The organism is Bacillus thuringiensis, from assembly GCF_001182785.1.
GTDB classification, from domain to species: Bacteria; Bacillota; Bacilli; order Bacillales; family Bacillaceae_G; genus Bacillus_A; species Bacillus_A thuringiensis_S.
Genome location: NZ_CP012099.1, coordinates 32,501 through 87,500 on the forward strand (window position 1 = coordinate 32,501; position 55,000 = coordinate 87,500).

Sequence of the window (55,000 nt, forward strand, 5' to 3'; positions counted from 1 at the left end):
TCTAGCGAGATAAAAGGTGCCTGTACCGCAAACCGACACAGGTAGGCGAGGAGAGAATCCTAAGGTGTGCGAGAGAACTCTGGTTAAGGAACTCGGCAAAATGACCCCGTAACTTCGGGAGAAGGGGTGCTTTCTTAACGGAAAGCCGCAGTGAATAGGCCCAAGCGACTGTTTAGCAAAAACACAGCTCTCTGCGAAGCCGTAAGGCGAAGTATAGGGGGTGACACCTGCCCGGTGCTGGAAGGTTAAGGAGAGGGGTTAGCGTAAGCGAAGCTCTGAACTGAAGCCCCAGTAAACGGCGGCCGTAACTATAACGGTCCTAAGGTAGCGAAATTCCTTGTCGGGTAAGTTCCGACCCGCACGAAAGGTGTAACGATTTGGGCACTGTCTCAACCAGAGACTCGGTGAAATTATAGTACCTGTGAAGATGCAGGTTACCCGCGACAGGACGGAAAGACCCCGTGGAGCTTTACTGTAGCCTGATATTGAATTTTGGTACAGTTTGTACAGGATAGGCGGGAGCCATTGAAACCGGAGCGCTAGCTTCGGTGGAGGCGCTGGTGGGATACCGCCCTGACTGTATTGAAATTCTAACCTACGGGTCTTATCGACCCGGGAGACAGTGTCAGGTGGGCAGTTTGACTGGGGCGGTCGCCTCCTAAAGTGTAACGGAGGCGCCCAAAGGTTCCCTCAGAATGGTTGGAAATCATTCGTAGAGTGCAAAGGCATAAGGGAGCTTGACTGCGAGACCTACAAGTCGAGCAGGGACGAAAGTCGGGCTTAGTGATCCGGTGGTTCCGCATGGAAGGGCCATCGCTCAACGGATAAAAGCTACCCCGGGGATAACAGGCTTATCTCCCCCAAGAGTCCACATCGACGGGGAGGTTTGGCACCTCGATGTCGGCTCATCGCATCCTGGGGCTGTAGTCGGTCCCAAGGGTTGGGCTGTTCGCCCATTAAAGCGGTACGCGAGCTGGGTTCAGAACGTCGTGAGACAGTTCGGTCCCTATCCGTCGTGGGCGTAGGAAATTTGAGAGGAGCTGTCCTTAGTACGAGAGGACCGGGATGGACGCACCGCTGGTGTACCAGTTGTTCTGCCAAGGGCATAGCTGGGTAGCTATGTGCGGAAGGGATAAGTGCTGAAAGCATCTAAGCATGAAGCCCCCCTCAAGATGAGATTTCCCATAGCGTAAGCTAGTAAGATCCCTGAAAGATGATCAGGTTGATAGGTTCGAGGTGGAAGCATGGTGACATGTGGAGCTGACGAATACTAATAGATCGAGGACTTAACCATATAATATGTAGCAAATGTTATCTAGTTTTGAAGGAATATGCCTTCAATAGTTTGGTGATGATGGCAGAGAGGTCACACCCGTTCCCATACCGAACACGGAAGTTAAGCTCTCTAGCGCCGATGGTAGTTGGGACCTTGTCCCTGTGAGAGTAGGACGTCGCCAAGCAAGCGAAAACACGAGTCATTTGACTCGTGTTTTTTTGTATTGTTAAAAAGAATGGAAAAGAAGTAATGGTAATACAAACACGTTGCCCAAGAGTTAATCATATTATATAAGAGATGGGTGTATATTTTTCTGTGAATTGTTAAGGATTAGAAGTATAAAATAAGTTCACTTAAATAGGGAGGGAAGGTTATGAAATTACAAAGTGAAGTTTGTATTGTTTGTGAGACAAAAAGAAAAGAAGGCATATATGTTTATAATAATTTAATATGTTATGAATGTGAAAAGGATATGGTGAATACAGAGACAGATGATCCGAAATATATACATTATTTAAAGCAACTTCGAAAATTAGAAGTATCATATTTTTAAATAGGCATATGCCTATTATTTTTTTTGTTCTGTATAATAGATAGAGAATGAATAATAAGGAAGAGATGTAGATGAATCAAAATCATATGCCTTTATATGAGGCGTTAATAGAGTTTAAAGAAAGAGGGCCGTTATCCTTTCATGTTCCAGGTCATAAGAATGGTTTAAACTTCCCTCAGGAGGCAATAAGAGAGTTTAAAGATATTCTATCTATTGATGTAACTGAGTTAGCAGGACTAGATGATTTGCATAGTCCGTTTGAATGTATAGATCAGGCACAACAATTATTGGCTGAAGTGTATGATACAAAGAGAAGTTATTTTTTAATTAATGGTTCAACAGTTGGGAACTTAGCAATGATTTTGTCTTGTTGCGGGGAACATGATATTGTTCTTGTACAAAGAAATTGTCATAAATCAATTATTAATGGTTTAAAGCTAGCGGGAGCAAATCCCATTTTTTTAGATCCATGGATTGATGAAACTTATAGCGTACCAGTGGGAGTTCGTAATGAAATTATTAAGAAAGCAATTGGAAAATATCCAAATGCGAAAGCACTCATTTTAACGCATCCTAATTATTATGGTATGGGGATGGATTTAGAGGCAAGCATCGCTTTTGCACATGCATATAAAATCCCTGTTTTGGTAGATGAGGCACATGGGGCACATCTTTGTTTGGGAGAACCATTCCCGAAATCAGCGTTAACATATGGTGCAGATATTGTAGTTCATTCTGCACATAAAACATTACCCGCAATGACAATGGGTTCCTATTTACATATAAATAGTCACTTAGTAGACGAAGAGAAGGTTACTACTTATTTAAGTATGCTACAATCTAGTAGTCCATCGTATCCAATTATGGCTTCCTTGGATATAGCACGCTTTACAATGGCACGTATAAAAGAAGAAGGTCATGGTGAAATTGTTGAGTTTTTACGGAGATTTAAGGAACGGTTACGTTCTATTCCCCAAATCGCCATTTTAGAATATCCGTTGCAAGACGAGTTAAAGGTTACCGTGCAAACTCGTTGTCAGTTATCAGGCTACGAATTACAGTCCGTATTTGAAAAGGTCGGTATATATACAGAGATGGCTGATCCGTACAATGTTCTATTTATTTTACCCCTGCAAGCAAATGAGGGGTATATGAAGGTTATAGAGATGATTCGAGTAGCATTGCAACATCATGACGTGAAAGACAAGAGGGAATCTATTCGTTATACTTATAAAGATGAATTCTCTCCTTTGCCGTATACGTATAAACAACTAGAAGGATATGGAACAAAGATCGTATCTATAGAAGAGGCTGTTGGAATGATAGCGGCGGAAATGGTAATTCCGTATCCACCTGGAATTCCATTGGTTATATATGGAGAGAGAATTACTTCAGAGCATAAAGAGCAAATTATGTATTTAGAGAGAGCAGGAGCTCGTTTTCAAGGTAATACGAAATATATGAAAGTGTATGATATAGAAAGTAGGTTTTAGGATGAAGGGATTATTTGTAACAATTGAGGGCCCAGAAGGTTCAGGTAAAACAACGTTAATTAAAAGCTTATTGCCATATTTTGAACAAAAAGCACAAAAGGTAATGGCGACAAGGGAACCAGGTGGTATTGCAATTTCTGAGGACATTAGGACGATTTTACATAAACAAGAATATACGATGATGGAAGCACGTACAGAAGCGCTTCTTTATGCTGCTGCGCGCAGACAACATTTAGTAGAAAAAGTTATGCCAGCACTTAATGAGAACTATCTCGTGTTATGTGATCGTTTTATAGATAGTTCTTTAGCATATCAAGGCTATGCAAGAGGATTGGGTATGGATAAGGTATTTGAAATAAATCGTTTCGCAACAGAGGACTGTATGCCTAGTTTAACAATTTATCTAGACATTGAGCCTGAGGTTGGTTTGGCTCGGATTGAAAAAGATGCAGGACGCGAAGTAAATCGATTAGATATGGAAGATATCTCTTTCCATAAACGTGTGCGCGAAGGGTATTTAAAAGTTGTAGAACGTTTCTCGGATCGTATTGTATTGGTAAATGCTGATCAGCCGATGGAAAAACTTATAGAAGAAGTTGTTCAGATTATAGAAGATAAATTGTTATAATAGAAGGAAAGAATGAAATAAGTGAGGTATGCATTATGACGAAGACGTGGGAGCAGCTTTCTGCTATACAACCCATCGGTGTAAAAATGTTGATGAATAGCATTGCAAAAGAGCGTATATCCCACGCTTACTTGTTAGAGGGAGGGAAAGGTACGGGAAAGTTTGCGACAGCAATTCAAATGGCAAAGAGTTTCCTCTGTTCTCAGCGGAATGGAGTAGAGCCCTGTCATGTATGCACAAATTGTAAGCGAATTGATTCAGGTAACCACCCTAACTTACATATTGTAAAACCAGACGGATTATCTATTAAGAAGCAGCAAATTCATGATTTACAAGAAGAGTTTTCAAAAACAGGATTAGAGGCAAATAAAAAATTATATATTATTGAGCACGCAGATCGTATGACAGCAAATGCGGCAAATACACTTTTGAAATTTTTAGAAGAACCAAGTAGTGATACAACCGCTATTTTACTTACTGAACAAAGTCATCAAATTTTAAATACGATTTTATCTCGCTGCCAAGTTGTTACGTTTAGACCGTTACCTACGGAATCTTTAATTAGAAGATTACAGGATGAAGGTATTACAGCATCTTTATCGACACTTGCTGCCCAACTCACAAATAGTTTTGATGAAGCTTTAGCTTTATGTAGTGATGAATGGTTTGCACAAGCACGAGCTTTAGTGATAAAATTATGTGAAGCGCTCGAAAAAGATAAAACCTCTATTTTTTTTGTACAAGAAAAATGGGGAAAACACTTTGGAGAGAAAGAACAATTACAGCAAGGGTTAGATATGTTACTCCTTATTTATAAGGATTTATTATATGTTCAACTTGGAGAAGAAGATCGTCTTGTTTTTCATGAGCAGAAAGAGATGTTTGAATCGTTTTCCTATGCTCAGAAGCGCATTGTATCAGCTCTCTTTAATATATTAGAGGCAAAAAATAGAATCAACGCTAATGTAAATGCGCAGCTTGTGTTCGAACAGTTAGTGTTGCGGTTGCAGGAGGGATGACCGTTTTGTATGATGTAGTAGGTGTTCGCTTTAAGAAGGCCGGAAAGGTATATTACTTTGATCCAAATCAGTTCGATATCTCTGAAAATGAGTTTGTCATTGTAGAAACGGTAAGAGGTATTGAATACGGAAAAGTAGTTATTACCAAAAAGCAAGTTGATGAAAACGACGTTGTATTACCGCTAAAAAAGGTTATTCGTATTGCAAATGAAAATGATCGTACCATTGTTGAAGAGAACAAACATGCTGCAAAAGAAGCATATCAAGTCTGTCAACAAAAGGTAGTAGAGCATAATCTCGATATGAAACTTGTAGATGTAGAGTATACATTCGATCGTAATAAGATTATTTTCTATTTTACTGCGGATGGTCGGATCGATTTCCGCGAACTAGTGAAGGACTTAGCGGCAATTTTTAGAACAAGAATTGAACTAAGACAAATTGGTGTTCGTGATGAAGCGAAGATGCTAGGTGGTATTGGTCCATGTGGTCGTATGCTTTGTTGTTCTACTTTTTTAGGAGATTTTGAACCTGTATCCATTAAAATGGCAAAGGATCAAAATTTATCATTAAATCCTGCAAAAATCTCTGGTTTATGTGGTCGCTTAATGTGTTGCTTAAAATATGAGAATGATGAATATGAGGCAGCAAAGGAACAACTTCCTGATTTAGATCAACGTATACAAACCCCGCATGGTACTGGCCGTGTTATCGGATTAAATATTTTAGAAAGATTAATTCAAGTGGAACTAGTAGACAAGGAACGGATAGTAGAATATACGTTAGATGAGTTAGTGAATAAAGGGGTCGTTTCGAGTCAAACCACAGATTAATGAGGTGGGTGCTTGTGGAGAAAAAAGATATTTTTGAATCGGTTTCTAGTATGGAAGAGCAAATTGGACATTTATACAAACAGTTGGGAGAGTTAAAACAGCATCTTGCAGAGTTGTTGGAAGAAAACCAGCATATAAAAATGGAAAATAACAATTTGCGACACCGTTTTGAAGAAGTGCAGAATAAAGAAAAACAAAAAACTCAAAAACGTAAAGAAGTGAAGCCGAAAACAGATATTGGTGAAGGCTATGACAATTTAGCGAGACTGTATCAAGAAGGTTTTCATATTTGCAATCTACATTATGGAAGTGTACGTAAAGAGGGAGATTGTTTGTTCTGTCTGTCATTCTTAAATAAAAAGTGAAATTACCTTTCCAATTATAATTGGAAAGGTAATTTTTTATACATGAAATAGGGTAGGTTAAGGGTAAGAAAAGGAGCAGTATATGAATTTATATGAAGATGAACGTTTAGATTACTTATTAGCGCAAGACATGAAGATTATACAAAGCCCATCAGTATTTAATTTTTCTTTAGATGCTGTTTTACTGGCAGATTTTGCATGGGTACCAATTCAAAAGGGGAATTTACTTGATTTGTGTACAGGTAACGCAGTTGTCCCCCTTCTATTAAGTACAAGAACAAAAGGAAAGATTACTGGTGTGGAAATTCAAGAACGCTTATATGATATGGGAGTAAGAAGTGTTCAATACAATGGGTTGGAAGAAAGAATTCACCTCATACATGGAGACTTGAAAGATATGCCAGAGAAACTCGGGCGTCATCAATATGATGTTGTTACATGTAATCCGCCATATTTTCAAACACCTCAAACTTCAGAGAAAAATATGAATGAACATTTAGCAATAGCTCGTCATGAAATTATGTGTACATTAGAAGATGTTGTATCTGCAAGTAGTCAGTTAGTAAAACAAGGCGGGAAAGTAGCGTTTGTACATCGTCCAGGACGATTACTCGACATTATCACATTAATGCGTAAATATAAAATTGAACCAAAGCGTGTGCGATTTGTTTATCCTAAGATTGGAAAAGAAGCAAATACATTGTTAATTGAAGGAATTAAGGATGGAAATGCAGATTTGAAAATTTTACCACCACTCGTTGTATATGAGAACAATAACGAATATACAAAGGAGATACGTTCAATTTTATATGGAGAAGAATAAGCATTTTTTTTATGTAGTAGAGTGCTCTGATGGAAGTTATTATGCTGGATATACAAACCATATCGAAAAACGAATTCAGACTCATAATAGCGGCAAAGGAGCTAGGTATACACGTGCGAGGCTTCCTGTCGTTTTAAAATATGTAGAGACTCACGAAGATAAGCGTACAGCTATGCAAGCGGAGTATTATTTTAAGCAATTAACGAGAAAACAAAAAGAGGCATATATGCAAAAAGGAGAACGCTATGTGGCAACAAAAAAGCTTTCAACAAAATGAAAAGGGAGTTTTATATTTAGTACCAACTCCTATTGGGAATTTAGAAGATATGACATTTCGTGCAATCCGAATTTTAAAAGAAGTTGATTTAATTGCTGCTGAAGATACGAGACAAACGAAAAAACTTTGTAATTACTTTGAAATTGAAACACCTGTCACGAGTTATCATGAGCATAATAAAGAAGTAAGTGGAAAGAGAATATTAGAGAAGTTAGAGGATGGAAAGAATGTAGCACTTGTTAGTGACGCTGGTATGCCGTGTATTTCCGATCCAGGTTACGATATTGTTGTTGAGGCAGTAGCTGAGCAATATCATGTAATTCCGCTTCCTGGAGCAAATGCAGCCCTTACAGCATTAATTGCATCCGGTCTTGAAACAAAGCAGTTTTATTTCTATGGTTTCTTGCAGAGAAACAAAAAGGAACGGAAGATGGAGTTAGAAAAGCTTCGTTATGTACAAACTACAATGATGTTTTATGAAGCGCCTCATCGTTTAGATGATACTTTAATTTCGATGCAGGAAGTGTTGGGAAATAGAGAGATTGTATTATGTCGAGAGTTAACGAAAAAATTTGAGGAATTTATTCGAGGGACAATCGAAGAAGCAATTGAGTGGACGAAGCAAAATGAAGTACGTGGTGAGTTTTGTATTTTAGTAGCTGGTTCAACAGAAGAACCTGCTCCAGAAGAACAATGGTGGGAATCTCTTTCAGTATATGATCATATTGAACACTATATAAATGAAAAAGGTATGAATTCAAAAGAAGCGATTAAAACAGTCGCTAAAGATCGAGATTTGTCGAAAAGAGATGTATATCAAATCTATCATGTCGATAAAAAATAAGCTTCTCATAATTGAGAAGCTTATTTTGCTGTTTCGATATAATCTTGAAGTTCGTTTAAGATTTGCTCAGCGCCTTCTTTGCTTAAGATGATTTTACCTTCAGCTAAAGAAAGGTTACCGTCAGATACTTCACCAGTTACTTGGCAAGTCATGTTTGGTTTATATTTCTTTAAGATGATTTTTTCGTCATCAACATAGATTTCAAGAGCGTCCTTTTCTGCAATACCTAAAGTACGGCGTAATTCGATTGGAATTACTACACGACCTAATTCATCAACTTTACGAACAATACCAGTAGATTTCATAATTTTTTTCCTCCTAAATAAATAGTTTATAAGTTTCGAGTCTATTTTTAGATTCGTCATTTTTCGACAAAATACCCTATGGACATATGATACCAATCATTTACATTTCCGTCAATTCTTAAATTCTATATTTTTTAAAAAGATTTATAGATTTCTTATTTCTTATATATAATAGATTGAGAGGAAATTCCACAATTATTTACATTTTTTTCTGAAAAATTAACAAATTTAAGTGGAGATTGTATATTTTTTGAAATATGAGCAATAGATGATAAAGATATCGAGCATTAAGACCCAAAATTCAAAATTAGGTTGGCGTAAAGAAGATAAGTTAGATTCGGGCTGCTCGTAAAAGCCGGATTGATGTGGGCTAATAATCAGTGGTGATGAAGAAAAACCCCACTGATTAAAGTTTCACTTTATATATGAGTTTTTGATATACTGTTTATAAATACATATGAGGTTATTCGGGAGGTCCAAAACAATGACAGAGGAAAATAAGTCCTTTTATATTACTACCCCAATTTATTATCCAAGTGGAAAATTACACATTGGACATGCTTATACGACAGTAGCAGGAGATGCGATGGCACGATATAAGCGTATGCAAGGATATAATGTGCATTATTTAACAGGAACTGATGAGCATGGACAGAAGATCCAAAAGAAAGCAGAAGAGTTAAATATTACGCCACAGGCATATGTTGATAATATTGTTGCAGGAATTAAAGAGCTTTGGGAGAAGATGGATATCTCTTATGATGATTTTATTCGTACAACTGAAGATCGTCATAAAGATGTTGTCGAAAAAATCTTTAAGCAATTAGTAGATCAAGGTGATATTTATCTTGATGAATATGAAGGTTGGTATTCTGTACAAGATGAGACGTTCTATACAGAGCACCAATTAGTAGATCCAATTATGGAAGGCGACAAAGTAGTTGGAGGAAAAAGCCCAGATAGTGGTCATGATGTAGAACTTGTTCGTGAAGAATCTTATTTCTTTAGAATGGGTAAATATGTCGACAGACTATTAAAGTTCTATGAAGATAATCCACATTTCATTCAGCCGGAGTCTCGTAAAAATGAAATGATTAATAATTTTATTAAACCAGGATTAGAAGATTTAGCAGTTTCTCGTACTTCATTTGACTGGGGGGTTCGTGTTCCTGGTAACCCAAAACACGTTATTTACGTATGGGTTGACGCATTATCTAACTATATTACGGCATTAGGTTATGGTACAGCAAATGAAGAGAAATATAAAAAATTCTGGCCTGCAGATGTGCATTTAGTCGGGAAAGAAATTGTTCGTTTCCATACAATTTATTGGCCGATAATTTTAATGGCATTAGATTTACCTCTTCCGAAGAAAGTCTTTGCTCATGGCTGGATTTTAATGAAGGATGGAAAGATGAGTAAGTCAAAAGGAAACGTAGTAGATCCAGTTACATTAATCGATCGTTACGGATTAGATGCATTACGTTATTACTTACTTCGTGAAGTTCCATTTGGATCTGATGGCGTATTCACACCAGAAGGATTTGTGGAGCGTATTAATTTCGACTTAGCAAATGACTTAGGTAATTTATTAAATCGTACAGTAGCTATGATTGATAAGTACTTTAACGGAGAAATCCCTGCATTTAAAGCAAATGTAACGGAATTTGATGAAACGTTAGTAATGTTTGCACAAGATACTTTGAAAAAAGTAGAAGAAGCAATGGAGAATATGGAGTTCTCTGTAGCGTTAGGATCTATTTGGCAATTGGTTAGTCGTACGAATAAATATATTGATGAAACGCAACCATGGGTATTAGCGAAAGATGAGAATGATCGTGAAAAATTAGCTTCTGTAATGGCTCATTTAGCAGAAGTACTTCGTCAAACAGGTATTATGCTTATGCCGTTCTTAACAGTAGCACCAAGCAAGATGTTTGCTCAGCTTGGCCTTACTGAAGAAGCTTATAAATCTTGGGAAAGTCTATCTACAATTGGCTGCATTCCAGCTGGAACAAAAGTAGAAAAAGGAAACCCAATTTTCCCTCGTTTAGAAATAGAAGTGGAAGTAGAGTACATTAAAGAACAAATGAAAAGCTCTGCTCCTAAAGTAGAAGAGAAAAAAGAAGAAGAACCGAAGGCAGAAGAAATTACAATTGATGATTTCTTTAAAGTAGAATTACGCGTAGCTGAAGTACTATCTGCTGAACCTGTGAAAAAAGCAGACAAGTTGTTAAAAATTCAACTAGACTTAGGCACAGAAAAGCGTCAAGTTGTTTCTGGAATTGCAAAATTCTATTCGCCGGAAGACTTAAAAGGTAAAAAGGTTATTTGTGTAACAAACTTAAAACCTGTAAAATTACGCGGTGAATTATCGCAAGGCATGATTTTAGCGGGTGAAGAGAATGGCGTATTGTCATTAGCATCAATTGACCAAAATCTACCAAATGGTACAAAAATCAAGTAATTAAGACAAGAAAAGAGATGTTTCACGTGTAACATGTGTGAAGCGTCTTTTTTCTTTTTACACTCTCTATTTTTGCATTAAGATTGTAGTATTGTTATCGTTAAGTTATTAAAGAACTTATTTTTGTAGAATAAACTTGATTTCAATATAAAAGGAGTTATGTATTATGTTGTTTGATACACATTCACATTTGAATGCAGAGCAATTTGAAGAAGATTTGCAAGAAGTTATTGTCCGAATGAAAGAAGCGGGAGTTACTTATACAGTTGTTGTTGGTTTTGATGAAGTAACGATAAAAAAGGCGATGGAATTAGCTGAATCCTATGATTTTATTTACGCTGCGGTTGGATGGCATCCAGTTGATGCAATTGACATGACAGAAGAACATTTAGCTTGGTTAGAAGAACTTGCTTCTCATCCTAAAGTCGTTGCACTTGGAGAAATGGGCTTAGATTATCACTGGGATAAGTCTCCAAAAGAAATACAGAAAGAAGTATTTCGTAAACAAATTGCATTAGCTAAAAAAGTGAAATTGCCGATTATTATACATAACCGCGATGCAACTCAAGATATTGTTGATATTCTAGAAGAAGAGAATGCAGCTGAAGTAGGAGGCATTATGCATTGCTTTAGCGGCAGCGTAGAAGTAGCAGAGCGATGTGTTGATATGAACTTTTTAATTTCATTAGGCGGACCAGTTACATTTAAAAATGCTAAGAAGCCGAAAGAGGTTGCTACGGAGATTTCATTAGAGAAATTGTTAATAGAGACGGATTGTCCGTATTTAACGCCGCATCCATTTCGAGGGAAACGAAATGAACCGAGTTATGTAAAACTCGTAGCAGAAGAAATTGCGAATTTAAAAGGAATTTCTTATGAGGAAGTAGCAGAAGTGACAACCAAAAATGCAAAAGTTTTATTTGGTATTGAATAAAAAAGAATGGGGAAACCTGTTCTTTTTTGTTTTGAGAAAACACTAGTAGAAGTGATGAAGAAAATAAATGTGAATGATGAAGTGTTACAATAAGGACAGAGAACAAAGATTTTTCTATTCTATTTTTTAAAATATAGGAATGGGGAAAATAATAATGGAAAAGTCGTCATTTTTTTGTTTTACTAAGTAGAGACGAAACGAGTGTGGAGGCAAGCATGAAAATAAAAGAGATTATCGTTGTAGAAGGTAAAGATGATACAGTTGCGATTAAGCGTGCTGTTGATGCGGATACAATTGAAACGAACGGTTCAGCAATCGGTGATCATGTTATTGAGCAAGTTAAATTAGCGCAGCAAAAAAGGGGCGTTATTATTTTCACAGATCCGGATTATCCTGGAGAGCGTATTCGAAAAATTATTTCTGACAAGGTTCCCGGCTGTAAGCATGCCTTTTTACCGAAGGAAGAAGCGCTTGCTAAAAGGAAAAAGGGTGTTGGGATCGAACATGCTTCTAATGAGTCGATTCGCCGTGCTCTAGAGAATATACATGAAGAAATGGAAGCTTACACAAGTGAAATTAGCTGGAGTGATTTAGTCGATGCAGGCTTAGTGGGCGGAGAAATGGCAAAGAGCCGCAGAGAAAGAATGGGTAAGCTATTAAAGATTGGTTATACAAATGCAAAACAGTTACATAAACGATTACAGATGTTTCAAGTTTCAAAGGAATCATTTGGAGAAGCTTATAAGCAAGTAATACAGGAGGAAAAAAAATGAAGGATATCGCAACGCCAAATCGTACTAAAGACATCGTTGAAAAGTATGGATTTTCATTCAAAAAAAGTTTAGGGCAAAACTTTTTAATTGATACAAATGTATTAAATCGTATTGTCGATCATGCAGAAATTGATTCAGAAAGTGGTGCAATTGAAATTGGACCAGGTATTGGTGCATTAACAGAGCAATTAGCGAAGCGTGCTAAAAAAGTAGTGGCTTTTGAGATTGATCAAAGACTATTACCAATTTTAGATGAGACGTTAGCGCCATATGGTAACGTTACAGTTATTAATAAAGACGTACTAAAAGCGGATGTACATGAAGTATTTAATGAGCAATTTGAAGAAGGGCAAGATGTAATGGTAGTAGCTAACTTACCATACTATATAACAACGCCAATTTTATTTAAATTGCTTGAAGAAAAGTTACCAGTTCGTGGGTTTGTTGTTATGATGCAAAAAGAAGTTGGAGATCGTTTAGCTGCTAAACCTGGAACGAAAGAGTATGGTTCTTTATCGATTGCCATTCAGTATTATACAGAAGTTGAAACAGTTATGACTGTACCGCGTACAGTGTTTGTACCACAGCCAAATGTTGATTCTGCAATTATTCGCCTTCTAAAGCGCCCTAAACCGGTTGTAGAGGTGAAGGATGAAACGTTCTTCTTTGAAGTAGTACGAGCGAGTTTCGCACAGCGCCGTAAAACTTTAATGAATAATTTATCAAATAATTTAAATGGTTTCCCGAAAGATAAGGAGTTATTGGATCAAATTTTAACAGAAGTAGGAATTGATCCAAAGCGAAGAGGCGAAACGCTATCTATTGAAGAGTTTGCAACATTAAGTAATGCATTAGTTATTCATAAATTATCATAAGAATATGCAAGGGACAGTTCAACTTGAACTGTCCCTTTTGTCACCTTTCGCCCTCTAAATTCATATTTTAAAAACAGGTAAGATGGCCTAATGAGTTTGGAGGTAGGAGAATGGCTTTACATGTTGGAGAATTAGTGGAACGATATTCTCATAAGAGGGATATTCTTTTTCGTATTATAGAAATAAAAGGCGAGATAGCTATATTGTTTGGAGAGGAAATTAGACTGGTGGCGGATGCGCCACTTGAAGATTTAATTAGTATAGATCAACGAGAACATAAAAAAAGGGTGAAGCGTGAGAAAGAAACAATGGAGCGCACGTATCGTTTGTTTCAACAAGATTATGTATTAATGAAACAAAGGCATGAACATACTTCAACTGGTGGATACACAAGTGAGGTGAATTATTTTCAAATGCCGGGACGTGTATTGCATATAGATGGAGACCCTTTATATTTGCGCAAGTGTTTAGACTTATATAATAAAATTGGCGTTCCTGTACAAGGTATTCATTGTAAAGAAACGGAGATGCATGAAAAAGTAGTAGATTTAATAGATCACTTTCGCCCAGACATTCTCGTTATTACAGGGCATGATGCATATACAAAATCAAAAGGAGTGAAGGGAGATTTAGCAGCATATAGGCATTCAAGGCATTTTGTACAGGCTGTTCGAGAAGTGCGAAAAAAATATCCATCATTGGATCAACTTGTTATTTTTGCTGGGGCATGTCAATCTCACTTTGAGGCACTAATTCGTGCAGGGGCCAATTTCGCTAGTTCACCATCTAGAATTAATATTCATGCACTAGATCCTGTATATGTAGTTGGTAAAATTAGTTTTACTTCATTTATGGAGAGAGTCAATGTATGGGATGTCGTACGTAATACAATTACTGGTGAAAAGGGACTAGGCGGCATTGAAACGAGAGGGATTTTACGAACGGGATTACCTTTTCAACATTACGAAGAGTAAGCAGGATACATATGTATCTTGCTTTTTTGTATGGAAGGATTTAAATGAATTTGGATAAAAAGAGGCAAGAACGTACAGACTACGTAATGATACTTTTACAATATAGTATTTCTTCTATCTATTCAAACGCAGGATGATATTAGCTGTGAATCGCGGTTAATAATTAGGATAGATATATCGTGTTTTAAGTGTTCAATCTAAATTACAGCGAGGTGTAGCGAAGTATATGTCAAAACGTTTAGATGAAATTAAAAGCGAATTAGATCACCATCTTGGACAGCGACTTATGTTAAAAGCAAATAGTGGAAGAAGAAAAACTGTAGAGCAATCAGGTGTACTAGCAGAAACATACCGTTCTGTTTTTGTTGTACAATTGGATCAACAAGAAGATGCGTTGCAACGTGTATCTTATAGTTACGCAGATGTTTTAACAGAGACAGTAGAGTTAACATTTTATGGAGACCCTCATAGTGAGGTCATTTTATAATTCGTATATCATTACATATATTCCCATAAATGAAAAGCTATATTATTTTGCATACTAACTATACCGTAGCAAAATAAGGAGGGACTCTGCATTGAGTAGACGAAGAGGTGTCATGTCAAACCAATTTAAAGAAGAGCTAGCAAAAGAGCTTGGCTTTTATGATGTTGTTCAGAAAGAAGGATGGGGCGGAATTCGTGCGAAAGATGCTGGTAACATGGTGAAACGTGCTATAGAAATTGCAGAACAGCAATTAATGAAACGAAACCAGTAGTTGTAAGATACTTTCTATGCTACGGTGGCCGAGGAGACATTCCTCGGCTTTTTGTACTCTAAAAGGTGCCATCATTTTACATAAGTAGTTTCATTCTGAATGCTTTTCGTTATAATTAGGGAAGTGTCATCGTCTTACTATAAATTTATGGTAAAATAAACGATAAAAGATTGAGTACATAGAGTGGGTGAATAGATTGAAGCTACTAGTGAAAGCACCAGCAAAGATTAATCTGTCGTTAGATGTACTGGGAAAAAGACAAGACGGATATCATGAAGTGAAAATGATTATGACAACCATTGATTTAGCAGATCGTCTAGAACTAACGGAATTAGCAGAAGACCGTATTGAAATTTTATCCCATAATCGGTATGTCCCAGACGACCAACGGAATTTAGCTTATCAGGCAGCGAGATTATTAAAAGAGAAGTTTAATGTAAAAAAAGGTGTATCTATTACTATTGAAAAAACGATTCCAGTAGCAGCTGGATTAGCAGGTGGAAGTAGTGATGCAGCAGCGACATTACGTGGTCTTAATAAATTATGGAATTTAGGGCTTACAATTGATGAGTTAGCAGAGCTTGGCGCAGAAATTGGATCAGATGTGTCGTTCTGTGTATACGGCGGCACAGCAATTGCTACTGGAAGAGGAGAGAAAATTGAGCATATAAAGACTCCGCCTTCTTGTTGGGTTATTTTAGCGAAACCACATATAGGTGTATCTACTGCTGATGTGTATGGAAATTTAAAGTTAAATCGAGTTACACATCCAAATGTAGATAAAATGGTTGATGTCATAAATTCTGGGGATTATAAAGGGATTTGTGATACTGTTGGTAATGTTTTAGAAGATGTAACATTTGGAATGCATCCTGAAGTTGCCCGTATTAAATCACAGATGAAGCGATTCGGAGCGGATGCTGTATTGATGAGTGGAAGTGGTCCAACTGTATTTGGACTTGTACACCATGATTCGCGAATGCATCGCATTTATAACGGATTAAAAGGATTTTGTGAACAAGTCTATGCGGTACGTTTATTAGGAGAGCGAGAAACGCTTGAATAAAGACGTATAATACGTTATGATTTGTTTAGAATATTCGTGATTTGAGGTGAGAGTATGAAAATTAGAAGAAGTACAAGATTAGTCGATATGACTTATTACTTGCTACAAAACCCTCGTCGGCTAGTATCTCTCACTTTTTTTGCTGAAAGGTATCAATCGGCTAAGTCTTCCATTAGTGAAGATTTAGTTATTATTAAGCAAACGTTTGAACAACAAGGGGTCGGCACATTGCAAACGATACCAGGAGCAGCAGGAGGAGTGAAATATATACCGTATATAAGTGAAGAAGAGGCAGATCTAATTATTGATGAGCTTTGTGGCTTATTTGAAAACCCAGATCGTATTTTGCCTGGCGGTTACTTATACATGACAGATTTATTGAGTAATCCTCGCCATATTAATGGCGCGGGTCGTTTGTTTGCTTCTGTTTTTGCTAGACAACCAATTGATGCAGTTATGACTGTGGCAACGAAGGGGATTCCACTTGCTTATGCAGTGGCAAATTACTTAGATGTACCAGTTGTAATTGCAAGGAAAGATAATAAGGTAACAGAAGGTCCGACTGTTAGTATTAACTATGTGTCGGGTTCCTCTAAACGAATTCAAACAATGACATTAGCAAAACGCAGCCTTCCAGAAGGATCGAATGTTTTAATTATTGATGACTTCATGAAAGCTGGCGGAACGATTCAAGGTATGATGAGTATGTTAGAAGAGTTCAAGGCTAATGTTGTTGGTATTGGTGTATTAGTAGAATCCACAGATATTGAAGAACGACTAATTAATAATTTTGTATCATTAATTCGTCTATCGGAAGTTGATGTGAAAGAAAAAACGATTCAAGTGGAAAAGGGGAATTATTCTCTTGCACCATTTGATGAAGGGCTTGTAGAGGCTGAATAAAGGATAGAGCAGATAGCTCTATCTTTTTTTATTTTATTTATAGATTATAAAATAGATGGACAAACTGCCTTTCGTACACTATTTTTAAAGAGTAAAATAAATAATAAAAGGGTGAAAAGTATGAAAGTTGTTCAAACAAGCAAGGCACCACAAGCAATTGGACCTTATTCGCAGGGGATTATTGTAAATAATATGTTCTATAGCTCAGGACAAATTCCATTAACGGCAAATGGGGAGCTTGTAACAGGAGATGTAACAGTACAAACAGAACAAGTATTTCAAAATTTACAAGCGGTATTAGAGGAAGCAGGTGCTTCATTTGATACAGTCGTAAAAACAACAGTATTTTTAAAGGACATGGATGATTTTAGTGCTGTGAATGAAGTATATAGCTCTTATTTCTCTACTCATAAACCAGCTCGATCTTGTGTACAAGTAGCAAAATTACCGAAAGATGTTTCCGTTGAAATTGAAGTAATCGCCCTAGTTAAGTAACCTTTTGTAAGCGATAACCTCTACTAATCTCTATATTCAACTACATTAAAAATTTTTATCTTAAAAATTTTTAAAAAATTAAAGGGAAAATAGAAAATTTGTGGAATTTATACAAATATATCGCTTATTTAGAAAAGGGTGGTGAACACAAGATGGAAGTGACTGACGTAAGATTACGCCGCGTAAACACAGAAGGCCGCATGAGAGCAATTGCCTCTATTACTTTGGACCATGAATTTGTTGTTCATGATATTCGTGTAATTGATGGTAATAATGGATTGTTTGTAGCAATGCCAAGTAAACGTACTCCAGATGGAGAGTTCCGTGACATTGCACATCCGATTAATTCTGGTACACGCTCTAAAATTCAAGATGCGGTTTTAACAGAGTATCATCGTTTAGGCGAGTTAGAAGAGGTTGAGTTTGAAGAAGCAGGTGCTTCGTAAAATTCGAATGAAAAGGGCTTTGATAAAAAGTCTTATAATTTTGTAGCAAACTCCTGTAAGCATTTACAGGAGTTTGTTTTTTTTTTGCTTTATATTCGGAAATTTCATAATCCATTAACATAAAAAGAAGAAACTACTAATTTTTTCAAAATCATTTTAAATAGTATAGCTTATTTCTTAAAAAAGATACTAAAGAGTAAAACATCTTATAAGAATTATGGTAAAATTTAATAGTTAAAATGTGTTTCTTGAAATATATGATGATTTAGGATAATATCTTTAATGGATAAATAGGTTGCGATGGAGGGTCTATATGTCAAACAGATTTGCAGTGATTCTAGCTGCAGGTAAAGGCACACGTATGAAGTCTAAGCTATACAAAGTGCTGCATCCTGTATGTGGAAAACCTATGGTACAACACGTAGTCGATCAAGTATCTCAATTAGGATTGCAGAAACTTGTAACGGTTGTTGGACATGGTGCTGAAATGGTACAAGAACAGCTAGGGAACGTAAGTGAGTTTGCATTACAAGCAGAACAACTTGGTACAGCACATGCTGTAGATCAAGCTGCAAGTGTACTTGCAAATGAAGAAGGAACAACTTTAGTTATTTGTGGTGATACGCCGCTAATAACTGCTGAAACGATGGAAGCATTACTTCAGCAACATAAAGAAGCAGGAGCAATGGCTACGGTGCTAACAGCGTACATAGAAGAACCTGCTGGATATGGCCGTATTGTTCGTAATGAGAATGGTCATGTTGAAAAGATTGTTGAGCATAAAGATGCAAATGAGAAAGAATTAGCTATTAAAGAAATCAATACAGGTACGTATTGTTTTGATAATAAGGCTTTATTTGCTTCACTTTCTAAAGTTTCAAATGATAACGTGCAAGGTGAATATTACCTTCCAGATGTTATTGAGATTTTAAAAAATGAAGGTCATATCGTATCAGCTTATCAAACAGAGCAGTTCGATGAAACGTTAGGTGTTAACGACAGAGTCGCTCTATCGCAAGCGGAAATTATTATGAAAAACCGTATCAACCGAAAGAACATGGTAAATGGTGTTACAATTATTGATCCAAGTAACACTTATATTTCTGCTGATGCAATTATCGGTAGTGATACAGTTCTTCATCCAGGAACAATTATTGAGGGGAACACTGTAATTGGTTCTGATTGTGAAATTGGACCGCATACAGTAATTCGTGATAGTGAAATTGGAGATCGTACGACAATTCGTCAATCTACTGTACATGATAGTAAACTTGGTACAGAAGTATCGGTTGGTCCATTTGCACATATTCGCCCAGATTCAGTTATTGGAGATGAAGTACGCGTTGGAAACTTCGTGGAAATCAAAAAGACTGTCTTTGGTAATAGAAGTAAAGCTTCACACTTGAGTTATATCGGGGATGCACAAGTTGGAGAAGACGTGAATCTTGGTTGTGGTTCAATTACGGTGAACTATGACGGTAAGAATAAATTCAAAACTGTGATTGGTAATGGGGTATTTATTGGATGTAATTCAAACCTTGTTGCTCCAGTAACAGTTGAAGATGGTGCTTATGTGGCAGCAGGCTCTACAATTACAGAGAATGTTCCATCAAAAGCATTATCGGTAGCACGTGCACGTCAAGTTAACAAAGAAGACTATGTTGATCAATTGCTGAATAAGAAAAAATCATAATGTGGAGGGTTAATCTAGATGTCGACTCAATATCTAAATTCTAATTTGAAAGTATTCTCTTTAAACTCTAATAAGGAACTTGCTGAGCAGATTGCAAAGCATATTGGAGTAGGGCTAGGAAAATGTTCTGTTGATCGTTTTAGTGATGGAGAAGTTCAAATTAACATTGAAGAAAGTATCCGTGGTTGCGATGTATTCATTATTCAATCTACAAGCTTCCCAGTAAACGAACATATCATGGAATTACTTATTATGATCGATGCATTAAAACGTGCATCTGCGAAAACAATTAATATTGTTATTCCTTACTATGGTTATGCGCGTCAAGACCGTAAAGCGCGTTCTCGTGAACCAATTACATCGAAACTTGTAGCAAACTTGCTTGAAACAGCAGGTGCAACTCGTGTAATCACTCTAGATTTACATGCTCCACAAATTCAAGGGTTCTTTGATATCCCAATCGACCACTTAATGGGTGTACCGATTCTGTCTGATTACTTTGAAACAAAAGGTCTTAAAGATATCGTAATCGTGTCTCCTGATCATGGTGGTGTAACTCGTGCAAGAAAAATGGCAGATCGTCTAAAAGCGCCAATCGCTATTATTGATAAGCGTCGTCCTCGCCCGAACGTATCAGAGGTAATGAACATTATCGGTAATATTGAAGGCAAAACAGCAATTTTAATTGATGACATCATTGATACAGCTGGTACAATTACATTAGCAGCAAACGCTCTTGTTGAGAACGGCGCTTCTGAAGTATATGCTTGCTGTACACACCCAGTATTATCTGGCCCAGCAATTGAGCGTATTCAAAATTCAAATATTAAAGAGTTAGTTGTAACGAACTCTATCGTATTACCGGAAGAGAAGAAAATCGACAAAGTACATGAACTTTCAGTTGCTCCATTAATCGGAGAAGCAATCATTCGTGTATACGAAGAAGAATCTGTGAGTGTATTATTCAATTAATTGGATAGAATGAGACGTAACCAAAATTGGTTACGTCTTTTCGTATCGAAAAAAGAAAGTAGTGGTACAAGAATGAAATTGATAGTAGGACTTGGGAACCCAGGTAGAGAATATGAATTAACAAGGCATAATATTGGATTTATGGCCATTGATGAACTTGCGAAGCGTTGGAACATTTCTTTGAATGAACAAAAATTTAAAGGTGTATTTGGTGCAGGGTTTGTTAATGGAGAAAAGGTAATCTTATTAAAGCCGCTAACATACATGAATTTATCTGGGGAAAGTATTCGTCCACTCATGGATTATTATAAAATTGATGTTGAGGACTTCGTTGTTATGTACGACGATTTAGATATTCCTGTAGGTAAATTACGTCTTCGCATGAAAGGTAGTGCTGGTGGACATAATGGTGTAAAGTCAACGATTTCGCACCTAGGAACACAAGAATTTCAACGTATCCGTATGGGAATTGATCGCCCCAAAAATGGAATGAAGGTAGTCGATTATGTATTGGGACGCTTTACATCTGAAGAGACTCCGGATGTTAACTATTCTATTGAAAAAGCAGCGGATGCATGTGAAGAGTGGCTAAATAAGCCTTTTCTCCAAATCATGAATACTTTCAATAGTTAAAAATGAGATTGGGAATATTTATCTTTTGTTTTACCCATACTAGTAGTAATTGAATTTTTAGGAGGCTAGTATGGAAGGGTATTATTATTGCAGACATTGCGGAGGTAATGTAGGCTCCATTAACGCAGAAAAAGTATATAGCGACGTTTTATTTCAACTAACAGAGCAAGAAGTAGTAGAGATGATTCATTTTCATGAAAATGGAAATATATATATAAAAACGATTTGTGAATCGTGTCAAGAAACGCTCGCATCTTATCCTGAGTATTATGAATATGAAAAATTTCTGCAATAAAATGTTGTCGCTTTGGCGTGTCCAAAGCATTTTTCTGTTTTCCTTTTCCGAAATATTTGCATAAAATAGAATGACTTGCTCTTTATGTTGAGAGGAGTTTTAAAAATGATAGGTTTATTAGAGCAATTTTATAAAAATGAAGAGATACAATCGGTTATTAATGGATTAGAAGATGGGTTAAAGGAACAACTTATATCAGGGATGGCAACATCTTCTCGTTCATTATTAATGGCGGCTTTATATAAAAAAACAAAAAAATCACAATTAATCGTGACACATAACTTATACCAAGCACAAAAAGTACATGAAGATTTAGTGGCGTTACTTGGTGAAAAAGATGTGTGGCTATATCCAGTGAATGAACTGATAGCATCGGAAATTGGGGTTGCAAGTCCGGAATTGAAGGCGCAACGTATAGAAGTGTTAAATCGCTTGGCTGCGGGAGAGAATGGAATCATTGTAGCGCCAGTGGCAGGATTGCGTAGATTTTTACCAATAAAGGAATTGTGGAAGCAAAAGCAAATTGAAATCAATCTAGGGCAAGAGATTGATTTAGATGCGCTCTTGTACACTTTACATCATATTGGCTATGAGCGTAAGTCGATGGTAGAAGCCCCAGGGGAGTTCAGTTTGCGCGGGGGAATATTAGACATTTATCCTTTAACTGAAGAACTACCATTTCGTATTGAATTTTTCGATACAGAAGTCGATTCTATTCGATTATTTGATGTCGATGAACAGCGCTCTCAAGGTAAAAAAGAAAGCGTTAGGTTTGGTCCGGCAACAGAATTTTTATTTTCACAGGAAGAATTAAAATCAGGAATTCAGCATCTTGAAGAAGGTCTGACTAAGACGATGCAAAAACTTTCTGATGATAAATTAAAGACTACAGTGCTTGAGACGGTAAGTCATGAAATTGAGATGTTGAAAAACGGGCAAAGTATAGAACAGATGTTTAAATACTTATCTATTTTCTATAAAGAACCTGCTAGTCTGATAGATTATTTACCAGAAGACGGTGTTGTAATTTTAGATGAGATTTCCCGTATTCAAGAAACAGCATCACATCTTGAAACAGAAGAGGCGGAATGGTATATATCACTTCTCGGTGAAGGAACGATTATTCAAGATTTATCTTTCTCTCACGCATTCGAGGGATTTCTTCATCATAAAAAAAGAAGTTTTGTATATTTAACGTTATTCTTACGTCATATCACACACACACATCCGCAAAATATTGTGAATGTAACATGTAAAACAATGCAAGATTTCCATGGGCAGATGAATTTGTTAAAAACAGAAATTGATAGATGGAATGAAGGGCATTTTACGACTGTTGTACTTGGAACAGATGATGAACGTGTGAAAAAATTACAACATATTTTAAGTGATTATGATATTGAGGCAGATATTGTAGAAGGCACAGATATCTTATTACCTGGAAGGTTACAAATTGCTGTAGGTGATTTACATGCAGGGTTTGAAATGCCGATGCAAAAGTTTGTTGTCATTACTGAAAAGGAACTTTTCCATAAGAAAGTTAAAAAATCACAACGTAAACAAAAGTTATCGAATGCTGAACGTATTAAAAGTTATTCGGAATTAAAAGTTGGGGATTATGTAGTTCACGTAAATCATGGTATAGGTAAATTTTTAGGTATTGAGACATTAGAGATTAATGGTGTTCATAAAGATTATTTAAATATTAAATATCAAGGTAATGATAAGCTATACGTTCCAATTGAACAAATTGATCAAGTCCAAAAATATGTAGGGTCTGAAGGTAAGGATCCGAAAGTTTATAAATTAGGCGGAAATGATTGGAAAAAGGTTAAAACGAAAGTTGAAAAATCTGTACAAGACATTGCGGATGACCTAATTAAACTATATGCTGAGCGCGAAGCTTCAAAAGGCTATGCATATACGCCAGATACGGCAGAACAACAAGAGTTCGAATCATCTTTCCCATATCAAGAGACAGAGGATCAGTTACGTTCTATTGACGAAATTAAAAAAGATATGGAACGGGGACGCCCGATGGATAGGCTCCTTTGTGGTGATGTAGGGTATGGAAAGACTGAAGTGGCTATTCGTGCGGCATTTAAAGCAATTATGGATGAAAAACAAGTTGCAATTTTAGTACCGACAACGATTCTTGCGCAGCAACACTATGAAACAATTCGAGAGCGTTTTCAAGATTATCCAATCAATATAGGATTATTAAGTAGATTCCGTACGAGAAAACAACAAAATGAAACGATTAAGGGCTTAAAGGATGGCACAATAGATATTGTAATCGGAACACATCGTATTTTATCTAAAGATGTTACTTATAAAGATTTAGGGCTTCTTATTATTGATGAAGAACAAAGATTTGGCGTGACGCATAAAGAAAAAATTAAACAATTGAAGGCGAATGTTGACGTATTAACATTAACGGCAACTCCGATTCCACGGACGCTTCATATGTCTATGCTTGGTGTGCGCGACTTATCTGTTATTGAGACACCACCAGAAAATCGTTTCCCAGTCCAAACGTATGTAGTAGAGTATAATCCAGCATTAATGCGAGAGGCGATAGAGCGAGAGCTTGCAAGAGGCGGTCAAATTTACTTCCTATATAACCGTGTAGAGGATATTGAAAGAAAAGCAGATGAAATTTCGATGTTAGTTCCAGATGCTCGCGTAACGTACGCACATGGGAAAATGAACGAAAGTGAATTAGAGTCTGTTATGCTATCATTTTTAGAAGGGCAGCATGATGTTCTTGTAAGTACAACAATTATTGAGACGGGTGTAGATATTCCGAATGTAAATACGTTAATTGTATTCGATGCAGATCGTATGGGATTATCACAGTTGTATCAGCTTCGTGGGCGTGTTGGACGTTCTAATCGTGTTGCGTATGCATACTTTGCTTATAAACGTGACAAAGTGCTCTCAGAGGTTGCAGAGAAGCGTCTGCAAGCAATTAAAGAGTTCACGGAACTTGGATCTGGTTTCAAAATTGCGATGAGAGATTTATCTATTCGTGGAGCAGGTAATTTGTTAGGGGCAGAACAGCATGGATTTATTGATTCTGTCGGATTTGATCTATATTCTCAAATGTTAAAAGATGCAATTGAACAGCGTAGAGGAACAGATGGGGCTGAAAATACAGTTAATGTTGAAATTGACTTAGAGGTAGATGCATACTTACCAGATGCTTATATTTCAGATAGTAAGCAAAAAATTATGATGTATAAACAATTTAGAGGTGTTTCTACAATTGAGGATATTGAAGAACTGCAGGAAGAAATGATCGATAGATTCGGTGATTATCCACAAGAAGTTGGTTATTTATTACAAATTGCAAATATTAAAGTGTTGGCAATGAAAGAACAAATTGAGTTAATCAAGCAAAATAAATTTGAAGTAACATTCCTGTTTTCGGAACAAGCAAGCCAAAATATTGATGGTGGAAAATTATTCATGCTCGGAAATAGTTTTGGGCGTATGATCGGTCTAGGAATGGAAGGATCACAATTGAAAATTGTTATGAAAACAAATGGCTTAGAGACATCGAAGTGGTTAACAATTGCTGAAAATTTATTAAAAGGCTTACCAGATGTGAAAAAAGAAGTAATAAATGCCTAAAATAAGATAAAAAAATACAATTCGGCGTGCATAGAAGAACTAATGTGTAAAATACTATGTCTAACAGTTGGTGATTTTTACATGAACAGGTAAATTCACCACTTTGATCATCAGTAGAAAGTGAGGCAGCATTAGAATGAAAGCAACTGGAATCGTACGTCGAATTGATGATTTAGGCAGGGTAGTAATCCCGAAGGAAATTCGTAGAACTTTACGTATTCGAGAAGGAGACCCACTAGAAATATTTGTTGATCGCGATGGAGAAGTAATTTTAAAGAAGTATTCTCCAATTAGTGAACTAGGTGATTTTGCAAAAGAATATGCTGAGGCTTTATATGACAGCTTAGGACATAATGTGCTTGTGTGTGATCGAGATTCTATCATCGCAGTATCAGGCGTATCGAAAAAAGAATACTTAAATAAAAGTGTTGGCGATCTAATCGAAAAAACGATGGAAGAACGAAAGTCTGTTATTATGACGGACGAAAGTGATATTTCTATTATCGATGGTGTAACAGAAAAGGTTCATTCTTATACAGTTGGACCGATTGTTGCAAATGGAGACCCAATTGGAGCCGTCATTATTTTTTCAAAAGAAGCCATTATAAGCGAAATCGAGCATAAAGCGGTTAATACTGCTGCCAGTTTCTTAGCGAAACAAATGGAACAGTAAGGGTATATAGATTTTAGAAGTAGTAATCTTTCCTAATTATGATATTTCTTTTTGAGAAATCAATTATTTGGAGATACATGTATATTGAATGAAGGTAGCACTTTGCTACCTTTTTTCGTTGAATATTTTTAACGCGTAGGGACCTATTATTACCCGTGGTGGTAAGGGAGTTTGTGTTTTTCTTTATGATATAATACGAGAGGTGAGAATAGAAAAAGGAGTTTTCTTGTATGGAAGCGAAGAAGTATCAAGCCTTTTGGCGTGGGGCTATTATATTAACGATTGCAAGTTTTGTTACAAAGGTATTAAGCGCCTTTTACCGTATTCCATATCAAAATATAGCGGGGGATATTGGTTTTTATATTTACCAACAAATTTACCCGTTTTATGGATTTTGTTTAATTTTAGCTACTTATGGGTTTCCTGTTATCATTTCAAAAATGGTTGCAGAACGACTAGAGCGGGGAAAACAAAAAGAAGCAGAAGAAATTATTTGTGTATCTTTTTGGTTTTTATTAGGAATTGGTTTTATAGGCTTCTTTACATTGTTTTTTGGGGCCGAAACAATTGCGATAGCTATGGGTGATATGCATTTAGATAAGTTACTACGTGTTATTTCATTTTCATTCTTATTGATGCCATTTTTGTCTGTAGCAAGAGGTTATTTTCAAGGGTTCAATAATATGATGCCAACGGCTGTTTCGCAAGTAATAGAACAAACAATTCGGGTTTCCATTATTGTATTTTTATCGCTATTCCTAATTGCTCACGGATTTGATTTATATACAGTTGGTGCAGGGGCTATGTTAGGCTCAATTGCGGGTGGACTTATTGGGATTATTGTACTTATGTTGTATATGCGTCGAGATTTTCGTTCCATATTTTTTAAAAGTGTAGCGAGAATTAAGGGTAAAAGGAGGATAATTAAAATCCTTTTTTGGCAGGGATTAGCGATTTGTGTTAGTAATTTAGTGCTTATTTTTATACAGATGGCTGATTCAATGTCCTTGTACACCTTACTTATTGGTGCGGGAGAACAGGCTGAAAGTGCAAAAGTATTAAAGGGTGTTTATGATAGAAGTATTCCGCTAATGCAATTAGGTACTGTTGTGACGACTTCTTTCTCGTTATCACTTATTCCAATTATTACAGCGGCGAAGGAAAGAGGAGATCTTTCCTTTATTCAAGAAAAGGTAAAGTTAGCGATGAAAATAACATTTGTTATTGGATTTGCAGCAGCTATTGGGCTAACTTGTATTATTCAACCTACGAATATTATGTTGTTTGAAAATAGTGATGGATCAGATGTTTTATCTATTTTATCTTTATCTATTTTATTTAGTTCATTGTCAATTACGACGGCTTCTATTTTACAAGGGCTGGGACAAACATTTAAGCCAGCATTATTTGTTGTATTTGGAGGTTGCTTAAAGTTAGCGTTAAACTATATATTCATGCCTTATTTTGGTGTGAAAGGGGCAGCTTTTGCGACTTTATGTGCGTTAATTATAATTTCTGGACTAAATAGTTTGTTGCTTATGAGAGCTGTATCAGGGTCACTTATTAATAAGCGAAATATGTTAGGGATAGTAATTAGTGGTATCTGTATGGGGTTTGTATTAATGATGTTCACGCGTGTGTTGCAGATGTCTGGATTAGTAATTGATACGGAACATAGAGCGAGCGCGACGATTGAATCTTTGTTAGGTGTAGCCATCGGCGGATTGACATATATGTTTTTTATTTTAAAATTACGTGTATTTACAAAAAAAGAATTAGGAACCGTTATGAAACAAGAGAAAAAAGAAGGTTCATTGAAGAAGAGTGGATAGAGGTGACAGGTTGTGAGTGGAATCATTACTATTTTAGGTTTAGGTGCTGGTGAATTAGATCAGCTAACGATGGGTGTATATCGAAAAATAAAAGAAGCAGACCATCTGTTTGTTAGAACGAAGGAACATCCAGTTATAGAAGAATTGGAGAAAGAAGGCGTACAATATACGGCTTTTGATGCTGTATATGAAGCACATGATACGTTTGAAATTGTATATGAAACAATTGCGAATAAATTGCTAGAACAAGCTGAGGATACAGACGTTATCTATGCTGTTCCGGGGCATCCACTTGTAGCAGAAAGAACAGTTCAGCTACTGTTGGAAAAAGGTAAAGTTTCAAATATTGAAGTGCGAATTGAAGGTGGGCAAAGTTTCCTTGATCCTATGTTTGCAAGCCTAAAAATTGATCCGATTGAAGGATTCCAATTACTTGACGCTACATCATTTGAAAGAGGGCAATTAGAATTACGTCAACATTTAATCTTTTGCCAAGTATATGATGCATTCGTTGCATCTGATGTGAAATTAACATTAATGGAGATGTTGCCAGATGATTATGAAGTGTATATCGTAACAGCTGCAGGAACTTCATTTGAACAAGTAAAGAAGGTACCGTTGTACATGCTGGATCATGAAACGGAATTGAATAATTTAACGAGTGTGTATGTGCCGCCAGTTCAGGAGCGTGCGTCCTTGTATCAACAGTTTGATGTCCTTAGAGAAATTATTGCAGACCTTCGTGGTCCAAATGGTTGTCCGTGGGATAAAAAGCAAACACATCAATCATTAAAGAAATATTTAATTGAGGAAGCTTATGAAGTGTTGGAAGCAATTGATGAAGAGGATGATGATCACTTAGTAGAAGAATTAGGTGATATATTATTACAAGTTATGCTTCATGCTCAAATCGGAGAAGATGAAGGTTGGTTCTCTATAGATGATATCATTCGAACTCTATCTGAGAAAATGGTTCGTCGCCATCCGCATGTATTTGGAAATACGGATGTAAGCAATGCTGATGAAGTGATCGCAAATTGGGAAGAAATTAAAAAACAAGAAAAAGGATTTGTGAAAGAATCTGTTTTAAATGGCGTTCCAAAAAGTTTGCCGCAGTTACTACGCGCCTATGAAATTCAGAAGAAAGCTGGTAAGGTTGGATTTGATTGGGTTGATGTGCAACCGATGATAGAAAAAGCTTTGGAAGAATGGCAAGAATTCCAACAAGAAGTTACAAACATGGATGAGGAAAAGATGCTAGGTGAATTTGGTGATTTACTATTTGCATTTGTTAATATAGCCCGTCATTACAAAATAGATCCAGAAGAGGCATTACGTTCAACTAATGAGAAATTTACTAATCGTTTTTTATACATGGAGGCAAAAGTAGCTGAAATGAATAAAGAGATGAAAGATTTATCATTAGAACAGTTAGATGTTTTATGGGAAGAAGCGAAACAAACAGAGCGTTAATAGGGGGATTTACTATGCGTCTAGATAAGTTTTTAAAAGTGTCACGCTTAATAAAAAGAAGAACATTAGCGAAAGAAGTAGCTGATCAAGGAAGAATATCTATTAATGGTCAAGTGGCAAAAGCGAGTTCTGATGTGAAAGTAGCTGATGAATTAACAATTCGTTTTGGTCAAAAAATAGTGACTGTAAAAATAAATGAATTGAAAGAAACAACTAAAAAAGAAGATGCTGCAAATATGTATAGCTTAGTTCGCGAAGAAAAAGTAAAAGCGGAAGAAGGCTTGTTCTAAAATCGTGTATCCCCTCATACATTACTATTAGCTAGTAAAAACCTATGGGGGGATTTACGTGAATAATGGTTACTCACCTACGTCTTCTAATCAACAAAATGTTTCTGTAGAGCATGATATTATTATGCGTGGCAGGCGTGTAATTGATATTACTGGTGTGAAGCAAGTAGAGAGTTTTGATAGCGAGGAGTTTTTACTCGAAACCGTAATGGGTTTTTTAACGATTCGTGGTCAAAATTTACAAATGAAAAATTTAGATGTGGAAAAAGGCATTGTGTCGATTAAAGGGAAAGTTCATGAGATGCTGTATATTGATGAAAATCAAGGAGAAAAAACTAAAGGTTTCTTTAGTAAGTTGTTTAAATGAGCTTAACAATTCAGTTGTATACAATGCTTTCAATGATTGGAATGGGTGCTTGGATTGGAGCATCTTTAGATACATATCAACGTTTTTTAAAGCGTCAAGAGCGTAAACGTTGGCTTGTATTTATACATGATATATTATTTTGGATTGTCCAAGCATTATTCGTCTTTTATGTATTGCTTCTCGTAAATGAAGCTGAACTACGTATATATGTGTTTTTGGCATTATTATGTGGTTTTGCGGCATATCAAAGCTTACTGAAAGCACTATACATGAAGCTGTTAAATTTTCTCATCTATATTTTTATGCAAACAACATATTTTTTTGTTCGAATTATACAGCTACTCATGATAAAACCTGTTATTATTATAGCGCAGCTATTTATTGCATTTATATTATTCTTATTTCGTATACTGCTTTCAATTGGACATGTGTTATGGAAAATGGTGATTTGGATATTACTTTTCATATGGAAAGTTTTTTTCTGGCCTGTTCGATTTATTGCTTCGCTCATATGGAAACTTCTCCCTAATCGTGTTAAACTTTTTATAGTGAAACATATAGGGTTCCTGCAATATATAGCAAAATTGAAGGGGCATATCTTCCAACTATGGGAGCGTATAAAAAAGAAGTTAGGGGGACCTCGGAAATGAGGGAACTGAGACAAAGAACAATCGAAAAGCAGAGTCCAAATCCTGTTAAAGAGCATATAATACAAACGGATGAGAACAGGAAGCGACTTTATCGCCGTTTAGCGGTTTTTCTTGTCTTTACTTTTACAATTATTGCGAGCATTAGTGTAACGTTTTATCAACAAAACAGTTCCATTAAAGCAAAAGAAGCAAAAGTTAAGGACATGAAAAAAGAACTGGATTCATTAACGAATAAAGAAAAAAGTCTAAAAGACGAAGTTCAAAAGTTAAATGATGAAGAGTATGTATTAAAGATTGCTAGAAGGGATTATTTCTTCTCTGGTAAAGGGGAGATAATTTTTCCTGTTTCTAAGTAGAGTATGTCTTATTGACACTATATTTTAGGATTATATATAATAAAGTAAAATTTGACTTTTTAACCACTAAGGAGGAGCATTTTTTTTATGTCAATCGAGGTAGGCAGCAAGTTACAGGGTAAAGTAACAGGTATTACAAATTTTGGGGCTTTTGTGGAGCTGCCAGAAGGCTTAACTGGTCTTGTTCATATTAGTGAAGTTGCTGATAACTATGTAAAAGATATTAACGATCACTTAAAAGTGGGCGACCAAGTAGAAGTAAAAGTTATTAATGTTGAAAAAGATGGAAAGATTGGTTTATCTATCAAAAAAGCGAAAGAACGTGAAAAAACAGAAGGAGATCGTCCACGCGGTGAATACCAACGCGGTGGTGATCAACAACGTTCTGGACGTCCACAACGTAATAATCGCTCTTTCAACAGAGATAATCGCGGTGGCGGTAACGACCGAGCTCCAAAAGAAACATTTGAGCAAAAGATGGCACGCTTCTTAAAGGATAGCGAAGATCGCTTAACTTCTTTAAAGCGTAACACAGAGTCTAAACGTGGTGGCCGTGGCGCGCGTCGCGGATAATAAGGCCGTTTAGTTTTTAACATATAGAGAGGTACCCAGAGTGATGGCTCAGGGTGCTTTTTTATATGTTAAAATATATTTTTAAATTTTTTTTTGAGATGTGTTGACTTTAAATAATATCTGATGTAAGATACTAATTGTCCGTTAAATAAGACGACATGGCGGTGTAGCTCAGCTGGCTAGAGCGTACGGTTCATACCCGTGAGGTCGGGGGTTCGATCCCCTCCGCCGCTATATTTAATTTAACGGCCCGTTGGTCAAGTGGTTAAGACACCGCCCTTTCACGGCGGTAACACGGGTTCGAATCCCGTACGGGTCATCTAAAAAGATCATGCAAATTTGCATGATCTTTTTTTGTTGAATAAATTAAGATATACAACACTTCTACAAAATCACCCTATATTTTCTGAATATTTAATTAAAAATTCAAAAATAACTTACATACTGTGTATATCTGTAGAGTTATTTCGAATAAAAAGTCGAACGATTATAAAAGTGAAAACTGTTGTTTTGACAAAAATCCCAACAATCATCTTTTATAATGACAGTAATTAAACTATGCAGGTGGTGTTAAAAATATGCCTAAAGCAGGAAGGAATACTATGAATACAAGTGCATTGGCAATGAATGAGAGTCAGCTTGGAGGAATAAAGTGGACGAGTAAGTTGCGAATGAAATTTGAGCAAGTTTTCTTTAGATGGGGATTTATTATTGTTGTTATTGGTTTTCTTTTGGGACGAGCATATATATTAACAAATATTTTACCTTTTGCACTTCCGTTTTTTGCTGCTGTTTATGTTATGAAGCGGGATAAGATGCCGTTAGCATTTTTAGCTCTAATGGGAGGAGCTCTTTCAGTCTCGATAGATAATTTGTTTTTTACTTTTGCATCTATCTTTACTTTCTTCATTTATAATATCTTCTTTAGTAGATTTACACGTAAAACCGTTGGACTTGTTCCATTTCAAGTATTTATCTCCGCATTAACCGCACACTTAGTTGTTGTATACTTTGCACAACAAACTGTCACCATGTACGATTTACTCGTTAGTACCATTGAGGCTGGGCTTAGTTTCGTATTAACTATGATATTTTTACAAAGTGTCCCGCTTTTAGTGGAAAGGAAAGGAAAACAACAGGCATTAGAGACGGAAGAAATTGTTTGTTTGATTATATTACTAGCATCTGTTTTAACGGGTACAACAGATTGGTTTGTATATGATGCTTCTATTCAACATATTTTTACAAGGTATTTAGTACTAGTATTTGCATTTATTGCGGGTGCTGCTACAGGATCTACAGTGGGGGTCGTAACAGGATTGATATTAAGTTTAGCAAATGTGTCTAGTTTGTCTCAGCTTAGCCTTCTCGCTTTTTCTGGATTGCTTGGTGGGTTGTTAAAAGAAGGGAAGCGTTTAGGTGTTAGTTTAGGGTTATTAATAGGGACAAGCTTAATTACATTATATGTAGACAAGCAGACGAATATTGTAACAACTTTAATTGAGTCAGGTGTAGCGATTGCGATCTTCTTATTAACGCCAAAGCTTGTTTTGGATCGTATTGCTAAATTTATGCCAGGTACACAAGAGCATTCGCAAGATCAACAACAATATTTAAGAAGGATGCGTGATGTTACAGCAAACAAAATCAATCAATTTGCAAATGTATTTGCTGCTTTATCTAATAGCTTTTCTGTATATGGGTATGTAGAGGAAGAAGATAAAGAGACAGAAGCAGATTTGTTTTTGAGTACAATTACTGCGAAAACATGTCAAACATGCTTTAAAAAGGATCAATGCTGGGTAGTGAATTTCGATAAAACGTACGATTATATGAAACAAATAATGAGTGAAACGGAAGAAGGAACCCTGCAACATAATCGTAAATTAGTTCGTGAGTGGGACAAGCATTGTGTGAGAGGGAAAAAAGTGACAGATTTAGTAGCGGGTGAATTAGATCATTTCTATGAGGGACAAAAATTACGAAAACAAATGAAGGAAAATCGTAGAATAGTTGCGGAGCAACTATTAGGTGTATCAAAGGTTATGGAGGATTTTGCTAAGGAGATACAACGAGAGCGTGAAAATCATCAAGTGCAGGAAGAGCAGATTATGCAAGCGTTCCGTGATTTTGGTGTCGAAGTAGAGCATGTTGATATTTATTGTTTAGATAGAGGAAGTATTGATATTGAAATGTTGATTCCAGTTGCATCTAATGAACATGGTGAATGTGAAAAGTTAGTTGCACCGATGCTTTCGGATATCCTTAAAGAAAATATTGTCGTTAAACATGAAGAAAAGTCTTCTTATCCAAATGGCCACAGTTTAATATCATTTGGTTCGGCGAAGACGTACTCTCTTGATACAGGATTGGCTACAGCTGCAAAAGGTGGTGGATTTGTTTCGGGTGACTCTTATGCGATGATGGATTTAAGTGTTGGTAAATATGCACTTGCGATTAGTGATGGTATGGGAAATGGGCAAAGAGCTCATATGGAAAGTAAGGAAACGGTGAAATTATTACAAAAAATACTCCAATCGGGTATTGATGAAGAAATAGCAATTAAGTCTATCAATTCAATTCTTTCTTTGAGAACGACGGAAGAGATGTTTACGACATTAGATTTAGCTATGGTAGATTTGCGAGATGCGAGTGCAAGGTTTTTAAAGATTGGATCAACACCGAGTTTTGTCAAACGCGCGAATAATATTTTGAAAATTGAAGCAAGTAACTTGCCGATGGGAATCATCGAGGATGTTGAAGTTGATGTGGTGGGTGAACAATTAAAAACGGGCGATATCCTTATTATGATGAGCGATGGGATTTTTGAGGGAGCACAGCATGTAGAGAATCATGAATTGTGGATGAAACGGAAAATTAAAGAATTGCAAACCGAAGACCCGCAAGAAATTGCTGATATCATTATGGAAGAAGTGATTCGCTCTTGTGATGGTTATATAAATGATGATATGACTATTGTAGTGGCAAAAGTGAAGAAAAATATGCCGAAGTGGGCTACGATTCCGATTGTAGGAATGCAGGCGCAGTAAAATGTAAGTGGAATGTTTATCTATAATTTGATTTTAAAAACCTAGGTGAATACCTAGGTTTTTTTGTGGGAAAAGGTAATGTTATTAATTTTGTGAATACACACGGAGGATGTAAAATAAAAATGTAATTTTTGTATATCTTTTTTTTGCACAATGTTTGTAAAAGTTGTACCATTATAAACAAGGTGACTAACGTTGCTGTTCTTGTTTAATGAAAGGTGATTGCGAAGTTGAAAGATACATTTGTTGAAAAAGTAGATGACTTTGTAAAGCAGCATGATGTATTAAAGAATGATTCAACGATTGTTGTGGGAGTTTCTGGTGGTCCTGACTCGTTAGCCCTTTTATATTATTTATTAGAAAAAAGAGCGGAAAAACAGTTGGAAATTGTAGTGGCTCATGTGGATCATATGTTTAGAGGTGAGGAATCTCATGAGGATTTACAGTTTGTTCAGGGCCTTTGTGAAGAACTAGGAATTATTTGTGAAACGATAAGGATTAATGTATCACAATATCAACAGCAATACGGGATGAATGCACAGGTTGCTGCTAGAGAATGCAGATATGCATTTTTGGAAAGAATAATGAAGAAATATGATGCAAGATATGTTGCACTTGGACATCATGGAGATGATCAAGTAGAGACAATTTTAATGCGTCTTGTAAGAGGGAGTACTCCGAAAGGATATGCAGGAATTGCAGTGAAGCGTCCTTTTCATAATGGGTATTTAATTAGGCCGTTACTTGGGGTAACGAAGGAAGAAATTGTTGATTACTGTAATAAGCTAAATTTAATTCCGCGTATAGATCCGAGTAATAAAAAGGAATTATATACAAGGAATCGATTACGTAAATATGTCCTTCCTCACTTAAAAGAAGAAAATCCACAAATGCATGAGAAATTCCAAAAATTTAGCGTGCAAATGCAAGAGGATGAGGCTTATTTGCAGGAATTAGCTTTTGAGAAAATGAATAAAGTAATTACAAAAAAAAGTGATAAACAAATTAGCTTATCAATTCCTGCCTTTGAATCCATGTCTATGCCTTTACAAAGAAGAGGGATTCAACTAATATTAAACTATCTTTATGAATATAAGATTCCATCTTCTCTTTCTTCTATACATATTGACAAGGTGATTGAGTTTTTTAAGCGGACACAACCTTCAGGTTCACTTGATTTTCCAGGTGATTTGAAAATTGTTCGCACATACGAGGAGTGTAGCTTTAGATTTAAACAAGAAATTGCCTCTCCTTTTTTACAAGATTTATCAGTACCCGGGACCATTACAATATTGAACGGGGATGAATTTGTAACAGAGGTGAGCGAAGATATACCAAGTAACATGAATGAAACAGTATTTGTTGCTAAGTATAATGATATATCATATCCACTTCGTATTCGTTCTAGAGAAAATGGAGATCGCATGTCAATACAAGGTATGGATGGCACGAAAAAGATAAAAACTATTTTTATCGAAGCGAAAGTACCGAAAGAAAAAAGGGAAGAATGGCCGGTCGTTTGTGACGCAAGTGGGAACATTATTTGGGTACCCTTGTTGAAGCGATCTGCATTTGCAATTTCGAAAGAGATGGCAAAGAAGGATAAATATATGATTATTCACTACAAAAGCAAGGAGTCTTCCGGGAGGATAATGAAATGATGAATCAAGATATCGAAAAAGTATTAATTTCTGAAGAACAAATACAAGAAAAGGTGCGCGAACTAGGTGCAGTTATTGCAGAGGATTATAAAAACACAGTACCTCTTGCAATTGGTGTATTAAAAGGCGCAATGCCATTCATGGCAGATTTATTAAAGAGAACAGATACATATCTTGAAATGGATTTTATGGCTGTATCTAGTTATGGTCACTCTACAGTTTCAACAGGCGAAGTGAAAATTTTAAAAGATCTTGATACTTCTGTAGAAGGTCGCGATATTTTAATCGTCGAAGATATTATTGATAGTGGTCTTACACTAAGCTACTTAGTAGACTTATTCAAATATCGTAAAGCGAAGTCTGTAAAAATTGTTACATTATTAGATAAGCCAACAGGCCGTAAGGTTGATCTGAAAGCGGATTATGTTGGATTTACTGTTCCACATGAATTTGTAGTAGGATATGGATTAGATTATAAAGAGCAGTACCGTAATCTTCCTTATGTAGGCGTATTAAAACCAAGCGTTTACTCAAATTAATTAAATACAGGCTTTACAATTGTATAGGAAAGTTTTTCTATGTTACGATTTACTATAGTGTTTATGCCGTGAGAGGAGGTTAGGAATGAATCGTATCTTCCGTAATACCATCTTTTATTTACTGATATTCTTAGTAGTAATTGGAATCGTGAGCTATTTTAATGGTTCGACACAAAAAACGACATCAGTTAGCTACGACAAATTCATTACTAAACTAGAAAGCGGTGAAGTGCGTAATGTGCAACTTCAACCGAAAAATGGTGTATTTGAGGTAAAAGGACAATTCAATAACTCTAGCCAAGGAGAACAATTTGTTACTTATGCACCAAATACTGAGGAATTACAAAAGAAAATCAATGATAAAGCGAAAGGTGCCGAAGTTAAGTATCAACCAGCAGAAGAAACAAGTGCTTGGGTAACATTCTTTACTTCAATCATTCCGTTTGTCATCATCTTCATTTTATTCTTCTTCTTATTAAACCAAGCTCAAGGCGGCGGTAGCCGTGTTATGAACTTCGGGAAAAGTAAGGCGAAGTTATATAATGATGAAAAGAAAAAAGTTCGTTTCAGAGATGTTGCTGGGGCGGATGAAGAGAAACAAGAACTTGTTGAGGTAGTTGAATTCTTAAAAGACCCTCGTAAGTTTTCTGAAGTTGGTGCCCGTATTCCGAAGGGTGTCCTATTAGTTGGACCTCCAGGTACAGGTAAAACTTTATTAGCACGTGCTGTTGCAGGTGAGGCTGGCGTTCCATTCTTCTCTATCAGTGGTTCTGACTTTGTAGAGATGTTTGTCGGTGTCGGTGCATCACGTGTACGTGATTTATTTGAAAATGCAAAGAAAAATGCTCCTTGTATCATTTTCATTGATGAAATTGATGCAGTAGGTCGTCAACGTGGCGCAGGTCTTGGTGGTGGTCATGATGAGCGTGAGCAAACATTGAACCAGTTACTTGTTGAAATGGATGGATTCGGTGCAAACGAAGGTATTATTATCATTGCTGCGACAAACCGTCCAGACATTCTTGACCCAGCGTTATTACGTCCAGGTCGTTTTGACCGTCAAATTACAGTAGATCGTCCAGATGTAAATGGTCGTGAAGCTGTACTGAAAGTACATGCGCGTAATAAACCGCTTGATGAGCATATTAATTTAAGAGCAATTGCGACTCGTACACCAGGATTCTCTGGTGCGGATCTTGAAAACTTATTAAACGAAGCTGCTTTAGTAGCTGCACGTCGAGATAAGAAGAAAATTGATATGAGTGATATCGATGAAGCAACGGATCGTGTTATCGCAGGTCCAGCTAAGAAAAGTCGTGTTATCTCTGAAAAAGAACGTAATATCGTTGCTTTCCATGAAGCGGGCCATACTGTAATTGGTGTTGTTCTTGATGAAGCTGATGTCGTTCATAAAGTAACAATTGTCCCTCGTGGTCAAGCTGGTGGATATGCGGTAATGCTTCCGAAGGAAGATCGTTACTTCATGACAAAGCCAGAGTTACTTGATAAAATCACTGGTTTACTTGGTGGTCGAGTAGCTGAGGAAATTGTATTTGGTGAAGCAAGTACAGGTGCTCACAACGACTTCCAACGTGCGACTGGTATTGCAAGACGTATGGTTACGGAATTCGGTATGAGTGATAAGCTTGGACCGATGCAATTTGGTAGCTCACAAGGTGGTCAAGTATTCTTAGGAAGAGACTTCCATTCAGAACAAAACTACAGTGATGCAATCGCACATGAAATTGATGTGGAAATGCAAACAATTATTAAAGACTGTTATGCTCGTGCAAAACAAATTCTTACTGAAAAACGAGATAAGCTTGATATTATCGCGAAAACGTTACTTGAAGTAGAAACATTAGATGCAGAGCAAATTAATCATTTATATGATTATGGCAGATTACCTGAGCGTCCAACATCTTCAGATGATGTGAAAGTAAACATCAATATGAAGAAAGACGATGAAGATAAAGAAGATAAAGAAGATAAGTAAGAAATGAAGGAGTGACTATTGTCACTCCTTTTTTGTTTGTTAAGATTTTTATTAATTATTATTGAGAGTTTAGTGGATAAAGTAATTTAAGTAAAACTGGTATTAAAAATTGAAATAGAGAGCAATCTTTTTGTAAAATGATGAGGATAGGAAAGCTGATTATATAGGTATGTGTGATATGATGTTTTTATAAGTTTTATACATACTACACAAATATAGATTAAATAAGATAAGTGGTGAGAATATGATTTTTGTATTGGATGTAGGGAACACAAATGCTGTACTAGGCGTGTTTGAAGAGGGGGAACTTCGTCAGCATTGGCGCATGGAAACAGATCGTCATAAGACAGAAGATGAATATGGAATGCTTGTAAAACAGTTACTTGATCATGAGGGTCTTTCGTTTGAAGATGTGAAAGGTATTATTGTGTCTTCGGTCGTACCACCAATTATGTTCGCTTTAGAACGTATGTGTGAAAAATATTTTAAAATTAAACCGCTTGTAGTAGGGCCTGGAATAAAAACGGGGCTAAATATTAAATATGAAAATCCACGTGAAGTAGGCGCAGACCGAATTGTAAATGCAGTAGCAGGAATCCACTTGTATGGAAGTCCGCTTATTATTGTTGATTTTGGTACGGCTACTACATATTGTTATATTAACGAAGAAAAGCATTATATGGGTGGAGTTATTACGCCAGGAATTATGATTTCAGCAGAGGCTTTATATAGTAGGGCGGCAAAACTTCCTCGTATTGAAATTACAAAACCGAGCAGTGTTGTTGGGAAGAATACAGTAAGTGCGATGCAATCAGGTATTCTTTATGGTTATGTAGGACAAGTGGAAGGTATTGTTAAGCGTATGAAAGAGGAAGCTAAACAAGAACCGAGAGTTATTGCAACAGGTGGATTGGCGAAATTAATTTCAGAAGAATCGAATGTAATTGATATTGTAGATCCATTTTTAACGTTAAAAGGCTTATATATGTTATATGAGCGTAATGCAAATTTACAGCATGAGAAAGGTGAATAAATACGTATGAAAGATTATTTAGTAAAAGCGTTAGCGTTTGATGGAGAAGTACGTGCGTATAGTGTACGTACAACAAATACAGTAAGTGAGGCACAAAGACGTCATGATACATGGAGGACAGCTTCGGCGGCACTTGGTCGTTCTTTAACTGCAGGTACAATGATGGGTGCGATGTTAAAAGGTGATCAAAAGTTAACGATCAAGGTAGAAGGTAATGGACCGATTGGCCCTATCTTAGTGGATGCTCATGCAAATGGAGATGTACGTGGCTATGTAACGAATCCACATGTTGATTTTGAAGGAACGGAACAAGGGAAATTACGTGTATATCAAGCGGTAGGTACAGAAGGGTTTGTAACAGTAATTAAAGATATTGGTATGCGTGAGCCGTTTATCGGTCAATCTCCAATCGTTTCGGGAGAACTAGGGGAAGATTTCACGTATTATTTCGCAGTTTCTGAGCAGACGCCTTCTTCTGTTGGTGTGGGTGTCCTTGTAAATGGAGATGACAGCGTATTAGCGGCGGGTGGATTTATCCTTCAAATTATGCCGGGCGCACAGGAAGAAACAATTTCATTTATTGAAGATCGTTTGCAAAAAATCCCGCCTGTATCAACATTGATCGAACAAGGTCTTTCTCCAGAAGAGCTACTATACGCAGTCCTTGGAGAAGATAAAGTAAAAGTATTGGAAACAATGGATGTTCAATTTAATTGTACTTGCTCACGTGAACGTATCGAGAGTGTGTTAATTAGTTTAGGTAAAACAGAGTTAGAGCAAATTCGTGAAGAAGAAGAAGAGACAGAAGTTCATTGTCATTTCTGTAATGAACGATACAAGTTCTCTAAAGAAGATATTACAAATTTAATTGAGAATTTGTAATAAGGGGATTAACCCTCCGAAGAGATTGACAAACAGGGAATTTTCTGACAAAATCTAAATATAGATAAAACCAATAAAAATACTCGGTGTTAGGAGTGACAGGAATGCGAGTGGCACAATCAGTTTCAGAATTAATCGGGAAAACGCCGATCGTTAAGTTGAACCGCATCGTAGAATCAGATAGCGCAGATATATACTTAAAACTAGAGTTTATGAATCCGGGGAGCAGCGTTAAAGATCGTATTGCACTAGCTATGATTGAAGATGCTGAAAAAAAGGGATTGTTAAAAGAGGGCGATACAATCATTGAGCCAACAAGTGGTAACACAGGAATTGGTTTAGCGATGGTAGCGGCTGCTAAAGGATATAATGCAATTTTAGTAATGCCAGAAACAATGAGTATTGAGCGTCGTAATTTATTGCGTGCTTACGGTGCTGAATTAGTATTGACTCCAGGTCCTGAAGGAATGGGTGGAGCAATTCGTAAAGCAACTGAATTAGCAAAAGAGCATGGTTACTTTATACCGCAACAGTTCCAAAATCAATCAAATCCACAAATTCATCGTTTAACAACAGGTCCAGAAATTGTTGAACAAATGGGTGATCAATTAGATGCGTTTATTGCAGGTATTGGTACAGGTGGAACGATTACTGGTGCTGGTGAAGTGCTGAAGGAAGCATATGAAGGTATTAAAATTTATGCAGTAGAACCTGCAGATTCGCCAGTATTATCTGGTGGGAAACCGGGTCCGCATAAAATCCAAGGAATTGGGGCGGGATTTGTTCCAGAGACATTGGATGTAGAAGTATATGATGAAATTATTCAAGTGAAAACAGAGCAAGCATTTGAATATGCGAGAAGAGTGGCTAAAGAGGAAGGTATTTTAGTTGGTATCTCTTCAGGCGCAGTTATTTATGCAGCAACAGAAATTGCGCAAAAGTTAGGTAAGGGGAAAAAGGTACTTGTTATTATCCCAAGTAACGGCGAACGTTATTTAAGTACACCACTTTATCAATTTGAATCATAATTAAACGCGATTGAAAAAGCATCCTTGAAAAAGGATGCTTTTTCTTTTTGGATTGGAAATAGGAAAAGAGTGAATGACTAGAAAACTTCATGTAAAATAAGAGGTAGTATAATTAATTTATTTTCACTAGCCTTCGAGTATAATCAATCTCTATATAAATAACTTATGTAGTTTGAGCTGGTTCATCTAAGAGGGTGGGATAAAAGAAGACGGGGTGTTGATATGCAACGAAGAAAATCTTTAGCGCTTTCTATTCCATATCAGTTAGATTTCTTTAAGCAATATAAATTTCTTTCTCAGGGTAAATCACAACATATTTTGTTAGAAAGCGGCCGTGGCGGTCGTTATAACATTGTAGGGCTGAACCCGGTAGCGGTAATCCGAGGGAAGGATGAAACGTTACATATAAGTGAAAGTGGTAAGGAAACAATAAAACGAGGGAATCCATTAGATTTAATGCAAGAATATATGGAGCAATGGAAAACAGACTATAATCCAGAGTATCCGCCTTTTCAAGGTGGTGCAATTGGCTATTTCAGTTATGACTGTATCCGTTATATTGAAAAGCTGCCTTCTCTTGCGGAAGATGATATTAATATACCTGACATCTTCTTTTTATTATTTGACGACGTATTTGTCTATGATCAAAAAGAACAAGTGTTATGGATTATTACGCATTATGTAGATAAATATGAAGAGGCGAAAGAACGGTTAAATGAGTGGAAGAGTCTTTGGGCGACAGAAGCGCCTGAAGTGACCGTGCCTTTTGAAAGTCCTGAAAAGAAAAGTGAAGCAGTTGCTTTTACTGAAGCAAGCTTTATGAAGGCAGTTGAATGTATTCAAGAATATATTGGTGCTGGTGATGTGTTCCAAGTAAACTTGTCGACGAGACAAGAAAGAACGTTACAAACACACCCACTAGAAATTTATACAAGTCTTCGTGAAATTAATCCATCGCCATATATGGGTTACTTGGAGCTTGGAGATTTTCAAATTGTTAGTGGATCGCCAGAGTTGTTAATTAAGAAACAGGGAACCGAAGTAAGTACAAGACCAATTGCTGGAACAAGATCTAGAGGCGCGGATGAGCAAGAGGATGAAGAATTAGCAAGAGAATTAATTGAGAACGAAAAAGAAAGAGCAGAGCATGTAATGCTTGTAGATTTAGAACGAAATGATTTAGGGCGCGTTTGTAAATATGGCACTGTAGAAGTCGATGAATTTATGGTAATTGAAAAGTATTCACATGTTATGCATATCGTTTCCAATGTGCGTGGTGAGGTGGAAGAAGATAAGGATGCTTTCGATTTAGTGAAAGCTGTATTCCCTGGTGGAACAATTACTGGTGCCCCGAAAATCCGTACGATGGAAATAATTGAGGAATTAGAACCTGTCCGTAGAGGGATTTATACAGGTTCAATCGGTTGGATTGGTTATTCTGGGGATACAGAATTGAATATTGTAATTAGAACACTTCTTGCTAAAGATGGAAAAGCTCATGTACAAGCGGGAGCGGGAATTGTAATTGATTCAAATCCGGAAAATGAATATAAAGAGTCGTTAAAAAAGGCGATTGCTTTATGGCGTGCAAAAGAACGTAGCGAAGAAACGGTTAGGTGAGAGAAATGATATTAATGATTGATAATTATGATTCCTTTACATTTAATTTAGTGCAGTTTCTTGGAGAACTTGGACAAGAGCTTGTTGTTAAGCGTAATGATGAAGTGAGTATTGCAGATATTGAGAATATGAAACCAGATTTTCTAATGATTTCGCCAGGTCCATGTAGTCCTAATGAAGCGGGGATTAGTATGGAAGTTATTAAATACTTTGCTGGGGAGATTCCGATTTTTGGAGTTTGTCTTGGGCATCAATCGATTGCGCAAGTATTTGGTGGAGAAGTTGTTCGTGCAGAGCGATTAATGCATGGAAAAACGTCGCTTATGCATCATGATGGGAAAACGATTTTCTTAGATGTTCCTAATCCATTTACTGCAACGCGTTATCATTCCCTGATTGTTAAGAAAGAGTCATTGCCAGATTGTTTAGAGGTAACATCTTGGGCAGAGGAAGGGGAAATTATGGCGATTCGTCATAAGACACTGCCGATAGAGGGTGTACAATTCCATCCGGAATCTATTATGACTTCTCATGGGAAAGAGTTGTTGCAGAATTTCATTCGTAAATACAGTCCAAGTGCGACATTATGTTAATTTACGTAAATGGCCAGTATGTAGAAGCAAGTGAAGCGAGAATTTCTCCTTATGACCATGGCTATTTATATGGGCTGGGGGTTTTTGAGACATTTCGTATTTATAATGGTCATCCTTTTTTGTTAGATGATCATTATAACCGTTTAATAGGTGCGCTAGATACATTGCAAATTAAATGGACAATGACAAAAGATGACGTGATGCTTATTTTGAAGAATCTACTCGCTAAGAATGAATTGGAACATGCGTATGTACGTTTTAATGTATCGGCGGGTGTAGATGAAATAGGATTGCAAACGGAAATGTATGAAGAGCCTTCGGTTATTGTTTTTATAAAACCTTTAACAGCTCCAGAAGATGTAGTAGAAAAAGAAGGGGTTATTTTAAAACAAGTGCGAAATACACCAGAAGGAGCATTTCGTCTGAAGTCTCATCATTATTTAAATAATATTTTAGGGAAGCGTGAAATTGGAAATGTTGTGAGCAGGGAAGGTATTTTCCTTACTGAAGCAGGTTATGTTGCAGAGGGTATTGTTTCGAATCTCTTTTTTGTGAAAGGTGATGTTTTATATACACCTTCGTTAGAAACAGGAATTTTAAATGGTATCACTCGTGCGTTTATTATAAAAAGTGCTGAAGAATTGAATATAGAAGTAAATGAAGGTTTCTTTACAAAAGATGAATTACTTTCAGCAGATGAAGTCTTTGTAACAAACTCAATTCAAGAAATTGTTCCGCTTTATCGTATAGAAGCGCAGGATTTCCCGGGGAAAGTGGGAGTGGTTACAAAAAGTTTAATGTATCTTTATGGAATGCAGAGAGAGAAATTGTGGAGCAGAAATGAATTACGAAGAGGAGATGTGTAGTTTGAAGTGGGATTATGATTTACGCTGCGGCGAATATACATTGAATTTAAATGAAAAGACATTAATTATGGGGATTTTAAATGTAACACCAGATTCGTTTTCTGATGGTGGGAGTTACAACGAGGTAGATGCTGCGGTACGTCACGCAAAAGAAATGCAAGGTGAAGGTGCTCATATTATTGATATTGGTGGCGAATCTACTCGCCCGGGTTTTGCTAAAGTATCAGTAGAAGAAGAAATAAAGCGAGTTGTCCCGATGATTCAAGCAGTTTCAAAAGAGGTGAAATTGCCTATATCTATCGATACATATAAAGCTGAAGTTGCAAAGCAAGCAATTGAGGCTGGTGCTCATATTATTAATGATATTTGGGGAGCGAAGGCGGAGCCGAAAATTGCTGAAGTCGCAGCCCATTATGATGTACCTATCATTTTAATGCATAACCGCGATAATATGAATTATCGTAATTTAATGGCCGATATGATTGCTGATTTGTATGACAGTGTTAAAATTGCTAAAAATGCTGGTGTGCGAGATGAGAATATTATTTTAGATCCAGGTATCGGTTTTGCTAAAACACCTGAGCAAAACTTAGAGGCGATGCGTAATTTAGAACAGTTAAATGTGCTAGGTTATCCGGTTCTCTTAGGTACTTCGAGAAAGTCCTTTATTGGGCACGTATTAGATTTGCCAGTAGAGGAACGTCTTGAGGGAACGGGAGCTACTGTTTGTCTTGGTATTGAAAAGGGCTGTGAGTTTGTTCGTGTCCATGATGTGAAAGAAATGGCGCGTATGGCTAAGATGATGGATGCAATGATTGGTAAGGGGGTAAAGTAATTGGATAAAATTTATATCCATGATATGGAGTTTTACGGTTATCATGGTGTATTCCCAGAGGAAAATAAATTAGGGCAGAGATTTAAAGTTGATTTAACGGTGGAAATAGATTTAAAACGCGCGGGAGAAAGTGATGACTTAGAGCATTCGGTCAATTATGGAGAGCTTTTTGAATTATGTAGAATAGTTGTCGAGGATAGAAGGTATAAGCTTGTAGAGAGTATCGCTGAAAATATTGCCTCAGACATATTAAAGCAATATGGAAGTATTTCACGGTGTACAATTAAGGTAATTAAACCGGATCCGCCGATACCGGGCCATTATCGCGCTGTAGCAGTAGAAATTACGAGAGAACGTCCATGAATAATATAGCGTACATTGCATTAGGGTCAAATATTGGAGAGCGTTATACGTATTTAACTGAAGCGATTCAGTTTTTAAATAAAAGTCCGTATATTCAAGTTGATGATGTTTCGTCAGTGTATGAAACTGATCCAGTTGGCTATACTGACCAAAGTTGTTTTTTAAATTTAGTTATAAAAATTTCTACCAATTTATCACCGCAAGAATTATTGAAAGTAACACAAAAAGTAGAAAATGACCTAGGAAGAAAAAGGGAAATTAGGTGGGGGCCAAGGACTATCGACCTTGACATTTTACTTTATAATCAAGAAAATATTGAAGCAGAGAATCTTATTGTTCCGCATCCGCGGATGTTTGAAAGAGCTTTTGTTATCGTTCCGTTGTTAGAGATTAACCAAAATATAAAACAAAACATTTCACGTTCACAAGTAGAAGAAATGAAAAGGCGAGAGGGAGTAACGGTATGGAAGCAGAAAAATGGGGAAGACGCATTCGTGCTTTTCGAAAGCTAAAAGGCTACACGCAAGAAGGTTTTGCTAAAGAATTAGGGGTATCTGTATCTGTTTTAGGTGAAGTTGAGAGAGGGAATCGATCGCCTTCTCAAGATTTTGTAGTAGAAGTTGCTAAGGCATTAAATGTTTCGATAGATGAATTAATGCCAAAGTGACTGTGCAGGAAGGAGTAGGTTGATTGTTAAAGATTGCAAATATTGAGATGAAAAATCCGGTTGTATTAGCACCGATGGCGGGAGTGTGTAACTCTGCATTCCGTTTAACAGTGAAAGAATTTGGTGCAGGTTTAGTTTGTGCTGAAATGGTAAGTGATAAGGCAATATTGCTTAATAACAAAAGAACATTAGATATGTTATATATCGATGAGAGAGAAAAACCATTAAGTTTACAAATTTTCGGTGGAGAGAAAGAAACTCTTGTAGATGCTGCGAAATACGTAGATAAATATACGACAGCAGACATTATTGATATTAATATGGGTTGCCCAGTACCGAAAATTGTTAAATGTGATGCGGGGGCAAGGTGGCTTTTAGACCCAAATAAAATATATGAAATGGTAGCTGCGGTTGTAGATGCTGTTGAAAAGCCGGTTACGGTTAAAATGCGTATCGGTTGGGATGAAGAACATATTTTCGCAATAGAAAATGCTAGAGCTGTTGAGCGTGCTGGTGGACAAGCTGTGGCGGTTCACGGACGTACGCGAGTGCAAATGTATGAAGGAAAAGCGGATTGGGATATCATTAAACAAGTAAAGCAAGCTGTAAATATCCCAGTTATCGGAAATGGTGATGTCGAAACACCGCAAGATGCGAAGCGTATGATTGATGAGATTGGTGTAGATGGTGTTATGATTGGCCGTGCAGCTCTTGGGGATCCATGGATGATTTATCGAACGGTAAAGTATTTAGAGACAGGTGAATTAATGCCGGAACCAACAGTGCGTGAGAAAATTGATGTATGTATGTTACATCTAGATCGCCTTATCGATTTAAAGAACGAAAATGTTGCTGTAAGAGAGATGAGAAAGCATGCAGCTTGGTATTTAAAAGGTGTTCGTGGTAATGCAAGTGTGCGTAATGGCATCAATACTTGCAACACACGTGAAGACCTTGCGAATGTATTAGGTGCATTTGTAGAAGAAGTAGAGGCGAAACAACAAACAATTTACGTTGGTTAATAGGGGGACGGAGAAGATTGACATTCTTCTACACACTTCCTATAATTACGTGAAAGAAAGAAGAACTGCCAGTTAGTTGCTGGCAGTTTTTCTAGTTGAGTAGAAAATGCTATACTGTATATATTGTAAAAATTAATAGAGCTGGAGTGATATCAATATCATGGATAACATGAACCACGAAGAATTAAACGACCAATTGCTTGTTCGTCGTGAAAAGCTACATAATTTACGTGAGCAAGGAATCGATCCGTTCGGTAAAAGATTTGAACGCACAAATTCAACAACCGACTTAGTAAGTCTATATGGAGAATTCTCTAAAGAAGAATTAGAAGAGAAAGGAATCACTGTTTCTATCGCTGGTCGTATTATGACAAAACGCGGTAAAGGAAAAGCTGGATTCGCGCACATTCAAGATTTACATGGACAAGTTCAAATTTACGTTCGCAAAGATACTGTTGGAGATGAAGAGTACGAGTTATTTACGACAGCAGATTTAGGTGACTTAGTAGGTATTGAAGGTAAAGTGTTCAAAACAAACGTTGGAGAACTTTCAGTAAAAGCAACAGGATTTACGCTTTTAACGAAATCTCTTCGTCCATTACCGGATAAATATCATGGATTAAAAGATGTTGAACAACGATACCGTCAACGTTACTTAGACTTAATTACAAGTATGGAAAGTCGTGAAACATTTGTTACTCGTAGTAAAATCATTCGTGAAATGAGAAGATATTTAGATGATAACGGTTATCTTGAAGTAGAAACGCCTATGATGCACGCGATTGCAGGTGGAGCGTCTGCTCGTCCTTTCACTACGCATCATAATGCGTTAGATATGGAATTATATATGCGTATCGCAATTGAACTTCATTTAAAACGTCTTATTGTGGGCGGATTAGAAAAAGTTTATGAGATCGGCCGTGTATTCCGTAATGAGGGTGTATCAACTCGTCATAACCCTGAGTTTACGATGATTGAATTATATGAAGCGTACGCTGATTATAATGATATTATGAAACTAACAGAAAACATGGTTGCTCATATTGCCAAAAAAGTATTGGGTACAACAACAATCCAATATGGTGATTATGAAATTAATCTAGAACCAGAATGGACACGTCTTCATATGGTAGATGCGATTAAGCAACACTCTGGAGCGGATTTCTGGAATCCAATGAGTGTAGAAGAAGCGCGTGAGCTTGCAAAAGAACATAATGTAGAAATTAAAGATACAATGGAAGTTGGTCATATTATAAATGAATTCTTCGAACAAAAAGTAGAAGATAAATTAATCCAACCAACATTTATTTACGGTCATCCGGTAGAAATTTCGCCACTTGCGAAAAAGAATGACGAAGATCCACGATTCACAGATCGTTTCGAATTATTTATCGTTGCACGTGAACATGCAAATGCATTCACTGAGTTAAATGATCCAATCGATCAAAAAGAACGTTTTGAAGCGCAATTAAAAGAGCGCGAACAAGGTAATGACGAAGCTCATATGATGGATGACGATTATATTGAAGCTCTTGAGTACGGTATGCCTCCTACGGGTGGGTTAGGAATTGGTATTGATCGTCTAGTTATGTTATTAACAAATGCACCATCTATTCGTGATGTATTATTATTCCCTGCTATGCGCCATAAACAAGACTAAGCTTTGGAGATTTCTCCAAAGCTTTTTTTATTTGAGTATGAGTTGCGTGGGTATAATAGATCTTGATGGTGCGAGAAATTATATTTATATAGAAGAAATGTGCTGTTTTTATACTTTTTTACTAAGTTAAAAATTTTATTAGAAAAACTATTGCATTTTAATAATTAAACTGGTATATTTATATCCGTTGCCACGAAAGGTAACAAGCAAAACAAACGAAAAACAACTTATTGAAAAAAGTTGTTGACGAAAATATAACAGAATGTTATATTGATAAAGTCGCTTATGAGCGACAACGTAGTTCTTTGAAAACTGAACGAAACAAACAACGTGAAACGTCAATTTTTATTTTTAGATGCTAGACAAACTAACTTTATTGGAGAGTTTGATCCTGGCTCAGGATGAACGCTGGCGGCGTGCCTAATACATGCAAGTCGAGCGAATGGATTAAGAGCTTGCTCTTATGAAGTTAGCGGCGGACGGGTGAGTAACACGTGGGTAACCTGCCCATAAGACTGGGATAACTCCGGGAAACCGGGGCTAATACCGGATAACATTTTGAACTGCATGGTTCGAAATTGAAAGGCGGCTTCGGCTGTCACTTATGGATGGACCCGCGTCGCATTAGCTAGTTGGTGAGGTAACGGCTCACCAAGGCAACGATGCGTAGCCGACCTGAGAGGGTGATCGGCCACACTGGGACTGAGACACGGCCCAGACTCCTACGGGAGGCAGCAGTAGGGAATCTTCCGCAATGGACGAAAGTCTGACGGAGCAACGCCGCGTGAGTGATGAAGGCTTTCGGGTCGTAAAACTCTGTTGTTAGGGAAGAACAAGTGCTAGTTGAATAAGCTGGCACCTTGACGGTACCTAACCAGAAAGCCACGGCTAACTACGTGCCAGCAGCCGCGGTAATACGTAGGTGGCAAGCGTTATCCGGAATTATTGGGCGTAAAGCGCGCGCAGGTGGTTTCTTAAGTCTGATGTGAAAGCCCACGGCTCAACCGTGGAGGGTCATTGGAAACTGGGAGACTTGAGTGCAGAAGAGGAAAGTGGAATTCCATGTGTAGCGGTGAAATGCGTAGAGATATGGAGGAACACCAGTGGCGAAGGCGACTTTCTGGTCTGTAACTGACACTGAGGCGCGAAAGCGTGGGGAGCAAACAGGATTAGATACCCTGGTAGTCCACGCCGTAAACGATGAGTGCTAAGTGTTAGAGGGTTTCCGCCCTTTAGTGCTGAAGTTAACGCATTAAGCACTCCGCCTGGGGAGTACGGCCGCAAGGCTGAAACTCAAAGGAATTGACGGGGGCCCGCACAAGCGGTGGAGCATGTGGTTTAATTCGAAGCAACGCGAAGAACCTTACCAGGTCTTGACATCCTCTGAAAACCCTAGAGATAGGGCTTCTCCTTCGGGAGCAGAGTGACAGGTGGTGCATGGTTGTCGTCAGCTCGTGTCGTGAGATGTTGGGTTAAGTCCCGCAACGAGCGCAACCCTTGATCTTAGTTGCCATCATTAAGTTGGGCACTCTAAGGTGACTGCCGGTGACAAACCGGAGGAAGGTGGGGATGACGTCAAATCATCATGCCCCTTATGACCTGGGCTACACACGTGCTACAATGGACGGTACAAAGAGCTGCAAGACCGCGAGGTGGAGCTAATCTCATAAAACCGTTCTCAGTTCGGATTGTAGGCTGCAACTCGCCTACATGAAGCTGGAATCGCTAGTAATCGCGGATCAGCATGCCGCGGTGAATACGTTCCCGGGCCTTGTACACACCGCCCGTCACACCACGAGAGTTTGTAACACCCGAAGTCGGTGGGGTAACCTTTTTGGAGCCAGCCGCCTAAGGTGGGACAGATGATTGGGGTGAAGTCGTAACAAGGTAGCCGTATCGGAAGGTGCGGCTGGATCACCTCCTTTCTATGGAGAATTGATGAACGCTGTTCATCAATATAAGTTTCCGTGTTTCGTTTTGTTCAGTTTTGAGAGAACTATCTCTCATATATAAATGTATGTTCTTTGAAAACTAGATAACAGTGTAGCTCATATTTTTTTAATTTTAGTTTGGTTAAGTTAGAAAGGGCGCACGGTGGATGCCTTGACACTAGGAGTCGATGAAGGACGGGACTAACGCCGATATGCTTCGGGGAGCTGTAAGTAAGCTTTGATCCGAAGATTTCCGAATGGGGAAACCCACTATACGTAATGGTATGGTATCCTTACCTGAATACATAGGGTATGGAAGACAGACCCAGGGAACTGAAACATCTAAGTACCTGGAGGAAGAGAAAGCAAATGCGATTTCCTGAGTAGCGGCGAGCGAAACGGAACATAGCCCAAACCAAGAGGCTTGCCTCTTGGGGTTGTAGGACATTCTATACGGAGTTACAAAGGAACGAGGTAGACGAAGCGACCTGGAAAGGTCCGTCGTAGAGGGTAACAACCCCGTAGTCGAAACTTCGTTCTCTCTTGAATGTATCCTGAGTACGGCGGAACACGTGAAATTCCGTCGGAATCTGGGAGGACCATCTCCCAAGGCTAAATACTCCCTAGTGATCGATAGTGAACCAGTACCGTGAGGGAAAGGTGAAAAGCACCCCGGAAGGGGAGTGAAAGAGATCCTGAAACCGTGTGCCTACAAATAGTCAGAGCCCGTTAATGGGTGATGGCGTGCCTTTTGTAGAATGAACCGGCGAGTTACGATCCCGTGCGAGGTTAAGCTGAAGAGGCGGAGCCGCAGCGAAAGCGAGTCTGAATAGGGCGTTTAGTACGTGGTCGTAGACCCGAAACCAGGTGATCTACCCATGTCCAGGGTGAAGTTCAGGTAACACTGAATGGAGGCCCGAACCCACGCACGTTGAAAAGTGCGGGGATGAGGTGTGGGTAGCGGAGAAATTCCAATCGAACCTGGAGATAGCTGGTTCTCCCCGAAATAGCTTTAGGGCTAGCCTTAAGTGTAAGAGTCTTGGAGGTAGAGCACTGATTGAACTAGGGGTCCTCATCGGATTACCGAATTCAGTCAAACTCCGAATGCCAATGACTTATCCTTAGGAGTCAGACTGCGAGTGATAAGATCCGTAGTCAAGAGGGAAACAGCCCAGATCGCCAGCTAAGGTCCCAAAGTGTGTATTAAGTGGAAAAGGATGTGGAGTTGCTTAGACAACTAGGATGTTGGCTTAGAAGCAGCCACCATTTAAAGAGTGCGTAATAGCTCACTAGTCGAGTGACTCTGCGCCGAAAATGTACCGGGGCTAAATACACCACCGAAGCTGCGAATTGATACCAATGGTATCAGTGGTAGGGGAGCGTTCTAAGTGCAGTGAAGTCAGACCGGAAGGACTGGTGGAGCGCTTAGAAGTGAGAATGCCGGTATGAGTAGCGAAAGACGGGTGAGAATCCCGTCCACCGAATGCCTAAGGTTTCCTGAGGAAGGCTCGTCCGCTCAGGGTTAGTCAGGACCTAAGCCGAGGCCGACAGGCGTAGGCGATGGACAACAGGTTGATATTCCTGTACCACCTCTTTATCGTTTGAGCAATGGAGGGACGCAGAAGGATAGAAGAAGCGTGCGATTGGTTGTGCACGTCCAAGCAGTTAGGCTGATAAGTAGGCAAATCCGCTTATCGTGAAGGCTGAGCTGTGATGGGGAAGCTCCTTATGGAGCGAAGTCTTTGATTCCCCGCTGCCAAGAAAAGCTTCTAGCGAGATAAAAGGTGCCTGTACCGCAAACCGACACAGGTAGGCGAGGAGAGAATCCTAAGGTGTGCGAGAGAACTCTGGTTAAGGAACTCGGCAAAATGACCCCGTAACTTCGGGAGAAGGGGTGCTTTCTTAACGGAAAGCCGCAGTGAATAGGCCCAAGCGACTGTTTAGCAAAAACACAGCTCTCTGCGAAGCCGTAAGGCGAAGTATAGGGGGTGACACCTGCCCGGTGCTGGAAGGTTAAGGAGAGGGGTTAGCGTAAGCGAAGCTCTGAACTGAAGCCCCAGTAAACGGCGGCCGTAACTATAACGGTCCTAAGGTAGCGAAATTCCTTGTCGGGTAAGTTCCGACCCGCACGAAAGGTGTAACGATTTGGGCACTGTCTCAACCAGAGACTCGGTGAAATTATAGTACCTGTGAAGATGCAGGTTACCCGCGACAGGACGGAAAGACCCCGTGGAGCTTTACTGTAGCCTGATATTGAATTTTGGTACAGTTTGTACAGGATAGGCGGGAGCCATTGAAACCGGAGCGCTAGCTTCGGTGGAGGCGCTGGTGGGATACCGCCCTGACTGTATTGAAATTCTAACCTACGGGTCTTATCGACCCGGGAGACAGTGTCAGGTGGGCAGTTTGACTGGGGCGGTCGCCTCCTAAAGTGTAACGGAGGCGCCCAAAGGTTCCCTCAGAATGGTTGGAAATCATTCGTAGAGTGCAAAGGCATAAGGGAGCTTGACTGCGAGACCTACAAGTCGAGCAGGGACGAAAGTCGGGCTTAGTGATCCGGTGGTTCCGCATGGAAGGGCCATCGCTCAACGGATAAAAGCTACCCCGGGGATAACAGGCTTATCTCCCCCAAGAGTCCACATCGACGGGGAGGTTTGGCACCTCGATGTCGGCTCATCGCATCCTGGGGCTGTAGTCGGTCCCAAGGGTTGGGCTGTTCGCCCATTAAAGCGGTACGCGAGCTGGGTTCAGAACGTCGTGAGACAGTTCGGTCCCTATCCGTCGTGGGCGTAGGAAATTTGAGAGGAGCTGTCCTTAGTACGAGAGGACCGGGATGGACGCACCGCTGGTGTACCAGTTGTTCTGCCAAGGGCATAGCTGGGTAGCTATGTGCGGAAGGGATAAGTGCTGAAAGCATCTAAGCATGAAGCCCCCCTCAAGATGAGATTTCCCATAGCGTAAGCTAGTAAGATCCCTGAAAGATGATCAGGTTGATAGGTTCGAGGTGGAAGCATGGTGACATGTGGAGCTGACGAATACTAATAGATCGAGGACTTAACCATATAATATGTAGCAATGTTATCTAGTTTTGAAAGAATATAAAAAAACTTGTTGACTTTAGAAGTTAAATGAGTTACAATAATTCTTGTCTTAAATGAATATAGTCTGGTAATGATGGCAGAGAGGTCACACCCGTTCCCATACCGAACACGGAAGTTAAGCTCTCTAGCGCCGATGGTAGTTGGGACCTTGTCCCTGTGAGAGTAGGACGTTGCCAGGCAAACGGAGGATTAGCTCAGCTGGGAGAGCACCTGCCTTACAAGCAGGGGGTCGGCGGTTCGATCCCGTCATCCTCCACCATTTAGCCGACTTAGCTCAATTGGTAGAGCAACTGACTTGTAATCAGTAGGTTGGGGGTTCAAGTCCTCTAGTCGGCACCAGTTTTAATTACGAGAGCCATTAGCTCAGTTGGTAGAGCATCTGACTTTTAATCAGAGGGTCGAAGGTTCGAATCCTTCATGGCTCACCATTTTAATGAAATATGCGGGTGTGGCGGAATTGGCAGACGCACTAGACTTAGGATCTAGCGCCTTTGGCGTGGGGGTTCGACTCCCTTCACCCGCACTTTTAATAAAATATCTCAAACATGTCTTGCGGAAGTAGTTCAGTGGTAGAATACAACCTTGCCAAGGTTGGGGTCGCGG

The 55,000-nt window shown here is 37.9% G+C and carries 50 protein-coding genes, 7 tRNA genes and 5 rRNA genes (2 of these 62 cut by a window edge); 61 read left to right on the forward strand and 1 reads right to left on the reverse strand.

The window, feature by feature from the left end:
- The 11 genes from AC241_RS00165 to rsmI form a co-directional block, all read left to right on the forward strand.
- Positions 1-1,294 (forward strand): 23S ribosomal RNA (locus tag AC241_RS00165); it begins 1,628 nt to the left of the window's first position.
- Positions 1,295-1,344: 50 nt separating this feature from the next.
- Positions 1,345-1,460 (forward strand): 5S ribosomal RNA (gene rrf, locus AC241_RS00170).
- A 189-nt stretch (positions 1,461-1,649) separates the two neighbouring features.
- Positions 1,650-1,829, forward strand: a complete 180-nt coding sequence (locus tag AC241_RS00175) for a sigma factor G inhibitor Gin (RefSeq protein WP_000776279.1) — start codon at positions 1,650-1,652, stop codon at positions 1,827-1,829.
- A 71-nt stretch (positions 1,830-1,900) separates the two neighbouring features.
- Complete coding sequence (locus AC241_RS00180) at positions 1,901-3,322, forward strand: aminotransferase class I/II-fold pyridoxal phosphate-dependent enzyme (protein ID WP_050842384.1); 1,422 nt, start codon at positions 1,901-1,903, stop codon at positions 3,320-3,322.
- 1 nt (position 3,323) lies between these two features.
- The gene (gene tmk, locus AC241_RS00185; protein WP_016079527.1) at positions 3,324-3,950 is read left to right on the forward strand and encodes a dTMP kinase; all 627 of its coding nucleotides are present in this window, start codon (positions 3,324-3,326) and stop codon (positions 3,948-3,950) included.
- A gap of 35 nt (positions 3,951-3,985) precedes the next feature.
- Positions 3,986-4,969: a DNA polymerase III subunit delta' gene (gene holB, locus AC241_RS00190; protein WP_016079526.1), complete on the forward strand. Its 984-nt coding sequence runs from the start codon at positions 3,986-3,988 to the stop codon at positions 4,967-4,969.
- Between the two features lie 5 nt (positions 4,970-4,974).
- Positions 4,975-5,802, forward strand: a complete 828-nt coding sequence (locus AC241_RS00195; protein WP_000272429.1) for a PSP1 domain-containing protein — start codon at positions 4,975-4,977, stop codon at positions 5,800-5,802.
- Between the two features lie 14 nt (positions 5,803-5,816).
- The gene (gene yabA / locus AC241_RS00200) at positions 5,817-6,167 is read left to right on the forward strand and encodes a DNA replication initiation control protein YabA (RefSeq protein WP_000412063.1); all 351 of its coding nucleotides are present in this window, start codon (positions 5,817-5,819) and stop codon (positions 6,165-6,167) included.
- A gap of 82 nt (positions 6,168-6,249) precedes the next feature.
- Positions 6,250-6,990, forward strand: a complete 741-nt coding sequence (locus tag AC241_RS00205) for a tRNA1(Val) (adenine(37)-N6)-methyltransferase (protein ID WP_043935441.1) — start codon at positions 6,250-6,252, stop codon at positions 6,988-6,990.
- Positions 6,977-7,267, forward strand: a complete 291-nt coding sequence (locus AC241_RS00210; protein ID WP_043935440.1) for a GIY-YIG nuclease family protein — start codon at positions 6,977-6,979, stop codon at positions 7,265-7,267. Before AC241_RS00205 ends, AC241_RS00210 begins: the two co-directional genes overlap by 14 nt.
- A complete protein-coding gene (gene rsmI / locus AC241_RS00215; protein ID WP_043935439.1) occupies positions 7,236-8,111 on the forward strand; it encodes a 16S rRNA (cytidine(1402)-2'-O)-methyltransferase in 876 nt (291 codons plus the stop codon). The genes AC241_RS00210 and rsmI overlap by 32 nt, the downstream gene beginning before the upstream one ends.
- Positions 8,112-8,131: 20 nt before the next feature.
- On the opposite strand, the gene AC241_RS00220 is transcribed toward rsmI, so the two are convergent.
- Positions 8,132-8,416, reverse strand: a complete 285-nt coding sequence (locus AC241_RS00220; protein WP_000843036.1) for a transition state genes transcriptional regulator AbrB — start codon at positions 8,414-8,416, stop codon at positions 8,132-8,134.
- 484 nt (positions 8,417-8,900) lie between these two features.
- On the opposite strand from AC241_RS00220, the gene metG reads away from it, so the two are divergent.
- The 50 genes from metG to AC241_RS00470 form a co-directional block, all read left to right on the forward strand.
- Positions 8,901-10,883, forward strand: a complete 1,983-nt coding sequence (gene metG / locus AC241_RS00225) for a methionine--tRNA ligase (RefSeq protein ID WP_016079524.1) — start codon at positions 8,901-8,903, stop codon at positions 10,881-10,883.
- Between the two features lie 166 nt (positions 10,884-11,049).
- Positions 11,050-11,817, forward strand: a complete 768-nt coding sequence (locus AC241_RS00230) for a TatD family hydrolase (protein WP_043935438.1) — start codon at positions 11,050-11,052, stop codon at positions 11,815-11,817.
- A 215-nt stretch (positions 11,818-12,032) separates the two neighbouring features.
- The gene (rnmV, locus tag AC241_RS00235; RefSeq protein ID WP_000692837.1) at positions 12,033-12,590 is read left to right on the forward strand and encodes a ribonuclease M5; all 558 of its coding nucleotides are present in this window, start codon (positions 12,033-12,035) and stop codon (positions 12,588-12,590) included.
- Positions 12,587-13,465, forward strand: a complete 879-nt coding sequence (rsmA, locus tag AC241_RS00240; RefSeq protein ID WP_016079522.1) for a 16S rRNA (adenine(1518)-N(6)/adenine(1519)-N(6))-dimethyltransferase RsmA — start codon at positions 12,587-12,589, stop codon at positions 13,463-13,465. Before rnmV ends, rsmA begins: the two co-directional genes overlap by 4 nt.
- Before the next feature lie 110 nt (positions 13,466-13,575).
- Positions 13,576-14,439 carry a sporulation peptidase YabG gene (yabG, locus tag AC241_RS00245; RefSeq protein ID WP_001173734.1) on the forward strand — a complete coding sequence of 288 codons (864 nt, stop codon included), beginning with the start codon at positions 13,576-13,578 and terminating at the stop codon, positions 14,437-14,439.
- Positions 14,440-14,665: 226 nt separating this feature from the next.
- Complete coding sequence (gene veg / locus AC241_RS00250; protein WP_016079521.1) at positions 14,666-14,926, forward strand: biofilm formation stimulator Veg; 261 nt, start codon at positions 14,666-14,668, stop codon at positions 14,924-14,926.
- A gap of 91 nt (positions 14,927-15,017) precedes the next feature.
- The gene (gene sspF, locus AC241_RS00255) at positions 15,018-15,197 is read left to right on the forward strand and encodes an acid-soluble spore protein SspF (RefSeq protein WP_002094215.1); all 180 of its coding nucleotides are present in this window, start codon (positions 15,018-15,020) and stop codon (positions 15,195-15,197) included.
- A gap of 196 nt (positions 15,198-15,393) precedes the next feature.
- On the forward strand, positions 15,394-16,263 hold the full coding sequence (ispE, locus tag AC241_RS00260) for a 4-(cytidine 5'-diphospho)-2-C-methyl-D-erythritol kinase (RefSeq protein ID WP_140163885.1): 870 nt from the start codon (positions 15,394-15,396) through the stop codon (positions 16,261-16,263).
- Positions 16,264-16,317: 54 nt separating this feature from the next.
- Positions 16,318-17,166 (forward strand): pur operon repressor, encoded by an 849-nt coding sequence (purR, locus tag AC241_RS00265; RefSeq protein ID WP_016079519.1) that lies wholly within the window; start codon positions 16,318-16,320, stop codon positions 17,164-17,166.
- A 120-nt stretch (positions 17,167-17,286) separates the two neighbouring features.
- Positions 17,287-17,661 (forward strand): RidA family protein, encoded by a 375-nt coding sequence (locus AC241_RS00270; protein WP_016079518.1) that lies wholly within the window; start codon positions 17,287-17,289, stop codon positions 17,659-17,661.
- 152 nt (positions 17,662-17,813) lie between these two features.
- Positions 17,814-18,107 carry a septation regulator SpoVG gene (gene spoVG / locus AC241_RS00275; RefSeq protein ID WP_000454041.1) on the forward strand — a complete coding sequence of 98 codons (294 nt, stop codon included), beginning with the start codon at positions 17,814-17,816 and terminating at the stop codon, positions 18,105-18,107.
- Positions 18,108-18,420: 313 nt separating this feature from the next.
- Positions 18,421-19,800, forward strand: a complete 1,380-nt coding sequence (gene glmU, locus AC241_RS00280) for a bifunctional UDP-N-acetylglucosamine diphosphorylase/glucosamine-1-phosphate N-acetyltransferase GlmU (protein ID WP_000071039.1) — start codon at positions 18,421-18,423, stop codon at positions 19,798-19,800.
- Between the two features lie 18 nt (positions 19,801-19,818).
- Positions 19,819-20,772: a ribose-phosphate diphosphokinase gene (locus AC241_RS00285; RefSeq protein ID WP_000107420.1), complete on the forward strand. Its 954-nt coding sequence runs from the start codon at positions 19,819-19,821 to the stop codon at positions 20,770-20,772.
- Between the two features lie 72 nt (positions 20,773-20,844).
- Positions 20,845-21,405, forward strand: coding sequence for an aminoacyl-tRNA hydrolase (gene pth, locus AC241_RS00290; protein ID WP_080117268.1), 561 nt, complete (start codon positions 20,845-20,847; stop codon positions 21,403-21,405).
- 70 nt (positions 21,406-21,475) lie between these two features.
- Complete coding sequence (locus tag AC241_RS00295; RefSeq protein ID WP_000399438.1) at positions 21,476-21,700, forward strand: anti-sigma-F factor Fin family protein; 225 nt, start codon at positions 21,476-21,478, stop codon at positions 21,698-21,700.
- A 105-nt stretch (positions 21,701-21,805) separates the two neighbouring features.
- On the forward strand, positions 21,806-25,336 hold the full coding sequence (mfd, locus tag AC241_RS00300) for a transcription-repair coupling factor (RefSeq protein ID WP_043935435.1): 3,531 nt from the start codon (positions 21,806-21,808) through the stop codon (positions 25,334-25,336).
- Positions 25,337-25,472: 136 nt separating this feature from the next.
- The gene (gene spoVT / locus AC241_RS00305; protein ID WP_000648306.1) at positions 25,473-26,009 is read left to right on the forward strand and encodes a stage V sporulation protein T; all 537 of its coding nucleotides are present in this window, start codon (positions 25,473-25,475) and stop codon (positions 26,007-26,009) included.
- Positions 26,010-26,239: 230 nt separating this feature from the next.
- Positions 26,240-27,841 (forward strand): putative polysaccharide biosynthesis protein, encoded by a 1,602-nt coding sequence (locus AC241_RS00310; protein ID WP_016079514.1) that lies wholly within the window; start codon positions 26,240-26,242, stop codon positions 27,839-27,841.
- Positions 27,842-27,853: 12 nt separating this feature from the next.
- A complete protein-coding gene (yabN, locus tag AC241_RS00315) occupies positions 27,854-29,314 on the forward strand; it encodes a bifunctional methyltransferase/pyrophosphohydrolase YabN (RefSeq protein ID WP_016079513.1) in 1,461 nt (486 codons plus the stop codon).
- A 14-nt stretch (positions 29,315-29,328) separates the two neighbouring features.
- Positions 29,329-29,604, forward strand: coding sequence for an RNA-binding S4 domain-containing protein (locus tag AC241_RS00320; RefSeq protein WP_001234876.1), 276 nt, complete (start codon positions 29,329-29,331; stop codon positions 29,602-29,604).
- 58 nt (positions 29,605-29,662) lie between these two features.
- The gene (gene yabP, locus AC241_RS00325; RefSeq protein ID WP_001059105.1) at positions 29,663-29,971 is read left to right on the forward strand and encodes a sporulation protein YabP; all 309 of its coding nucleotides are present in this window, start codon (positions 29,663-29,665) and stop codon (positions 29,969-29,971) included.
- Entirely contained in the window at positions 29,968-30,621 is a 654-nt protein-coding gene (gene yabQ / locus AC241_RS00330) for a spore cortex biosynthesis protein YabQ (RefSeq protein WP_000059773.1), read from the forward strand. The genes yabP and yabQ overlap by 4 nt, the downstream gene beginning before the upstream one ends.
- Positions 30,618-30,977, forward strand: a complete 360-nt coding sequence (gene divIC, locus AC241_RS00335; RefSeq protein WP_001208739.1) for a cell division protein DivIC — start codon at positions 30,618-30,620, stop codon at positions 30,975-30,977. Before yabQ ends, divIC begins: the two co-directional genes overlap by 4 nt.
- A gap of 87 nt (positions 30,978-31,064) precedes the next feature.
- Positions 31,065-31,550 (forward strand): S1 domain-containing RNA-binding protein, encoded by a 486-nt coding sequence (locus AC241_RS00340; protein ID WP_000021451.1) that lies wholly within the window; start codon positions 31,065-31,067, stop codon positions 31,548-31,550.
- A 160-nt stretch (positions 31,551-31,710) separates the two neighbouring features.
- A tRNA-Met gene (locus tag AC241_RS00345) sits at positions 31,711-31,784 on the forward strand.
- Positions 31,785-31,797: 13 nt separating this feature from the next.
- Positions 31,798-31,869: transfer RNA gene (locus tag AC241_RS00350), tRNA-Glu, on the forward strand.
- A 259-nt stretch (positions 31,870-32,128) separates the two neighbouring features.
- Positions 32,129-34,600: a stage II sporulation protein E gene (gene spoIIE / locus AC241_RS00355; protein WP_001123551.1), complete on the forward strand. Its 2,472-nt coding sequence runs from the start codon at positions 32,129-32,131 to the stop codon at positions 34,598-34,600.
- 230 nt (positions 34,601-34,830) lie between these two features.
- Positions 34,831-36,261, forward strand: a complete 1,431-nt coding sequence (gene tilS, locus AC241_RS00360) for a tRNA lysidine(34) synthetase TilS (RefSeq protein WP_016079512.1) — start codon at positions 34,831-34,833, stop codon at positions 36,259-36,261.
- Positions 36,258-36,800, forward strand: a complete 543-nt coding sequence (gene hpt, locus AC241_RS00365; protein ID WP_000981846.1) for a hypoxanthine phosphoribosyltransferase — start codon at positions 36,258-36,260, stop codon at positions 36,798-36,800. Before tilS ends, hpt begins: the two co-directional genes overlap by 4 nt.
- An 85-nt stretch (positions 36,801-36,885) precedes the next feature.
- The gene (gene ftsH, locus AC241_RS00370) at positions 36,886-38,796 is read left to right on the forward strand and encodes an ATP-dependent zinc metalloprotease FtsH (protein WP_016079510.1); all 1,911 of its coding nucleotides are present in this window, start codon (positions 36,886-36,888) and stop codon (positions 38,794-38,796) included.
- 244 nt (positions 38,797-39,040) lie between these two features.
- Complete coding sequence (locus tag AC241_RS00375; RefSeq protein WP_016079509.1) at positions 39,041-39,829, forward strand: type III pantothenate kinase; 789 nt, start codon at positions 39,041-39,043, stop codon at positions 39,827-39,829.
- 6 nt (positions 39,830-39,835) lie between these two features.
- Positions 39,836-40,711: a redox-regulated molecular chaperone HslO gene (gene hslO, locus AC241_RS00380; RefSeq protein ID WP_000656367.1), complete on the forward strand. Its 876-nt coding sequence runs from the start codon at positions 39,836-39,838 to the stop codon at positions 40,709-40,711.
- A 104-nt stretch (positions 40,712-40,815) separates the two neighbouring features.
- Positions 40,816-41,739 (forward strand): cysteine synthase A, encoded by a 924-nt coding sequence (gene cysK / locus AC241_RS00385; RefSeq protein ID WP_050842386.1) that lies wholly within the window; start codon positions 40,816-40,818, stop codon positions 41,737-41,739.
- Positions 41,740-41,961: 222 nt separating this feature from the next.
- Positions 41,962-43,359, forward strand: a complete 1,398-nt coding sequence (gene pabB / locus AC241_RS00390) for an aminodeoxychorismate synthase component I (RefSeq protein ID WP_016079506.1) — start codon at positions 41,962-41,964, stop codon at positions 43,357-43,359.
- 5 nt (positions 43,360-43,364) lie between these two features.
- Positions 43,365-43,952, forward strand: a complete 588-nt coding sequence (gene pabA / locus AC241_RS00395) for an aminodeoxychorismate/anthranilate synthase component II (RefSeq protein ID WP_050842388.1) — start codon at positions 43,365-43,367, stop codon at positions 43,950-43,952.
- Complete coding sequence (gene pabC, locus AC241_RS00400; protein WP_043935433.1) at positions 43,946-44,818, forward strand: aminodeoxychorismate lyase; 873 nt, start codon at positions 43,946-43,948, stop codon at positions 44,816-44,818. Before pabA ends, pabC begins: the two co-directional genes overlap by 7 nt.
- A complete protein-coding gene (gene folP, locus AC241_RS00405) occupies positions 44,793-45,653 on the forward strand; it encodes a dihydropteroate synthase (protein ID WP_016079503.1) in 861 nt (286 codons plus the stop codon). Before pabC ends, folP begins: the two co-directional genes overlap by 26 nt.
- On the forward strand, positions 45,654-46,016 hold the full coding sequence (gene folB, locus AC241_RS00410) for a dihydroneopterin aldolase (protein WP_016079502.1): 363 nt from the start codon (positions 45,654-45,656) through the stop codon (positions 46,014-46,016).
- Positions 46,013-46,528: a 2-amino-4-hydroxy-6-hydroxymethyldihydropteridine diphosphokinase gene (folK, locus tag AC241_RS00415; RefSeq protein ID WP_016079501.1), complete on the forward strand. Its 516-nt coding sequence runs from the start codon at positions 46,013-46,015 to the stop codon at positions 46,526-46,528. The genes folB and folK overlap by 4 nt, the downstream gene beginning before the upstream one ends.
- Positions 46,480-46,683, forward strand: a complete 204-nt coding sequence (locus AC241_RS00420; RefSeq protein ID WP_000387030.1) for a helix-turn-helix domain-containing protein — start codon at positions 46,480-46,482, stop codon at positions 46,681-46,683. The genes folK and AC241_RS00420 overlap by 49 nt, the downstream gene beginning before the upstream one ends.
- Positions 46,684-46,706: 23 nt before the next feature.
- Complete coding sequence (dusB, locus tag AC241_RS00425) at positions 46,707-47,705, forward strand: tRNA dihydrouridine synthase DusB (protein ID WP_016079500.1); 999 nt, start codon at positions 46,707-46,709, stop codon at positions 47,703-47,705.
- A 160-nt stretch (positions 47,706-47,865) separates the two neighbouring features.
- A complete protein-coding gene (gene lysS, locus AC241_RS00430) occupies positions 47,866-49,365 on the forward strand; it encodes a lysine--tRNA ligase (protein WP_016079499.1) in 1,500 nt (499 codons plus the stop codon).
- A 373-nt stretch (positions 49,366-49,738) separates the two neighbouring features.
- Positions 49,739-51,290, forward strand: a 16S ribosomal RNA gene (locus tag AC241_RS00435).
- Between the two features lie 146 nt (positions 51,291-51,436).
- Positions 51,437-54,358, forward strand: a 23S ribosomal RNA gene (locus AC241_RS00440).
- Between the two features lie 102 nt (positions 54,359-54,460).
- Positions 54,461-54,576 (forward strand): 5S ribosomal RNA (rrf, locus tag AC241_RS00445).
- The 16S, 23S and 5S rRNA genes sit together here with 5 tRNA genes alongside, the layout of an rRNA operon.
- Before the next feature lie 4 nt (positions 54,577-54,580).
- Positions 54,581-54,656 (forward strand) — tRNA-Val (locus tag AC241_RS00450).
- A gap of 4 nt (positions 54,657-54,660) precedes the next feature.
- Positions 54,661-54,736, forward strand: a tRNA-Thr gene (locus AC241_RS00455).
- A 13-nt stretch (positions 54,737-54,749) separates the two neighbouring features.
- Positions 54,750-54,825, forward strand: a tRNA-Lys gene (locus AC241_RS00460).
- A gap of 14 nt (positions 54,826-54,839) precedes the next feature.
- Positions 54,840-54,920 (forward strand) — tRNA-Leu (locus AC241_RS00465).
- A 29-nt stretch (positions 54,921-54,949) separates the two neighbouring features.
- Positions 54,950-55,000: transfer RNA gene (locus AC241_RS00470), tRNA-Gly, on the forward strand (it continues 24 nt past the right edge of the window).

Excerpts from the sequence above, each read along its gene's own strand:
- AC241_RS00175 (WP_000776279.1), top strand. The coding sequence starts at position 1,650 with ATGAAATTACAAAGTGAAGTTTGTATTGTTTGTGAGACAAAAAGAAAA.
- AC241_RS00180 (WP_050842384.1), top strand. The coding sequence starts at position 1,901 with ATGAATCAAAATCATATGCCTTTATATGAGGCGTTAATAGAGTTTAAA.
- tmk (WP_016079527.1), top strand. The coding sequence starts at position 3,324 with ATGAAGGGATTATTTGTAACAATTGAGGGCCCAGAAGGTTCAGGTAAA.
- holB (WP_016079526.1), top strand. The coding sequence starts at position 3,986 with ATGACGAAGACGTGGGAGCAGCTTTCTGCTATACAACCCATCGGTGTA.
- AC241_RS00205 (WP_043935441.1), top strand. The coding sequence starts at position 6,250 with ATGAATTTATATGAAGATGAACGTTTAGATTACTTATTAGCGCAAGAC.
- AC241_RS00210 (WP_043935440.1), top strand. The coding sequence starts at position 6,977 with ATGGAGAAGAATAAGCATTTTTTTTATGTAGTAGAGTGCTCTGATGGA.
- rsmI (WP_043935439.1), top strand. The coding sequence starts at position 7,236 with ATGTGGCAACAAAAAAGCTTTCAACAAAATGAAAAGGGAGTTTTATAT.
- AC241_RS00220 (WP_000843036.1), bottom strand. The coding sequence starts at position 8,416 with ATGAAATCTACTGGTATTGTTCGTAAAGTTGATGAATTAGGTCGTGTA.
- metG (WP_016079524.1), top strand. The coding sequence starts at position 8,901 with ATGACAGAGGAAAATAAGTCCTTTTATATTACTACCCCAATTTATTAT.
- AC241_RS00230 (WP_043935438.1), top strand. The coding sequence starts at position 11,050 with ATGTTGTTTGATACACATTCACATTTGAATGCAGAGCAATTTGAAGAA.
- rnmV (WP_000692837.1), top strand. The coding sequence starts at position 12,033 with ATGAAAATAAAAGAGATTATCGTTGTAGAAGGTAAAGATGATACAGTT.
- rsmA (WP_016079522.1), top strand. The coding sequence starts at position 12,587 with ATGAAGGATATCGCAACGCCAAATCGTACTAAAGACATCGTTGAAAAG.
- yabG (WP_001173734.1), top strand. The coding sequence starts at position 13,576 with ATGGCTTTACATGTTGGAGAATTAGTGGAACGATATTCTCATAAGAGG.
- veg (WP_016079521.1), top strand. The coding sequence starts at position 14,666 with ATGTCAAAACGTTTAGATGAAATTAAAAGCGAATTAGATCACCATCTT.
- purR (WP_016079519.1), top strand. The coding sequence starts at position 16,318 with ATGAAAATTAGAAGAAGTACAAGATTAGTCGATATGACTTATTACTTG.
- AC241_RS00270 (WP_016079518.1), top strand. The coding sequence starts at position 17,287 with ATGAAAGTTGTTCAAACAAGCAAGGCACCACAAGCAATTGGACCTTAT.
- spoVG (WP_000454041.1), top strand. The coding sequence starts at position 17,814 with ATGGAAGTGACTGACGTAAGATTACGCCGCGTAAACACAGAAGGCCGC.
- glmU (WP_000071039.1), top strand. The coding sequence starts at position 18,421 with ATGTCAAACAGATTTGCAGTGATTCTAGCTGCAGGTAAAGGCACACGT.
- AC241_RS00285 (WP_000107420.1), top strand. The coding sequence starts at position 19,819 with ATGTCGACTCAATATCTAAATTCTAATTTGAAAGTATTCTCTTTAAAC.
- pth (WP_080117268.1), top strand. The coding sequence starts at position 20,845 with ATGAAATTGATAGTAGGACTTGGGAACCCAGGTAGAGAATATGAATTA.
- AC241_RS00295 (WP_000399438.1), top strand. The coding sequence starts at position 21,476 with ATGGAAGGGTATTATTATTGCAGACATTGCGGAGGTAATGTAGGCTCC.
- mfd (WP_043935435.1), top strand. The coding sequence starts at position 21,806 with ATGATAGGTTTATTAGAGCAATTTTATAAAAATGAAGAGATACAATCG.
- spoVT (WP_000648306.1), top strand. The coding sequence starts at position 25,473 with ATGAAAGCAACTGGAATCGTACGTCGAATTGATGATTTAGGCAGGGTA.
- AC241_RS00310 (WP_016079514.1), top strand. The coding sequence starts at position 26,240 with ATGGAAGCGAAGAAGTATCAAGCCTTTTGGCGTGGGGCTATTATATTA.
- AC241_RS00320 (WP_001234876.1), top strand. The coding sequence starts at position 29,329 with ATGCGTCTAGATAAGTTTTTAAAAGTGTCACGCTTAATAAAAAGAAGA.
- yabQ (WP_000059773.1), top strand. The coding sequence starts at position 29,968 with ATGAGCTTAACAATTCAGTTGTATACAATGCTTTCAATGATTGGAATG.
- divIC (WP_001208739.1), top strand. The coding sequence starts at position 30,618 with ATGAGGGAACTGAGACAAAGAACAATCGAAAAGCAGAGTCCAAATCCT.
- AC241_RS00340 (WP_000021451.1), top strand. The coding sequence starts at position 31,065 with ATGTCAATCGAGGTAGGCAGCAAGTTACAGGGTAAAGTAACAGGTATT.
- spoIIE (WP_001123551.1), top strand. The coding sequence starts at position 32,129 with ATGCCTAAAGCAGGAAGGAATACTATGAATACAAGTGCATTGGCAATG.
- hpt (WP_000981846.1), top strand. The coding sequence starts at position 36,258 with ATGATGAATCAAGATATCGAAAAAGTATTAATTTCTGAAGAACAAATA.
- ftsH (WP_016079510.1), top strand. The coding sequence starts at position 36,886 with ATGAATCGTATCTTCCGTAATACCATCTTTTATTTACTGATATTCTTA.
- AC241_RS00375 (WP_016079509.1), top strand. The coding sequence starts at position 39,041 with ATGATTTTTGTATTGGATGTAGGGAACACAAATGCTGTACTAGGCGTG.
- hslO (WP_000656367.1), top strand. The coding sequence starts at position 39,836 with ATGAAAGATTATTTAGTAAAAGCGTTAGCGTTTGATGGAGAAGTACGT.
- cysK (WP_050842386.1), top strand. The coding sequence starts at position 40,816 with ATGCGAGTGGCACAATCAGTTTCAGAATTAATCGGGAAAACGCCGATC.
- pabB (WP_016079506.1), top strand. The coding sequence starts at position 41,962 with ATGCAACGAAGAAAATCTTTAGCGCTTTCTATTCCATATCAGTTAGAT.
- pabA (WP_050842388.1), top strand. The coding sequence starts at position 43,365 with ATGATATTAATGATTGATAATTATGATTCCTTTACATTTAATTTAGTG.
- pabC (WP_043935433.1), top strand. The coding sequence starts at position 43,946 with ATGTTAATTTACGTAAATGGCCAGTATGTAGAAGCAAGTGAAGCGAGA.
- folP (WP_016079503.1), top strand. The coding sequence starts at position 44,793 with ATGAATTACGAAGAGGAGATGTGTAGTTTGAAGTGGGATTATGATTTA.
- folK (WP_016079501.1), top strand. The coding sequence starts at position 46,013 with ATGAATAATATAGCGTACATTGCATTAGGGTCAAATATTGGAGAGCGT.
- AC241_RS00420 (WP_000387030.1), top strand. The coding sequence starts at position 46,480 with ATGGAAGCAGAAAAATGGGGAAGACGCATTCGTGCTTTTCGAAAGCTA.
- lysS (WP_016079499.1), top strand. The coding sequence starts at position 47,866 with ATGGATAACATGAACCACGAAGAATTAAACGACCAATTGCTTGTTCGT.